Origin of the sequence: Gordonia sputi NBRC 100414 (genome assembly GCF_000248055.1) — a bacterium.
GTDB classification, from domain to species: Bacteria; Actinomycetota; Actinomycetes; order Mycobacteriales; family Mycobacteriaceae; genus Gordonia; species Gordonia sputi.
In genome coordinates, this window is the sequence record NZ_BAFC01000115.1 from 1 (window position 1) to 44,635 (window position 44,635).

The 44,635-nt window shown below is 65.0% G+C and carries 48 protein-coding genes; 35 read left to right on the forward strand and 13 right to left on the reverse strand.

Features of this window, described 5'->3' with window-relative positions; genetic code table 11:
* The first annotated feature begins 128 nt into the window (after positions 1–128).
* A complete protein-coding gene (locus tag GOSPT_RS18405) occupies positions 129–1,445 on the forward strand; it encodes an ABC transporter substrate-binding protein (protein WP_005207968.1) in 1,317 nt (438 codons plus the stop codon).
* Positions 1,446–1,529: 84 nt separating this feature from the next.
* Positions 1,530–2,597, forward strand: a complete 1,068-nt coding sequence (locus GOSPT_RS18410) for an ABC transporter ATP-binding protein (RefSeq protein WP_005207969.1) — start codon at positions 1,530–1,532, stop codon at positions 2,595–2,597.
* A 21-nt stretch (positions 2,598–2,618) separates the two neighbouring features.
* On the opposite strand, the gene GOSPT_RS18415 is transcribed toward GOSPT_RS18410, so the two are convergent.
* From GOSPT_RS18415 to dtd, 4 genes are all read right to left on the reverse strand, one after another.
* Positions 2,619–3,767: an EAL domain-containing protein gene (locus GOSPT_RS18415; RefSeq protein ID WP_005207970.1), complete on the reverse strand. Its 1,149-nt coding sequence runs from the start codon at positions 3,765–3,767 to the stop codon at positions 2,619–2,621.
* Entirely contained in the window at positions 3,764–3,937 is a 174-nt protein-coding gene (locus GOSPT_RS23305; RefSeq protein ID WP_005207971.1) for a DUF1059 domain-containing protein, read from the reverse strand. The genes GOSPT_RS18415 and GOSPT_RS23305 overlap by 4 nt, the downstream gene beginning before the upstream one ends.
* Positions 3,934–4,908, reverse strand: a complete 975-nt coding sequence (fdhD, locus tag GOSPT_RS18420) for a formate dehydrogenase accessory sulfurtransferase FdhD (RefSeq protein ID WP_039856653.1) — start codon at positions 4,906–4,908, stop codon at positions 3,934–3,936. The genes GOSPT_RS23305 and fdhD overlap by 4 nt, the downstream gene beginning before the upstream one ends.
* A gap of 62 nt (positions 4,909–4,970) precedes the next feature.
* Positions 4,971–5,420, reverse strand: coding sequence for a D-aminoacyl-tRNA deacylase (dtd, locus tag GOSPT_RS18425; protein ID WP_039856660.1), 450 nt, complete (start codon positions 5,418–5,420; stop codon positions 4,971–4,973).
* Positions 5,421–5,549: 129 nt separating this feature from the next.
* Between dtd and GOSPT_RS18430 the strand changes: the two genes are divergently transcribed.
* Positions 5,550–6,422, forward strand: coding sequence for an LLM class F420-dependent oxidoreductase (locus GOSPT_RS18430; RefSeq protein ID WP_051994042.1), 873 nt, complete (start codon positions 5,550–5,552; stop codon positions 6,420–6,422).
* Positions 6,423–6,495: 73 nt separating this feature from the next.
* On the opposite strand, the gene GOSPT_RS18435 is transcribed toward GOSPT_RS18430, so the two are convergent.
* The 3 genes from GOSPT_RS18435 to GOSPT_RS18445 form a co-directional block, all read right to left on the reverse strand.
* A complete protein-coding gene (locus GOSPT_RS18435) occupies positions 6,496–6,891 on the reverse strand; it encodes a phage holin family protein (RefSeq protein ID WP_005207975.1) in 396 nt (131 codons plus the stop codon).
* A gap of 87 nt (positions 6,892–6,978) precedes the next feature.
* Positions 6,979–7,323 carry an iron chaperone gene (locus GOSPT_RS18440; protein ID WP_005207976.1) on the reverse strand — a complete coding sequence of 115 codons (345 nt, stop codon included), beginning with the start codon at positions 7,321–7,323 and terminating at the stop codon, positions 6,979–6,981.
* A gap of 37 nt (positions 7,324–7,360) precedes the next feature.
* A complete protein-coding gene (locus GOSPT_RS18445; protein ID WP_005207977.1) occupies positions 7,361–8,698 on the reverse strand; it encodes an inorganic phosphate transporter in 1,338 nt (445 codons plus the stop codon).
* Between the two features lie 395 nt (positions 8,699–9,093).
* Here GOSPT_RS18445 and infA point away from each other — a divergent pair, with 395 nt between their 5' ends.
* The 9 genes from infA to GOSPT_RS18485 all read left to right on the forward strand — a co-directional run bounded on the left by infA (position 9,094) and on the right by GOSPT_RS18485 (position 14,458).
* Entirely contained in the window at positions 9,094–9,315 is a 222-nt protein-coding gene (gene infA / locus GOSPT_RS18450) for a translation initiation factor IF-1 (protein ID WP_005170487.1), read from the forward strand.
* A gap of 87 nt (positions 9,316–9,402) precedes the next feature.
* On the forward strand, positions 9,403–9,516 hold the full coding sequence (gene rpmJ / locus GOSPT_RS23310; RefSeq protein ID WP_005207978.1) for a 50S ribosomal protein L36: 114 nt from the start codon (positions 9,403–9,405) through the stop codon (positions 9,514–9,516).
* A 289-nt stretch (positions 9,517–9,805) separates the two neighbouring features.
* Positions 9,806–10,174 carry a 30S ribosomal protein S13 gene (gene rpsM / locus GOSPT_RS18455; protein WP_005207979.1) on the forward strand — a complete coding sequence of 123 codons (369 nt, stop codon included), beginning with the start codon at positions 9,806–9,808 and terminating at the stop codon, positions 10,172–10,174.
* Positions 10,174–10,581: a 30S ribosomal protein S11 gene (gene rpsK / locus GOSPT_RS18460; RefSeq protein WP_005207980.1), complete on the forward strand. Its 408-nt coding sequence runs from the start codon at positions 10,174–10,176 to the stop codon at positions 10,579–10,581. Before rpsM ends, rpsK begins: the two co-directional genes overlap by 1 nt.
* 23 nt (positions 10,582–10,604) lie before the next feature.
* A complete protein-coding gene (gene rpsD / locus GOSPT_RS18465) occupies positions 10,605–11,210 on the forward strand; it encodes a 30S ribosomal protein S4 (RefSeq protein ID WP_005207981.1) in 606 nt (201 codons plus the stop codon).
* Positions 11,211–11,285: 75 nt separating this feature from the next.
* Positions 11,286–12,338: a DNA-directed RNA polymerase subunit alpha gene (locus GOSPT_RS18470; RefSeq protein ID WP_005207982.1), complete on the forward strand. Its 1,053-nt coding sequence runs from the start codon at positions 11,286–11,288 to the stop codon at positions 12,336–12,338.
* A 60-nt stretch (positions 12,339–12,398) separates the two neighbouring features.
* A complete protein-coding gene (gene rplQ, locus GOSPT_RS18475; protein WP_005207983.1) occupies positions 12,399–13,007 on the forward strand; it encodes a 50S ribosomal protein L17 in 609 nt (202 codons plus the stop codon).
* 24 nt (positions 13,008–13,031) lie between these two features.
* On the forward strand, positions 13,032–13,919 hold the full coding sequence (truA, locus tag GOSPT_RS18480) for a tRNA pseudouridine(38-40) synthase TruA (protein WP_005207984.1): 888 nt from the start codon (positions 13,032–13,034) through the stop codon (positions 13,917–13,919).
* 107 nt (positions 13,920–14,026) lie between these two features.
* Positions 14,027–14,458, forward strand: a complete 432-nt coding sequence (locus GOSPT_RS18485; RefSeq protein ID WP_005207985.1) for a hypothetical protein — start codon at positions 14,027–14,029, stop codon at positions 14,456–14,458.
* A gap of 46 nt (positions 14,459–14,504) precedes the next feature.
* On the opposite strand, the gene GOSPT_RS18490 is transcribed toward GOSPT_RS18485, so the two are convergent.
* From GOSPT_RS18490 to GOSPT_RS18500, 3 genes are all read right to left on the reverse strand, one after another.
* On the reverse strand, positions 14,505–14,993 hold the full coding sequence (locus tag GOSPT_RS18490) for a hypothetical protein (RefSeq protein ID WP_005207986.1): 489 nt from the start codon (positions 14,991–14,993) through the stop codon (positions 14,505–14,507).
* A 91-nt stretch (positions 14,994–15,084) separates the two neighbouring features.
* Positions 15,085–15,660 carry a TM2 domain-containing protein gene (locus tag GOSPT_RS18495; protein WP_005207987.1) on the reverse strand — a complete coding sequence of 192 codons (576 nt, stop codon included), beginning with the start codon at positions 15,658–15,660 and terminating at the stop codon, positions 15,085–15,087.
* An 83-nt stretch (positions 15,661–15,743) separates the two neighbouring features.
* Positions 15,744–16,754 carry an alpha/beta fold hydrolase gene (locus GOSPT_RS18500; RefSeq protein WP_210734281.1) on the reverse strand — a complete coding sequence of 337 codons (1,011 nt, stop codon included), beginning with the start codon at positions 16,752–16,754 and terminating at the stop codon, positions 15,744–15,746.
* Between the two features lie 274 nt (positions 16,755–17,028).
* Here GOSPT_RS18500 and GOSPT_RS18505 point away from each other — a divergent pair, with 274 nt between their 5' ends.
* The 13 genes from GOSPT_RS18505 to ahcY all read left to right on the forward strand — a co-directional run bounded on the left by GOSPT_RS18505 (position 17,029) and on the right by ahcY (position 28,492).
* Positions 17,029–17,853 carry a DedA family protein gene (locus GOSPT_RS18505; RefSeq protein ID WP_005207989.1) on the forward strand — a complete coding sequence of 275 codons (825 nt, stop codon included), beginning with the start codon at positions 17,029–17,031 and terminating at the stop codon, positions 17,851–17,853.
* 333 nt (positions 17,854–18,186) lie between these two features.
* Complete coding sequence (locus tag GOSPT_RS18510; protein ID WP_051994049.1) at positions 18,187–18,498, forward strand: hypothetical protein; 312 nt, start codon at positions 18,187–18,189, stop codon at positions 18,496–18,498.
* Between the two features lie 10 nt (positions 18,499–18,508).
* Positions 18,509–18,823 (forward strand): YbaB/EbfC family nucleoid-associated protein, encoded by a 315-nt coding sequence (locus tag GOSPT_RS18515; protein ID WP_005207991.1) that lies wholly within the window; start codon positions 18,509–18,511, stop codon positions 18,821–18,823.
* Positions 18,824–18,974: 151 nt separating this feature from the next.
* Positions 18,975–19,283, forward strand: coding sequence for a type VII secretion target (locus GOSPT_RS18520; RefSeq protein WP_005207992.1), 309 nt, complete (start codon positions 18,975–18,977; stop codon positions 19,281–19,283).
* The gene (locus tag GOSPT_RS18525) at positions 19,280–20,698 is read left to right on the forward strand and encodes a hypothetical protein (protein ID WP_005207993.1); all 1,419 of its coding nucleotides are present in this window, start codon (positions 19,280–19,282) and stop codon (positions 20,696–20,698) included. The genes GOSPT_RS18520 and GOSPT_RS18525 overlap by 4 nt, the downstream gene beginning before the upstream one ends.
* A gap of 48 nt (positions 20,699–20,746) precedes the next feature.
* Positions 20,747–21,052, forward strand: coding sequence for a PE family protein (locus GOSPT_RS18530; protein ID WP_005207994.1), 306 nt, complete (start codon positions 20,747–20,749; stop codon positions 21,050–21,052).
* 115 nt (positions 21,053–21,167) lie between these two features.
* On the forward strand, positions 21,168–22,223 hold the full coding sequence (locus GOSPT_RS18535; RefSeq protein ID WP_005207995.1) for a PPE domain-containing protein: 1,056 nt from the start codon (positions 21,168–21,170) through the stop codon (positions 22,221–22,223).
* Positions 22,220–23,083, forward strand: a complete 864-nt coding sequence (locus GOSPT_RS18540) for an ESX secretion-associated protein EspG (RefSeq protein WP_005207996.1) — start codon at positions 22,220–22,222, stop codon at positions 23,081–23,083. Before GOSPT_RS18535 ends, GOSPT_RS18540 begins: the two co-directional genes overlap by 4 nt.
* Before the next feature lie 124 nt (positions 23,084–23,207).
* Complete coding sequence (locus GOSPT_RS18545; RefSeq protein WP_005207997.1) at positions 23,208–23,537, forward strand: WXG100 family type VII secretion target; 330 nt, start codon at positions 23,208–23,210, stop codon at positions 23,535–23,537.
* Between the two features lie 118 nt (positions 23,538–23,655).
* Positions 23,656–23,952, forward strand: coding sequence for a WXG100 family type VII secretion target (locus GOSPT_RS18550; RefSeq protein WP_005207998.1), 297 nt, complete (start codon positions 23,656–23,658; stop codon positions 23,950–23,952).
* A 185-nt stretch (positions 23,953–24,137) separates the two neighbouring features.
* Positions 24,138–25,094 carry a cation diffusion facilitator family transporter gene (locus GOSPT_RS18555; RefSeq protein ID WP_005207999.1) on the forward strand — a complete coding sequence of 319 codons (957 nt, stop codon included), beginning with the start codon at positions 24,138–24,140 and terminating at the stop codon, positions 25,092–25,094.
* A 186-nt stretch (positions 25,095–25,280) separates the two neighbouring features.
* Positions 25,281–26,786, forward strand: a complete 1,506-nt coding sequence (locus GOSPT_RS18560; protein WP_039856666.1) for an APC family permease — start codon at positions 25,281–25,283, stop codon at positions 26,784–26,786.
* 227 nt (positions 26,787–27,013) lie between these two features.
* Complete coding sequence (gene ahcY / locus GOSPT_RS18565) at positions 27,014–28,492, forward strand: adenosylhomocysteinase (protein ID WP_039856658.1); 1,479 nt, start codon at positions 27,014–27,016, stop codon at positions 28,490–28,492.
* Positions 28,493–28,619: 127 nt separating this feature from the next.
* On the opposite strand, the gene GOSPT_RS18570 is transcribed toward ahcY, so the two are convergent.
* On the reverse strand, positions 28,620–29,588 hold the full coding sequence (locus tag GOSPT_RS18570) for a chromosomal replication initiator protein DnaA (protein WP_005208002.1): 969 nt from the start codon (positions 29,586–29,588) through the stop codon (positions 28,620–28,622).
* A gap of 158 nt (positions 29,589–29,746) precedes the next feature.
* Entirely contained in the window at positions 29,747–30,397 is a 651-nt protein-coding gene (locus GOSPT_RS18575; RefSeq protein ID WP_051994047.1) for a dTMP kinase, read from the reverse strand.
* A gap of 96 nt (positions 30,398–30,493) precedes the next feature.
* Here GOSPT_RS18575 and mtrA point away from each other — a divergent pair, with 96 nt between their 5' ends.
* Genes mtrA through lpqB form a run of 3 tightly spaced genes read left to right on the forward strand, consistent with a single transcriptional unit; the run spans position 30,494 to position 34,724 of the window.
* On the forward strand, positions 30,494–31,171 hold the full coding sequence (gene mtrA / locus GOSPT_RS18580; protein ID WP_005170551.1) for an MtrAB system response regulator MtrA: 678 nt from the start codon (positions 30,494–30,496) through the stop codon (positions 31,169–31,171).
* Positions 31,168–32,964, forward strand: coding sequence for an MtrAB system histidine kinase MtrB (gene mtrB / locus GOSPT_RS18585; protein ID WP_005208004.1), 1,797 nt, complete (start codon positions 31,168–31,170; stop codon positions 32,962–32,964). The genes mtrA and mtrB overlap by 4 nt, the downstream gene beginning before the upstream one ends.
* On the forward strand, positions 32,961–34,724 hold the full coding sequence (gene lpqB, locus GOSPT_RS18590) for an MtrAB system accessory lipoprotein LpqB (protein WP_005208005.1): 1,764 nt from the start codon (positions 32,961–32,963) through the stop codon (positions 34,722–34,724). The genes mtrB and lpqB overlap by 4 nt, the downstream gene beginning before the upstream one ends.
* Positions 34,725–34,738: 14 nt before the next feature.
* Here lpqB and GOSPT_RS18595 read toward each other — a convergent pair whose 3' ends face one another.
* Entirely contained in the window at positions 34,739–35,434 is a 696-nt protein-coding gene (locus GOSPT_RS18595) for a ComF family protein (RefSeq protein ID WP_005208006.1), read from the reverse strand.
* A 437-nt stretch (positions 35,435–35,871) separates the two neighbouring features.
* Here GOSPT_RS18595 and hpf point away from each other — a divergent pair, with 437 nt between their 5' ends.
* The 7 genes from hpf to GOSPT_RS18630 all read left to right on the forward strand — a co-directional run.
* Positions 35,872–36,639 (forward strand): ribosome hibernation-promoting factor, HPF/YfiA family, encoded by a 768-nt coding sequence (gene hpf / locus GOSPT_RS18600; RefSeq protein WP_005208007.1) that lies wholly within the window; start codon positions 35,872–35,874, stop codon positions 36,637–36,639.
* Between the two features lie 134 nt (positions 36,640–36,773).
* A complete protein-coding gene (secA, locus tag GOSPT_RS18605; RefSeq protein ID WP_005208008.1) occupies positions 36,774–39,635 on the forward strand; it encodes a preprotein translocase subunit SecA in 2,862 nt (953 codons plus the stop codon).
* A gap of 53 nt (positions 39,636–39,688) precedes the next feature.
* Positions 39,689–40,297 carry an Rv3235 family protein gene (locus tag GOSPT_RS18610; protein ID WP_005208009.1) on the forward strand — a complete coding sequence of 203 codons (609 nt, stop codon included), beginning with the start codon at positions 39,689–39,691 and terminating at the stop codon, positions 40,295–40,297.
* Positions 40,298–40,383: 86 nt separating this feature from the next.
* Entirely contained in the window at positions 40,384–41,856 is a 1,473-nt protein-coding gene (locus tag GOSPT_RS18615; protein WP_005208010.1) for a wax ester/triacylglycerol synthase family O-acyltransferase, read from the forward strand.
* A 111-nt stretch (positions 41,857–41,967) separates the two neighbouring features.
* Positions 41,968–42,534 (forward strand): DUF6912 family protein, encoded by a 567-nt coding sequence (locus GOSPT_RS18620; RefSeq protein ID WP_005208011.1) that lies wholly within the window; start codon positions 41,968–41,970, stop codon positions 42,532–42,534.
* 201 nt (positions 42,535–42,735) lie between these two features.
* Positions 42,736–43,860 (forward strand): ferredoxin reductase, encoded by a 1,125-nt coding sequence (locus GOSPT_RS18625; RefSeq protein WP_005208012.1) that lies wholly within the window; start codon positions 42,736–42,738, stop codon positions 43,858–43,860.
* Positions 43,861–43,995: 135 nt separating this feature from the next.
* A partial coding sequence (locus GOSPT_RS18630) for a GNAT family N-acetyltransferase (RefSeq protein WP_005208013.1) occupies positions 43,996–44,635 on the forward strand: 640 nt, incomplete at its 3' end.

Genomic DNA, 44,635 nt, shown 5'->3' on the forward strand with positions numbered 1-44,635 from the left:
AGGTGAGCTCGATCAGCGCTCGGGTGGGCTCGATCGGCGGGTGAGTGGTTAGACCGGTGGTTGAGCTTGTCGAAACCACCTGCGCGACAGACAGAGAACGATAAACAGTGGGGAACAGGAGCACACGAATGCATGAGTTGTCTCGCCGCGGTTTTCTCGCGGCAGGTGTCACGTTGGCGGCGGGCCTGGCGGTATCGGCCTGCGCGGGATCGGGGAGTTCGGAGGGGTCCGACGGCGGGGGTGACGCCAACAACCTGACCTTCTGGTCGAACCACCCCGGCAAGTCGACGGCCGTCGAGAAGGAGTTGATCTCGCGCTTCGAGAAGGCCAATCCGGGCATCAAGGTCCAATTGGTCGACGCCGGAAAGAATTACGAAGAAGCCGCGCAGAAGTTCAATGCCGCACTCTCGGGCGGATCGCTACCGGACATCATCATCCTGTCTGACGTGTGGTGGTTCAACTTCGCGCTCATCGGTGCGATCGCTCCGCTCGACGACCTCTTCGGCAAGGCGGGTGTCAACACGTCCGACTACGTCGATTCGCTTGTGGGAGACTACAAGTGGAACAACAAGACGTGGGCGCTGCCGTACGCGAGGTCGACGCCGCTGTTCTACTACAACGCCGACGTCTGGAAGCAGGCGGGACTGCCGGCTCGCGGGCCGCAGAGTTGGCAGGAGTTCGGCGAGTGGGGTCCGCGTATCCAGGGTGTCGTCGGTGGCGGTAAGCAGGCGCACGGCTGGGGTAATGCTGTCGACTACCTCGGGTGGACGTTCCAAGGTCCCACCTGGACTTTCGGTGGTGCCTACTCCGACGAGTGGAACCTGAAGTTCACCGATCCCAAGACGATCGAAGCCGCCAACTACTTGAGCGAGTCGATCAACACCAAGCGATACGCGAAGATATCCAACGACATCGCAGGCGATTTCAGCGCCGGCATCATCGCGTCGACCGTGGCGTCGACCGGCGACCTGTCGGGAATCACCAAGAATGCCAAGTTCAACTTCGGCACAGCGTTCCTGCCTGCTCCCGACGGGACGATCGGTTGCCCGACCGGTGGTGCCGGCCTGGCGATCCCGGCACGGATCTCCGACGCGCGAAAGATCAACGCGCTGAAGTTCATCAACTTCATCACCGACACCGACAACACGGCGTACTTCTCGCAGAACGTCGGGTACATGCCGGTCCGGAAGTCGGCGCTGAGCGACCCGTCGATGGTGGCCTTCCTCGACAAGAACCCCAACTTCAAGACGGCGATCGATCAGTTGCCGAAGACCAAGCCGCAGAACTACGCTCGCGTCTTTGTGCCCGGCGGCGACAAGATCATCGGTACGGGGTACGAGAAGATCGGACTGCAGAACGCCGATGTGAACGACACCATGGCCGACGTGAACAAGCAGATCCAACAGATCTACGACACCCAGATCAAGCCGAAGCTGCCGAAATGATCAGCAGCACAGGCGATATGGACAAGGCCACCATCGACGCACCCACTGTCGACTCGCCCAATATCGACTCGGCGGGAGTGTGACGTGGCGGTAGTGACCTTCGACGGAGCGACGCGTCGGTTCAGTCCCGAGGCGTCGCCGGCCGTCGACCATCTCGACCTCGAGGTGGCAGACGGAGAGTTCATGGTGCTCGTCGGGCCGTCGGGGTGTGGCAAGTCGACGACGCTGCGCATGCTCGCAGGCCTCGAGTCGGTGGAGGCGGGGTCTATCAGCATCGATGGACATGACGTTGTCGGTCTCGAACCGAAATCCCGTGACGTGGCGATGGTGTTTCAGAACTACGCGCTGTACCCCAACATGACGGTCGCGCAGAACATGGGATTCGCGCTACGCAACGCGGGAATGTCCAAGGACGGCACGGCAACCCGCGTCAGCGAGGTCGCCGCGATGCTCGAACTCGAGGATCTCCTCGAACGCAAACCGTCTAAACTGTCCGGCGGTCAGCGTCAGCGAGTGGCAATGGGACGAGCGATCGTGCGGCGCCCCAAGGTGTTCTGCATGGACGAGCCGCTGTCGAATCTCGACGCCAAACTGCGTGTGAGTACTCGCGCGCAAATCGCTGCACTCCAGCGTGAATTGGGTACGACGACGCTCTACGTCACGCACGATCAGGTCGAGGCCATGACGATGGGCGATCGTGTTGCCGTGCTGCGCAAGGGGATTCTGCAACAGGTCGGTAGTCCGCGCGAAATCTACGCGCATCCGGCAAACACGTTCGTCGCCGGGTTCATGGGTTCGCCTCAGATGTGTCTGATCGACGTCGAGATCGACGCGGGCCGTGCGCATCTCGGCGACGCCGAGATCGCCGTTCCTCGTTCGGCGCCACAGCGACTCGTCGTCGGGCTGCGGGCCGAGTCGTGGCAGGTCACCGGTCCGGGGACGCTGGGTTCGTTGACGGCGCGGATCGAACTGGTCGAGGAACTCGGGTCAGAGCAATTCGTCTACTGCTCGGCCGACGTCGCCGTTCGAGACGGACGGATCGTCGTCCGTGTCGACCACAGGCGCGAGTTCACAGTCGGCGAGTCGCTCGGTCTGATCCCGGATGCAGGCGAATTGCACTGGTTCGACGCGGAGTCCGGTGTTCGTCTTTGACGCTTCGACGGTGCGCGTGCCTCAGCGGGCCGCAAGCGACGAGATCAGTGCGTCGATGGGCACCATGCCTGAGTAGTTGCCGTTCTCGTCGCAGCACACGAGTGGATCGAACCGGCTGGGCAGCGGTCGGGTCATGGCGCGTCGCAACACTTCTCGACGACCGGCAGCGCGATTCACGCGCATGGTGCTGTGCCGCACGATATCTCGCGGACCATGGCGGGCCGCGAGACTGATCGGACGCGTGCCGGGGTCGAGAAGTGCGATCGCCGCGACCTCCGGTTCGGCGTCGAACATTGTGCGCAGCACCGAATCGTCGGAGTCGGCGGGTGCGGTACGGCCGGCTTCGATGAAGGGCGCCACGGTCTCTCTCGATTCGCACAGATCGCGCGTGCGACTCTTGAGTAGCGGATCGATTCCATTCATCGCCTCATCGGGTCTTCCCAGCAGATACCCCTGTCCCAGTGGCACTCCGAGCTGGCGCAACCGATGGAGGTCTTCGGCGGTCTCGATACCCTCGGCGATCAACCAGGCGTCGATGCGGCTGGTGAACTCGCCGAACATCTCGACGAGCGCCGACTTTGCCGGGTCACGGTGCAGGTCCGCAACCAGCGAACCGTCGAGCTTCACGAAATCGGGGTGCAGCGTCAGGATGTGATGCATGCTGGCATATCCCGCGCCGGCGTCGTCCACAGCAACAAACCCGCCGAGTTCACGCACTCGCGCGATGGCTGCAGCGACCTGGTCGTAGTCGGTGACGATGGAGTGTTCGGTCAGCTCGAAGACCATGCGGTCAAGCGGCCGGTGCTCGAGCAATCTCTGTATGCGATCGGTAAGCAACACGTCGGGGGAGATGTTCACCGACAGGAACGCCCGACGTGGCAGCGTGGCTCTCGACGACAGTACCTTCTCGAGGACGAGTGCACTGAGTTCGGCCTCTTGCCCGATGCGCGCAGCCGCCGCGAACCACTGATCGGGGCCCACCGGGCGTTGCGCCGAGAACCTGCTCAGCGCCTCGTAGCCGACGACCCGCAACTGAGGTAGATGGGCGATGGGCTGAAATACCACCTTGGGAGCCTGCGCCGAATGAATCAGCGCATCCACCTCACGCTCGAGTTCCGACTCGATCCGCGCACTCATGCGCTCCGTGCGGACCCGATCAGAGGAACTCACTGATCGACGATCACTTCACGGACGCGAGCGACGGTGTCTGGGGGCACGTCGTCGATCCCGTGATCGTCGGCGGCATGCTCGACGACAAGCTCCACAATCTCGGCCTCGGTCGTGGCTTCGAAAGTCGCGTCGCAATCCGGGATGACCGCACCGCACCAGAAGCTCTTCATGACGTCTCTTTCCGTGTAGTCGCTATCGAAGTGGTCGCAATCGAGAATTCTTCATCGGGGTTCGCGTCGTTACACGAGACGCGATCGGCGCCGCTGTAGAGAACCATCGACTCCCCTCGAACGAACCCGGCGAGGGTCAGGCCGTGCTGCTCTGCAAGGTCGACGGCCAGCGACGACGGCGCCGAGACCGCCGACAACATCGGAACGCCCGCCATGATCGCCTTCTGCACCAACTCGAAGCTCGCGCGCCCGGACACCTGAAGGATCTGGCCACGCAGGGGCAGCAGATCGTGCGCCAGGGCCCACCCGATGACCTTGTCGACGGCATTGTGGCGCCCGACGTCCTCGCGGACCACCCGCAGTTCGCCAGTGCGACCGTCGAACAGTGCTGCCGCATGCAAGCCGCCGGTCTTCGCGAAGACCTTCTGGTGTTCGCGGAGCCGACCGGGCAGATCGAGTACGGCATCGGCGTCGACGATCAGCGGGTCGTCGGAGACGTCGAAATGCGAACGCGTGATGACGGATTCGATGCTGTCCTTACCGCACACCCCACACGCGCTCGAAATCGTGAAGTCGCGCGAGAGCGACGGATCGGGCGACGCGACACCCGGCGCGAGCGCGACGTCGAGCACGTTGTACGAATTCAACCCATCGCTCCCGGCGCCGGGCAGATTAGGCCCGCTCGCGGCGCTCCCGGCGCCGGGCTGACTCGGCCCGCTCGCTGCGCTCCCGGCGCCGGCACAGTAGCGGGCCGTGGCGAGGTCCTCCGCGCGGACCAGCACACCCTCGGAGACGAGGAATCCCGACGCGAGTTCGACATCGTGTCCCGGGGTCCGCATCGTGACCGCGAGCCGTTCGCCGTTGACGCGCATCTCCAACGGCTCTTCGACGGCCAACACGTCGACGCGCGTTGTCGGCTGCGCGCCGCGACGAACGCGGGTAACGCGACGTCGTGCTGTGATTCGGCCCATGTAAACCACGGTATCGGTTGCCGTACGACTCGCCCACCCGAGGAGAGGCCGCCGCCGGGCTCTCAGACGTCGACGATGAGGGTCACCGGACCGTCGTTGACCAGCGAGACCTCCATGTGCGCGCCGAAACGGCCCGTCGCGACGGTCGCTCCGGCGGTACGCAGTTCCGCGACCACGGCGTCGACGAGCGGTTCGGCGACCGCGCCGGGTGCGGCGGCATTCCAGGAGGGGCGTCGACCCTTGGCGGTGTTGGCGTACAGGGTGAACTGGCTGATCACCAGGATCGGAGCGTCGAGGTCTGCGGCAGAACTCTCACGCCCGTCCGGACCGTCGAGGATGCGTAGCCGCCAGATCTTGTCGGCGAGTTTCGTCGCGTGCGCCGGAGTGTCGTCGTGGGTGACCCCGACGAGCGCGACGAGACCGAAGCCGCCGGGAGCGATGTCGAGTTGACCGACCGTCTCGCCGTCGACGGTCACCTTCGCCTGGGTTGCTCGTTGGATCACTGCGCGCATGCCGACCAGCATCACAGATCGGGCGCACCCGCCCGCTGGTGGGCGAGTGCGTCGGACATCAGATGAAGATCTGGTGACGACTTCGACGCGTCGGAATACCGGCGAGCGAAGATGAGGTTCGCTGTGAACATGACCGCTTCATCCAGGGCAGAGCAATCGAAGGCCGCGCAGACCAAGGCAGAACACATCGCCAAGTTCGGCACCTACGGCGCGTGGGGTTGGTTCAAGCAGTTCTCGCCCGACGAGGCCCGCGAGATCGAGAAGCTCGGCTACGGGACCATCTGGCTCGGCGGGTCGCCCAAGAATCTGCACCCTGTTCGCACGATCCTCGAGGCGACCGAGCACATCACCGTCGCCACCGGCATCGTGAACATCTGGAACTCCGTCCCGTACGTCATCGCCGGTGAATTCCACGCACTCGAGCGCGATTTTCCCGGCCGCTTCTACCTCGGTGTCGGTGCCGGGCATCCGGAGGCGACGTCGGAGTACACGACGCCGTTCAAGGCTGTCGGACGCTACCTCGACGCTCTGGACGGCAAGCAGGTTCCCCCTGATCGTCGACTGCTCGCCGCACTCGGGCCGCGCATGCTGCGGATGTCGGCCGAGCGGTCACTGGGCGCCCACCCCTACCTGACGACTCCCGAGCACACCGCCGAGGCCAGGAAGATCCTCGGACCCGACGCCCTGCTCGCCCCGGAGCACAAGGTGGTGCTGACCGAGGACGCCGACGAGGCACGTGCCGTGGGTCGTCCACCCGTAGACCAGCCCTACCTGCATCTGAGCAACTACACCAGGAACCTCAAGCGCCTCGGATACACCGATGAGGACATCGCCGACGGAGGTAGCGACGCGTTGATCGACGCACTCGTCGCACATGGCACTCCCGCGCAGGTGAAAGCCCGACTCGACGAGCACCTTGCGGCCGGTGCCAATCACGTGACGATTCAGGTGCTCGGATCGGAAACGCCCGTCGAACAACTGGCTGCGATCATCTCGGCGTAGGGTTTCGCGCGACGATCGACTTCGCGGTGGCGGCGAGGCCCGACGACACCCTCAGCGCGCGCGGATAGCGGCGCTACTGCACCGGCTCCTTGAGCACCATCGAAATCAGCCAACTGACGATCGAGACGACCAGCGCGCCGAAAATCGCAGCCCAGAAGAAGCTGTCGACCTGCAGCCCCCAGTGCGTCGTGTTGTGCGTGATCCACGAGGTGATCTCGAGCATGAACGCATTGATCACGATGTGAATCAAACCGAGGGTGAGGATGTACAGCGGTATCGAAAAGAGCTGCACGATCGGCTTGATGAAGGCGTTCACCACACCGAAGATCAGGGCGACGAGCACCACGATTCCGAACTTTTCCAAGCCCGACGCGTCGTCGGGAAACTGAAAGCTCAGGCCGGGCACGATCAGAGTGGCCACCCAGAGAGCGACGCCCGAGAGCGCCGACTGGAGCAGAAATGCACGCATGTACAAGATCTTGCCAAATTCGGACAGGGCGGCGCGCGCTGTATGACGGATCGGCGACGCGCCCCTCGCGGCGGATGCCCTTTCAGCTCAGCCGATCTGATCGCGGCGCGCGGTGACGAGGGTGCGGATGGCGTCGTCGGATGGGGGATCAGACGGTTGGAACCGAATGGTGCCCTTGTCCATGTCGAGGCCCTCGAGTTCCGGGGCCGCTGTCGAGACCGCTTCCGGGCTGAACGGATAGATGCCGATGTGCTTTTCGGCTCGCATCACCGACAGCAGTGGCTTGCCGTGGTAGGTGAGGGCGGGCATGCCGTAGCCCTTGCCCTGCTCGGCGTCGGGGACGACCTCACGGGCGGTTGTGTAGATGTGATCGATCACTGCGCGGTCGGTGTCGTCATCGAGTTCGGCCAGATAGTCGTCGATGGTGCCCACGCCTCAGCGTGGCACGTCGCCATGCCCGACCGCCCGATTACCAGGACAATTCGGGGACCTGGTCGGCCGTGACCTTGTTCAGCTCGTCGAGTTGTTTGCGCTGCTCGGCTTCCTTCGCGGCCTTGGCGTCGTCCGTACCGGTTGCGGGGACCTCATGGTCACCATACGAATCCGCCTTGTGACCATGAGGGCGTCGTGGCTTGCCGCTCGGGATGATCGAACCCGCTCCCGCGAGCATCGGGAACTCCTCCTCGGCTTCTTTGTCGAGATCTGCTTCGACGTCGCTGGCCTTGGGTGCGGCGCGCAGCGATTTCCACAGCAGCACGAGTAGCCCCGCGATCAGCACGGCGAGCACGATGGTCGACGCCGCGAGACTCGGCAGTTGGGTGAGGCCGTAGACCGCGGCCGCGACGATCGCCGCGGCCGGCATGGTGACGACCCATGCCACCACCATCTTTCGGAACACCGCCCAGTCGACCGTGCTGTTGCGGTTGGTGGTGCCGACTCCTGCGACCGCGCCTGCGACCGTGTGGGTTGTCGACACCGGCGCGCCGAGGGCCGTCGAGCCGAAGAGTGCGATCGCGGCACCCGTCTCGGCGCAGAAACCGCTGACCGGGCGTAGTCGGGTGATGCCGGTGCCCATCGTCCGGACGATGCGCCATCCGCCTGACAGAGTTCCTAGCGCAATGAACAGATAGCAGCCGAGGGCCACCCAGTCGGGCACCGGCAGTGACGATCCGGTCTGGGTGAGGTGGCCGGTCGAGACGAGGAGGCCCGCGACGATGCCCATCGTCTTCTGTGCGTCGTTGCCGCCGTGGGCAAGCGAGATGGCTCCCGACGATGCGAGCTGGAACCACCGGAAGAGTTTCTCCGTGCGCAGGACGGGTGCGCGGAAGAGCGCTGCGCGCAGGATGAGCATGAGCGCACCGCCGAGCAAAAGACCCGCAAGTGGTGAGATCACAATGAATGCCGCGGTCTTCTCGACACTCGACGCCTTGATCGCGTCGATGCCACCCTTAATCAGCGCGGCGCCGACGAGGCCGCCGATGAGGGCGTGCGACGACGACGTCGGAATTCCGAAGTGCCACGAGAGGAAGTTCCAGATGACCGCGGCGAGCAGTGCGGCGAAGACGACGGCAACGCTGTAGTACTGCGCCTTCACCGTCTCTCCGACGGTGTCCGCGACCGCGGTCCCGATCAGGAAGAAGGCGAGGAAGTTCCAGCCGGCCGCCCACACAACCGCGACCTTGGGCTTGAGGACGTGCGTCGCGACCACGGTGGCGATGGAGTTCGCCGAATCGTGGAATCCGTTCGTGAAGTCGAACAGCGCCGCAAGCGCGATGATGCCGACCACTGCAAGTGTTGTGAGGTCCACTCAATCCAGAGTGATAGCCGGTGGATGCCGGATGGGCTCTCCAGACGACTCGTGCGCAACTCTTCGGAGTGTGTTCATCCCACGGTCACCCCGTCGGGCGAAATGTCGGAGTCGCGTCAGACCAGCTTCCCGGGTTCGGGTCAGACGGCACGGGTTTGGACTGTTAGGCCAGTTCGCGTAGGATTGAACGTCGGTGCGCTTGTCGTGCCGGTATGCGCATGCCATCTACCCGGTGAGCGCGGCCGGAGACATCGCCGCCAGGCCCTCGCTCTCGGAGCGGGTGCCAACACACTAACGGATAAACACAGATTCAACCGGGCAGTGGGGTGAATCGTTCGTCCGGGCACTTGTTGCCCTGCGAGCGGATCGCGACGCCGCCGAGGATCGCGGAGGACATGGCGAAGAAAGACGGGGCCATCGAGGTCGAGGGACGGGTTATCGAACCCCTGCCCAATGCGATGTTTCGCATTGAGCTGGAGAACGGTCACAAGGTTCTCGCCCACATCAGCGGCAAGATGCGGCAGCACTACATCCGCATCCTGCCCGAGGATCGGGTCGTCGTGGAACTCTCGCCGTACGACCTCGGTCGCGGGCGCATCGTTTACCGCTACAAGTAAGACTTCCCGGCCGAGACCGGTCCGGGACAACCCTCGTGTGGTGCGGCCATTCGGTCGTGCGCACGGGCGACAACAGGAGAGATTGACGTGAAGGTTCAGCCGAGCGTCAAGCCGATCTGTGAAAAGTGCAAAGTGATCCGCCGTAACGGCCGGGTCATGGTGATCTGCGAGAACCTGCGCCACAAGCAGCGTCAGGGCTGATCACTCCCACGGTCGTACGACCGTGGAGCACCCCACCAGATCGCTTGGTGAAACACACAACTGAATACACACACCAGAGCTGAGCAGAACTTGTGAAGCCCTCCCAGCACCAGCGGCGACAGACGCGTCACCGCCTACCTCCGGACTGTGTCACGCGGACCACCGCTCGACACCGCGCAGCGAGTACAACTCGCTTCGTGCAGAGGCCGGAGCCCCTCAGAGCAAGCAGTACAGACGAGTAGGGGACGGACCGGGAGAAGACCTCTGAAAAGTAAAGGAAATCCGCCACATGGCACGTGTTGCTGGTGTCGATCTTCCCCGCGAGAAGCGGCTCGAGATCGCACTGACCTACATCTACGGAGTTGGGCGTACCACCTCCAAGGAGATCCTTGCGGGCACCGGGCTGAGCCCCGACCTGCGCGCCAAGGACCTCACCGACGCAGACGTCACAAAGCTGCGTGAGTACATCGAAGGCTCGGTGAAGGTCGAGGGTGACCTGCGCCGCGAGGTGCAGGCCGATATCCGTCGCAAGATCGAGATCGGCTGCTACCAGGGTCTGCGCCACCGTCGTGGCCTGCCCGTCCGTGGACAGCGCACCAAGACCAATGCCCGTACTCGTAAGGGCCCGAAGAAGACCATCGCCGGGAAGAAGAAGTAATGCCTCCGAAGTCACGTAGCGCAGGCCCCAAGAAGGGCGCACGCCGTCGCGATAAAAAGAACGTCCCGCACGGCAACGCACACATCAAGTCGACGTTCAACAACACCATCGTGTCGATCACCGACCCCAACGGCAATGTCATCAGCTGGGCATCGTCGGGTCACGTCGGCTTCAAGGGCTCGCGCAAGAGCACCCCGTTCGCGGCTCAGCTCGCGGCCGAGAACGCTGCGCGCAAGGCCCAGGAGCACGGCGTCAAGAAGGTCGACGTGTTCGTCAAGGGACCGGGTTCGGGTCGCGAGACCGCCATCCGGTCGCTGCAGGCAGCCGGCCTCGAAGTCGGCACCATTTCCGATGTCACCCCGCAGCCGCACAACGGTTGCCGTCCGCCCAAGCGGCGTCGGGTCTAGCGGGAAAGGGAGGAAGAGAAAACATGGCTCGTTATACCGGCCCCGCAACAAAGAAGTCCCGTCGTCTGCGTGTCGACCTCATCGGAGGCGACCAGGCGTTCGAGCGTCGCCCCTACCCGCCCGGCCAGCACGGCCGCTCGCGGATCAAGGAGAGCGAATACCTGCAGCAGCTGCAGGAGAAGCAGAAGGCACGCTTCACCTACGGAGTGATGGAGAAGCAGTTCCGTCGCTACTACGAGGAGGCCAATCGTCGTAACGGCAAGACCGGCGACGAGCTGCTGCGCATCCTCGAGACCCGTCTCGACAACGTTGTCTACCGCGCAGGTTTGGCACGTACCCGTCGTCAGGCACGTCAGCTGGTCACCCACGGTCACTTCACCGTCAACGGTGTGCGCGTGGATGTCCCCAGCTACCGCGTCAGCCAGTACGACATCATCGACGTCCGCCCGAAGTCGCTGCAGACCACTCCGTTCCAGATCGCCAAGGAGCTCGTCGGCGATCGTCCGGTTCCGGGCTGGCTGCAGGTGGTTCCTTCGACGCTGCGCATCCTCGTGCACAACGTGCCCGAGCGCGCTCAGATCGAGGTTCCGCTCACCGAGCAGCTCATCGTCGAGTTCTACAGCAAGTAAAACCAAGCAGCACAAGCTGTTTCGGTCCACTTCTAGGCCGTCAAATAGCGGTCGGCCACAAGGAGAAATCAAGAAATGCTCATCTCACAGCGACCAACCCTCACCGAGGAGATCATCGCCGACGACCGGTCGAAGTTCGTCATCGAACCGCTCGAGCCGGGCTTTGGCTACACCCTCGGTAACTCGCTGCGTCGTACCCTGCTCAGCTCGATTCCGGGTGCTGCGATCACCAGCATCCGCATCGACGGAGTTCTGCACGAGTTCACCACCGTCCCCGGCGTGAAGGAAGATGTCACCGACATCATCCTGAACCTCAAGGGCCTCGTGGTGAGCTCCGAAGAGGACGAGCCGGTCACCATGTATGTGCGTAAGCAGGGTCCGGGCACCGTCACCGGTGCTGACATCGTGCCGCCCGCAGGCGTCACCGTGCACAACCCGGATCTGCACATCGCCACCCTGAACGACAAGGGCAAGCTCGAGATCGAGCTCGTCGTCGAGCGGGGCCGTGGATACGTGCCTGCCGTGCAGAACAAGGCGTCGGGAGCCGAGATCGGCCGTATTCCGGTCGACTCGATCTACTCGCCGGTGCTGAAGGTCACCTACAAGGTGGAGGCCACCCGCGTCGAGCAGCGCACCGACTTCGACCGTTTGGTGCTCGACGTCGAGACCAAGAACTCGATCAGCGCTCGTGACGCCCTGGCGTCCGCGGGTAAGACCCTGGTCGAGCTGTTTGGTCTGGCTCGGGAGCTCAACGTCGAGGCTGAGGGAATCGAGATCGGGCCGTCGCCTGCGGAGGCTGACCACATCGCGTCGTTCAGCCTGCCGATCGAGGATCTGGATCTGACCGTCCGTTCGTACAACTGCCTCAAGCGCGAAGGTGTTCACACCGTCGGCGAGCTGGTTGCACGTACCGAGTCGGATCTGCTCGACATCCGCAACTTCGGTCAGAAGTCGATCGACGAGGTGAAGGTCAAGCTGCACACCCTGGGTCTGTCGCTCAAGGACAGCCCGGCCAGCTTCGATCCGTCGCAGGTCGCCGGTTACGACCCGGCAACCGGAACGTGGTCGGACGACGCGTCTTTCGACGCTGACTCCGGTGAGGATTTCGCGGAGACCGAGCAGCTCTAGTCGCTGCGACTGCCAAACCTGACTCGTCGAGCGATCGTCGGGTCCTCCTAGGAGAAGACAATGCCCAAGCCCACCAAGGGTGCCCGCCTCGGCGGGTCGGCCAGCCACCAGAAGGCGATGTTGGCGAATCTCGCCACCTCGCTCTTCGAGCACGGCCGCATCACCACCACCGAAGCAAAGGCCAAGCGCCTGCGCCCGTACGCGGAAAAGATCATCACCCACGCCAAGGCCGGCAAGCTGGCCAACCGTCGTGAGGTCATGAAGGACATCCGCGACAAGGACGTCGTCCACACGCTGTTCGCCGAGATCGGCCCGTTCTTCGCGGACCGTCCGGGCGGCTACACACGCATCATCAAGACGATCAACCGCAAGGGCGACAACGCCCCCATGGCTGTGATCGAGCTGGTGCGTGAGAACACCGCGTCGACCGAGGCCACCCGCGCCACCCGTGTCGCTGCGTCGAAGAAGGCTGCTGACGAGAAGGCCGCTGCTCCGGCAGCCGAGGCCGACAACGTCGTCGAGGCCGTCGCCGACGAGGCAACCCCGGCACAGGTCGAGAACGCCGAGGCCGTGGCCGAGGCTGTCGACGATGAGTCGACGGCTGCCACCGCACCGGAGGCCGAAGCTGCTGACGCCGACGTCGACGGCGACAAGGCCGACGACAAGTAGGTCGGACGGCTGAACACGCCAGACATGAGCGGACCCGCCACCACACCAGGTGGCGGGTCCGTTCGTCTGCGTTTCGACATCGGCTACGACGGAACCGATTTCGCGGGCTGGGCGCGACAGATCAGTCAGCGCACGGTATGTGAGGTCGTCGAGACGGCGTTGTCGACGGTGCTGCGGGTACCGGTCCGGCTGACCGTCGCCGGACGGACGGACGCGGGCGTCCACGCCACCGGTCAGGTCGCGCACGCCGACATTCCCGTGTCGGCACTCGACACGCGCTCAATAGACGGCGACCCCGGGCGCCTCGTCGGACGACTCGCCAAGATGCTTCCCGACGATGTGCGCGTGAAGCAGGCCGCGTCGGTCAGTGACCACTTCGACGCACGGTTCTCGGCGCTGCGGCGTCACTACCGCTACCGACTCTCCGACGCGGTATTCGGCGCCGAACCGGTCCTCGCGCGCACCACCGCCGCATGGCGACGGCCGCTCGACGTGGAAGCGATGAACGCGGCGTCGTCGGCGTTGGTGGGCCTCAACGATTTTGCCGCCTTTTGTCGACGCCGCGAAGGCGCTACGACGATCCGCGATCTGCAACGGTTCTCGTGGTCACGTGACGCCGACGGCGTGCTGATCGGCGAGGTCAGCGCCGATGCGTTCTGCTGGTCGATGGTGCGTTCGCTTGTCGGTGCGGTGGCATCGGTGGGAGATGGTCGGCGCGATGTCGACTGGTGCCGAGCGCTTCTCGGCGAGCGCGAACGCAGCGCGAAGGTGCCCGTCGCCGAAGCGCGGGGCCTGTGTCTCGTCGGCGTCGATTATCCGGAGGCGCACGAGCTGGCCGCGCGCAATGCGATCACCCGCGACGTCCGGGTCGCGACAACCGAAGGCGCACAGGGATGTTGCGGCGACCAGTGATGAGAACGGCGGTATACGTCGATGGGTGAGCATCGTCCGGAGACGGTCGAGAAAGCAATCGCCGACTGCAGAGGGCTGCCGCCGCAGAGAAGATCGAGTGTGCCCGGTTGTCAGAGAACGAGGTGGCGTTGCGGGCAGACGGGGTGTCGAGCCTTGTGACGTTCGAGCCGGATGCCCACGCGTTTCGTCGCGAGGGACTCGGTGGACTGCGCCGCCGATCGACTGGTGCCGGCGATCGATTTCCGGGCGCCGACAGGTTCCCGTTGAGCGACAGCGATTCCGCGGTGGGCTTCGGAATGAAGAGGTCGACGATCCTTGTCGGACGTGGACTCGAATTGTCGACCGCGCTGGTGAGAGAACCCGCGACCGGAAAATGGGAGTCGCAGCCCACGAACCGTGTGGGCTTTCTTGTCTACGACGAGTTGGTGTTGCACGGCTGGCATCAGCGGTGCAGCAAGCAGACGCTGGCACTGATTGCGTGTGTGGCTCTCGTGCTCACCGTGGTAATCGCCGTGCTTGCCGTGGCGTTTCTCGCCTGAGTCCGACCTGCTTGCTGCTCGTCTGATCGTCTGGCTGTCTGGGCCGTTACGCCGAATATGCGAGTGTCTGCGCGTAGTTGACGCGCGCGCCGAGGTCGGCAACGGCTGCCCGTGACATCACCGGGATCGCGGTGGTGTGGGCGACTGGTCCAGCAGACACGGTGATCTGCACGAACCCGATGGTGCGCTCCTCCTTCACCAGAAGAAACAGCAGGCCGAGTCCGCAGAACAGTACGGCCGTCACGATTCCCACGATGAGGGCCCACTGCGGGATCTCGTTGGTGGTGCGTGACATATCGACGAAGCTCCACCGCGACCCGGCCAGTGGTGCGTTGCCCGCGGGTGTGATGACCTGGCTGCGCGTGCAGTGGATGTCACCGATCGAGACGAGGATCGGATCGCTCGGCGGCGGTGCCGCAGCGTAGCTTCCCGGGGCAGGCGTCGGCGGCAACTCGACGTCGCTCCACGCGGGACCGGTTGATTCGGGCCCGCGAGGTTTCGGCGGATCGGGGTTCGGCGCGTCCGGGTAGCTCACTGTGTCACCGTCCTCACGGGGGTCACCGTCGTCACTGGGTCGCGGTCCTCACTGGCTGCCATTGCACAGCAACGGCAGCCTCGTCAGGGCGTCAAGATCGGAGTTTGTAGCCGTTCGAGTCGCGGACGCTGCCGGTGAACATCATGATGGCGTCGACGAGGACCCAGATCCCGACCGCGGGCAGGATGAAGAAGCCGATGAAAAGGAACGTCGTGATCCACCCGACGATCGTCAGCACGAGCTGTGCGACGCCGATGCCGGTATATCCGAGGTAGAACCGTCCCGCGCCGAAACCGCCGAGGAACAGTTGGAGCAGGCCCGCCGTGACCTTGGACTTGCTCGAGAGGGGCTCACCGGTGAAGGGGTCGCGTCCGTACGGGGCCATCGGATCCGCGGCGCCGGGGTAACCGGCTTGCATCCCGTACCCGGGGACCGCATATCCCTGAGCCCCGTATCCCTGGGCTCCGTATCCCTGGGCTCCGTATCCCTGAGCGCCGTATCCCTGGGCTCCGTAGGTCGGCGAACCGGGGGTTCCGTTCTCGTACGGGAGCGGCATGAACTGGTCGCCGGCGGCGGGACCGAACGGTGATGGAGCGCCGTAGGGCGAAGAACCGTAGGGCTGCTCGTTGCCGCGGGCATCCTGGTTCGAATTGTCGGGATAGCTCATGGCGCCAATATTCGCATGGACCCCCGACAGGTGTCGCCCCCCGGGTCTCAACGAATGGGCGTATGTCGTTCGGTCGGCTGACCTCAGGTTGCGCTGCGCTCGTCGTCGATGGCGTCGAACACTGCCTCGACGGTCTGCTCGTCGCCAACGATGTCGGAACTCTTGCGGCCCTCGGTCATCAGCCTGCGCCAGACCTGGGAGTCGAACTCCATGGGTTCGTTGCGTTCGAGGAACTCCATGACGACCTGCACGAAGCGTTCCGGGTCGTCGTGGAAGGGGAAGTGGCCCGAGCCGTGGAACGTCGACATCTCGCTGTGGCCGATCGCCGAATTCGCGAGCAGGGCGTGTTCGTAGGGGATGACGGTGTCGTCGTCGCCCCAGACAATCAAAACGGGCAGGTACTCGGTCAAATAACATCGGTCGAGCATCGTGATCGATTGCCCTCGCCAGTCGACCACTGCCCGCAGGGTGCGGAGGAATGCCGCCGATGCGGTGGGTGCCGCGAGATCGCCGAGGACGCGAAGCAGATCCTCGTGGTCGTTGAGCATGCGTTTAGGTGACAGATCATGCGGGAGGTCGGGGATTCCCGGAGGCGTTGGCGTTGCGGCGATCACGCTGACGCCCAAACGGAGTGCAGGCAGCACTCCCGGAACCCGTAGTGCTGTGAGTGCGCTGTTGACCAGTGGCAACGTCACCAGCCTCAGGGCGGGGTTGACCTCCCGGCTGACGCCGCCCGCGGCGACCAGGACGAGCCGCTCGACGAACCTGGGGAACTGGTAGCAGAACTGCATTGCGACGCCGCCGCCGAGCGAGTGCCCGACGACGGTGACCTTGCTGATGCCGAGTACCACCAGCAGATCGCGCATGCCGTTTGCGAATGCTGGGACGGAGTAGTCGGCGCGCGGCTTGTCCGATCGTCCGTGCCCCAAGAGGTCGGGTGCGATGACGGTGTAGTGCTGGGCGAGCATGGGAATGACTTCGTTCCACGTCGACGAGTTGTCGCCGATGCCGTGGATGAGAAGCAGTGCCGGTCCGCTCCCCGCGATCCGATATGCCCGTCGGTAGCCGTGGATGACCTTGTATTCGATGCGCATTTCAGTGTCGGAGACCGGGCGTAGGTTGGCAGACGACGAGCCACCGGAACGTTTGATTCCGCCGACTCGGGTCGGGGCTTCTGACACGACTAACTCCTCGCGTGATCACAACGGCGTGATGTCTCGGCTGGCGGCATGTGACCACAACGCCTTACCTCCGAGTAAACACCTGATAGGCGTTGTCTGCCCACCATGTTGCAGCGAGTTAACGTGAGCGCAAACGAGTGGGTTCGACCACATCGCGGGCGCCCGGGTGTCGATAGGCTTGCGGGCAATGAATCCGTTCGACATCGACGCGTTTCTGACCACGGGCGGGCTCGTCGGACTGTGCCTGCTGATCTTCATCGAAACGGGCCTGCTCATCGGTTTCGTGTTCCCCGGCGACTCGATTCTGTTCACCGCGGGCGTCCTTGCGGCTCAGCCGGAACCTTTCGCCCCGCTCTGGCTGTTGTGTGTGCTGGTTCCGTTGGCCGCGATCCTCGGCGACCAGTGTGGATTCCTGATCGGTCGACGGCTCGGCCGCGAAGTGCTCGAGGGCCGTCTGATGCGCACAATCGGACCGACCTACATCGAGCGGACGCACCGCTTCTTCGACAGGTTCGGTCCGCTGACCGTGTTCTTCGGTCGGTTCATCGGGATCGTGCGCACATTGACGCCGCTTGTCGCGGGCTTCAGCGGGATGCGCCACTCGGTGTTCACGTTCTTCAGCGTTCTCGGCAGCATCGTCTGGGCGGCGGGCATCATCGTCCTCGGCTACTTCCTCGGCTCCGTGCCGATCATCCGCGATCACCTCGAACTGATCATCGTCGCGTCGGTGCTGACCGTGGTGGTGCCCACACTCATCGAAGGCGCCCGACGGTGGCGCGCAGTGCGTCGGCTGAAGGGGGCCGACGCAGTCGGGGCCGGTGGCGACGCGCGGGTCGGCGACGCTGAGGGTGGCGGTTCTGGGACCGGCAGTTGTGAGACCGGCAGTTCTGAGGGTGACGGTTCTGAGGGTGACGGTTCTGGGGGTGACACCCCAGCCGGCGACGGCCATGAGGGTGGCGACTCGGACGTCGATGGACTGGGCGCGGGCTGCTCGGGAGAGTCGCAGAACTAGCATCGCGGGATCGCACACTCGATGCCCTCGCAGATGTTTACGCGTTTGTTCGTCGCGAAACGTAAAAATCCGACAGAATGACTTATCCACAAGCAAGCGTCGGGGTATCGCCGGGAGGCCCACCGGGTGGCAATATCTCAACGCACAACGCGCTTGACGAGTGAGGTCAGCAGCGCGGCCGGTGGGGTCATATACGGAGGGGTCAGGGGGATGCGGGATCAGATGTCAGTCCAGCAGAACAATTTCGGGCAGCAGAACGATTTCGGGCAGCGCAACGACTTCGGGTCGACGAGCGACCACGAGTCGCAAGCGCAGGTTCCCGCAGCATTTCGAATGTCCTCTGCGCGATCACGATCCGGCGCGATCACGGTGGTGACCACACCGCAAGGTCTGCCGACGCGCGTCCGCATTGATCGATCGCAGCTCGAGAAGAGGCCTGACGTCCTCGCCGACGAGATCCTGCGGCTCTGCAGGCAATCGGCGATGGCCGCCGGTATCCGTTGGCGCGACGAGCTTCTCGAGGCCGGGGCGTCGCGCGACGTCGTCGATGCAATGGGCTTGCCGACCACCGACGACCTCTCCCGCGCCGAGCAACTCGACGACGAGCGCGACGACGTCCCGGCGTCGTGGCTGCGCCGGGTGTGAGGCGAAGACGATGACGGGTGCAATGGACGAACTCGAAGCGCGCGCACGGGCTCAACTGGGTCACCTTGCCGACTTCGGCGACCGGCTGGCCGCGTTGAGCGTGCGGGAGAGTTCGTCGGACGGACTGGTGACGGCGGAGGTAGACGGCAGTGGGGCGCTGACCGGTCTGTGGTTGGAAGAAGGCGCCAGCGATCTCGGCGAGGTGCGGCTGGGCGAACAGATCGTCGCGACAGCACTTCTCGGTGCCCAACGTGCGTTTGCCGCACGTGCGGCGCTCACCGAAGAGTTCACCGCGGTCTTCGCCGAGCAGCTCGAGAGCCGATGACCGACACCGACGCAACGTCGGGAAATTCGATGGAACCTTTCGGGCGCAGGGCGCGTCAGATCCCCAAAGCTCGAAGAACCGCTCAAGCACAGATAGCCGCTCAAGCACAGAGAACCGTAAACCTGCAATCGCTCATCAACGAGGGGACCACATGGACAACGTGACGGTGACACCTGAAGTGCTGGAAGGCTTTGCGGCAACCAACGTGGCGATCGGCACCGCGGTAGGCGCGGCGGGCACGATCGACGCAGCGGCGAACACCGCTGCGATGATCGGGGTGTTCGGGCTCATCGGTCAAGAGTTCTTGGCGGCTTTCATCACCGCTCAGGCCAACCACCTGGTCGGGGTCGGGAGCCTCGCGGCCGTCCACGCATCGACTGCCGCGAGCACGGTGGCCGCACTCGCTGAATTCGACGCCAACGACGCGGCCGGTGCGGCAGCAATTCGGTCAGTGCTGTGAGCTCGCCGCAACCCGCCACGGGTGGGCCACATCTGCCCGACGCGATCGACACGTCGATGCCCGATGTTCCCGCGGTCAACAACATGTCGATCCAGGACATGATCGACGCCACGCCTCTCGGGCCGATCCTCGATAGGCCCGTTGGTGAGGTACTCGCCGGACTCGGCCTGCCGCAGATTCCACAGTTCCCGGCGCTACCGCCCATGCCGGGACTTCCGCCGCTGCCGACGATAGACATCGGCATGCTGCTCAAGCCGATCACCGATCTCCTGGGCGGATTCGGAAGCGGCAACCTGGCCGGCGCACCGGTCGACCCGTCGATGCTCTTCGATAGCTTGTCGACGGTGCTCGACACCGCGATGTCCACCGCCACACAGGCTCTCGGTGTGCTCGATACCTTGTGGGCAGGCCAGGCGTCGCTGGGTGCGACGACAAAAACGGCGCAGGCGAGCGCCGACAGTGCCGCGCTGTCGACCCAGGGCGGGGTGATGTCGATCGACATCCAAGCCGCAGCGGGGATCGTGGCGGCTGGCCTCGCGACCGTGCAGGGGATCATCGCGGCGACGATCGGCAAGATCGCGGTGCTCGGGCCGGGCCTTGTGACGCCGGTCGGGCAGGGCGCCGCGGTCGCATTCGCTACCGAGGGTCTTGCCGAGGCGACTGCCGCGGTCGCGGTGACTCGGGCCCAATTGCTCGGCCCGACAACGCAAATGGTCGTCAACGGGGCCCCTGTCAACGTGACAGCCCCGCCGACGGCCGCAACATCGGCAGCGCAGTCACCGTTCGCGCTGGCCAGTTCGATCCTCGAGGCGGTCTCGCCCCTCGTCTCCACCGCGACACAACTGCCCTCTGCGTTGATGGCTCCTGTCAGCGAGATGCTCGGTATCGCCTCCGGCGACGGCGTCGACGCCGCACGTCTCGACCACCTCGTCGCCGGTGACGATCCCGATCTCGCAGGACCGCGCGGGGGATCGGGCGACGCCACTGTCGGCGCGGCTGGGATGGGTGCCGGCGCTCTGGGTATGGGGGTTGGTGGTCTGGGTGCGGCGTCGGCGCCTCTCGGGGCCGCACGGGCGGGCATGTCTGCCGGGATAGGGACCACCGAGCCTGCGTCGTTGACGCCGTCGCAGACAACTCGAACCGCCGGTACGACAACGACTCCCGTGCCGGCGTCAATGGCCCCGATGATGGCGGCGGGCGCGGCGCGCGGCGCAGCGGATGCCGCGGAGCACCACGAGATTCCTGACTACCTCGTCACCGAAGAACACGGTTTGGAGGTGGTTGGCGAGTCGCACGAGGTGGCTCCCTCCGTGATCGGTGATCAACCTGCGCAACCCGAGTCATCGCCGACACCGGATATCCAACTGCGCCTCTTGTGGCACGACTCCGAACTGGAGACCGAGCCGCAGAGTTGATCCGTCCTCTCGCCAACGACCACTGTCCGAGACACCTGGAGGTGTGCCATGCCGGATCCGAAACTCAGCGTCGACCCCGACGAACTGATTACTGCCGCAAGAGATCTCGACCGATTGGCCGATCGAATTGAGAAGTCGGTGATCAGTACCGCCGATCGGCGGACGGTTGCCACGGCTGGTCGCGACGAGGTGTCAGTCGCGGTCGCGGGTTCCTTCGATGCCGTCGCGCGCGGGTTCGACGCCGACGCCGCGTCGGGAGTCTTCGAACTACGCAAAATCGCTGCCACATTGCGCGCCCAGGCGACACGGGTCGTCGACGCCGACGACGCGGTCGCACGCGGACTGCGTATCTGAGTCGGGCTGCGAAGCCGCACGTCAAGACATCGAGTACGACAAGAGCTGCCGGCGAATACCGCTGTAGCTGAATACCGCTGTAGCAGTCAAGCTCTCGAAAGGAAGGAGTAGTGCAGTGACCGGTTTCACCGGCGTCATCTGGGACGCACGTACCACCGATCGGCTCGTGTCCGATCTCGCGTCCGGTGTCGGTCCTGCGTCCTTGATCGAGGCGGGGGGCGCGTGGGGTGCTGTCGCGAGCGAGATGGGCGACGCCGCAGTCGAATACGGCACCATCCTGGCGCGGATGGGGGGATCGTGGGCATCCACCCACGCAAGCGAGGCGCTCGATCGGCTGACCGCGTTGGGCGGCTGGTTTGCCGATGCCGCGGCGACCGCGGCGTCGAACGCTGTTCTCGCGCAGGAGCAGGGTGCGGCAGCAACAGTTGCGAGGCTGGCGATGCCCGCCGCCGGAGAGGTGGATCTGGTCGACGGACTGAGCGATCTCGCGAGGTCGGTGAGTGCGGTCGCGCCTGTCATCACGGGCGCTGCCGCCCACGCCGAGCGCGCCCGACACGACCAGCGCATGCGCGCGGCCCGCGTGATGGAGGCATACGAACAGGCTGCGACGCCCTCAGCGCAGCCGTGGCATGTCGAGGATCGCGCGCCGCTGCTGGTCTCCGACGCGGCACTGCTTGCCGAGCAGTCGGCGGCGAGCGCTGCTCGCAGCGCAGCGGACGCCGCGAACGTCGAGCCCCACACGGTGACAACAACAAACGCGACGACACGGCTGGCCGGGGGTGGATCGCCGTTCGGGCCAATGGTGCCGCCGCCGGTCACGGCCGGATACGCGGCGACGACCCTCGCGGCGGCCCCGCAGGCCACGGCGGCCGCTACGCCGACACCTACATCACGACCGATGCCATCGGAGTCGATGCCACCGCCCGTCGCCCCGTCGGTGGCTGCGACGACCGAGCAGCGTGTGACGCGAACAGTAGCGGTAGCCGCCGATCGCGGCGAACCGGTATGTGGCGCCGGGATCGCTCACGAGCCGCCTGCCACCTGGGCAGCCGCAGGCGTTGCGGTCACCTCGCAGGTGACGATCGACTCCGGCGTTGAATCGGGCTCGCCGACAATAGATCCCGCCTATCTCGAGCAGACCCTTCGGCTCGGGGAGGTGTCGACGCGATGATCTGGACAGCGACGCGAGGTGGACGAGTGGATGTCGCGACTCTACGCCGGGTCGGTGCGCGGTTCGGTGTGACCACCTGGCCGGTCGTGCTCGATCTCCTCGCCATCGACGACGATGCCGAGCGTGCGCGCGCCGCACACTCCGCGGCCGACGCCCGCATCGCCGAGCTTCGACTCGTCGATGACGTGGGCGATCCCGTGCCATGGCTTGCGACCGCACTGCGGGTACTCGCGCTGCCCGACCGAGAGTTGGAAATCCGCACATTCACCGAATCCGACACCGTCCGTGCGTGTCTCGCGCGTCGTGACGACCGCCACGTCTTCGCCGTGAGGAGCGGCGACACCATCGACATCACGGTCGTCGAGCTTCCTGACGTCGCCGCGGTCTCGGCGCTGGTACGTCGACACTGCACAGATCGCGGAGACGATGACAGGAGCGATCGGGGCATAGCGGACCAGAAACCCATAGCGCGCCCGGAACCCTTGGAGTTCGGTGCGCTCGCGTGTCCGTGCGACGAACTCGCAGATCGTCTCGGGCGCTGTCTGGCTACCGCTGAGGTCGCGCGAACACTGACGCGATTGGGTATGCCACCGGGCGATTCCGGCGCTGTGGCACGTGCTTTCGCGACGATTGAGCGTCGCATTGAAGTTGTCGCGGTCTCGCGCCGCGGCGGAATGCTCACGCAATCCCCGGGAGCGCTCGGCGTCATCGACACAGCGCGAGGTCGAATCGTTGCCGGTCCAAGTAGATCTCCCGACGGCAGGGTGTGGACCACGCTGTCGCCGGGTTCGGGTCATCGCATCGGTCAGGCCGTGGGTCTGCTGATCGAGACCCTTCCCGACGGCTGGTGGCCCCGGTGACGTCCGGGCCACTCGTTCGGGAAGCGACGTCGGAACCGATTCCGAACGTCGTGCACACCAACGGTATCTGAGTCGCGGATACCGCGAGGCACCGTGATCGGTGCTCAACCACAGGAGGATCAGGATGCTCAATCTCGGTGACAACGGCGGGGGAGCGGTCAAGGTCGACGTCGAATCGGCAATGGCCACAACGAAATCGGTTGCGGGGGTGGTCGCCGACATGCAGGAGACCATCGGTCGCATCGCACGGGCATCGTCGAACGGCGCCGCGTCGTGGCAGGGCAAGGCGTCGGCGGCCTTCACCGATACCCACGCCGACTGGAACTCGTCGGCGCTGGCGTTGCACAACGCGCTCGACGACATTCGGAACAAGCTCAGCAGCGGCTTCACCGGATACGAGGACAACGATGCTCAGGTCGCGGGTGGCTTCCAGCCCGGAGGAGTGCGGATCTGAAGCAGGTTCTCACGATCAATCATACTCGGGCACAACCACATTCACGCTCGACACATTCACGCTCGACACATTCACGCTCGGGAGCATTCGGTTCGAGCGATCAGAAGGGAATACAGACATGGGACAGATCGAATACAACTTTGCAGGTCTCGGCGATCTCAGCGGCAATCTCCAGTCGGAGTTCACGCGGCTGAGCGACCTCGCCGACGAACTCAAGCGGCAGGTCCACTCGCTCGACGCGATCTGGACGTCGGACATCGCCAAGGCGTCGTACGAGCAGGCGCAGGCGAATTGGGACCGCATCTTCCTTCAGTCGCGCGATCAACTGTTCGGCCTGCACCGCGGCGTGCAGAACGCGTCGAACACGATGTCGGAGCTCGACGGCGCGATCGGGCGCGGTTTCGGCTCCATCTGAATGTGACGTCCCGAATGGGGGCGGGGCGGGGTGGGGCCTGCGGTTGTGCCTGCGTGGTCCCATACCCGCCCGCGCGAAACGCCGGCATGTTCGTTCCGGGGTAGTCGGTTAGAGTCTCAGGCGACAAGAATGACCGGCGATGCCTGTGCGGCGGGCGGCAATGACGTCGATGGAAGGACAACACGGTGTCGGCAGAAGGTTCCAAGAAGGCAATTCTCGCGGCACTCGCGGCCAACGCCGGTATCGCCGTGGCCAAGTTCGTCGGATTCGCGATCACCGGGTCCTCGTCGATGCTCGCGGAGGGTGTGCACTCCGTCGCCGACACCAGCAATCAGGGGCTGTTGTTGCTCGGGCAGAAGCGCGCAAGCCAGGAGGCCGACCAGCTTCATCCGTTCGGTTATGGGCGCGCCCGGTACTTCTATTCGTTCGTTGTGGCGTTGGTGATCTTCACGCTCGGTTCTATGTTCGCGATCTATGAGGGCATCGAAAAGATCACCCACGCAAACGATCACGGACTCGAGTCGCCGATCGTCGCGATCGTGATCCTGCTTGTCGCCATCTGCCTCGAGGGCTACAGCTTCACGACGGCCATGCGTGAATCGCGCCCGCTCAAGGGCGGTGCGTCGTGGTGGCGATTCATCCGCAACTCGCGGAATCCGGAACTCCCGGTGGTTCTCCTCGAAGACACGGGCGCGTTGATCGGTCTTCTACTGGCGCTGCTCGGCGTCGGGTTGACCATGATCACCGGCAATGCGGTGTGGGACGGTATCGGAACGCTGGCGATCGGCGTTCTGCTCGGCGTGATCGCGATCGTGCTGATCGTCGAGATGAAGAGCCTTCTGATCGGAGAGGGTGCGACGGTGGAGGAAGAGGTCGCTCTCCGCGAAGCGCTCGAGTCCGATGGGGTCGATCGCGTCATTCACATGAAGACCCAGTACCTCGGGCCCGACGAGCTCCTCGTGGCCGCCAAGATCGCGATCCCGGCCGGGACAGATGTGGTGGCGGTCGCGCATATCATCGACGACGCCGAGGCGAGAATCCGTACGGCCGTGCCACAAGCGAGGATCATCTATCTCGAACCCGACATTGATCGGGGCTCGGCGCAGCCCGCCGCAGATCGGGCCGACATGTCTTCGCGTTAAAGCCCTCACACCACCCGCGCAGTCGGTAGCGTGTGAATCCGCGATAACCGGAACGCCGGTTGCGTGAGCACACTGTCGAGTCGGGGGATCACAAGTCACTCCGACCCTGCGTCGGTCGAGAAGACGGACGACGCGTCGACGATGCTGACCTGACACTGCTGACCAGAAATGCAGGGAGAAGCGCTGATGGCCAACGCGTTCACACGCACCAAGTCTGTCGAGCAGTCGATGGCCGACACCGACGAGCCCGATCACAGACTTCGCAAGGATCTGACGTGGCGGGACCTGATCGTCTTCGGCGTCTCGGTCGTGATCGGTGCAGGTATCTTCACGATCACCGTGTCGACTGCCGGCGACAAAGCGGGTCCCGCGATCTCCCTGTCGTTCATCATGGCCGCCATCACGTGCGCACTGGCGGCGCTCTGTTATGCCGAGTTCGCCTCGACAGTTCCCGTCGCGGGGTCCGCATACACCTTCGGCTATGCGACATTCGGTGAGTTCCTTGCCTGGATTCTCGGCTGGGATCTGATCCTCGAGTTCGCGGTCGGTGCGGCCGTGGTGTCGAAGGGGTGGTCGAGCTACCTCGGCAGCGTGTTCGGCTTCTCCGGCGGGACCGTCGACGTCGGCTCACACACCATCGACTGGGGCGCGATTCTCATCGTCGCGGTTGTGACAACACTGCTCGCTCTGGGCACCAAACTGTCGTCGCGTGTCAGCGCAGTGATCACCGCGATCAAAGTCGGCGTCGTGCTGCTCGTCATCATCGTCGGCTTCTTCTACATCAAGACGGCCAACTACCACCCCTTCGTGCCGCCTGCGGAACACGCAGCAGGTGAAAAGGCTTCTGTTGATTCGACGCTCTTCTCGCTGATCACCGGAGGAGGCGACTCGTCCTACGGGTGGTACGGCGTGCTCGCCGCGGCGTCGATCGTGTTCTTCGCGTTCATCGGATTCGACGTCGTCGCCACCACCGCGGAGGAGACCCGCAATCCGCGCAAGGACGTTCCGAGAGGCATCCTCGGGTCGCTGCTGATCGTCACAGTGCTCTACGTGCTGGTCACGATCGTCGTCACCGGCATGGCGAACTACAAACAGCTCGCGAGCAGCGGCGGTGACTCGAAGAACCTCGCCGACGTCTTCGCGTTGAACGGGGTCACCTGGGCGGAGAAGGTGATCGCCATCGGCGCGCTGGCAGGCTTGACGACGGTTGTCATGGTGCTGATGCTCGGCCAGTCACGCGTCGCCTTCGCGATGTGCCGCGACGGTCTGCTGCCGCGCGGGTTGGCCAAGACGAGTCCGCGGTTCGGAACGCCTGTGCGGTTGACCGTGCTGATCGGTGTTGTGGTCGCCGTGGTCGCGGGCTTCTTCCCGATCAACAAGCTCGAGGAGATGGTCAACGTCGGAACGCTCTTCGCGTTCATCGTCGTCGCCGCGGGTGTGCTGGTCCTGCGTCGGACAAGACCCGACCTCGAACGCGGGTTCACCGTGCCGGGAGGACCGATCATTCCGGTGCTCGCGATTCTGGCGTGCCTATGGCTGATGCTGAATCTGTCGGCGCTGACCTGGATCCGATTCGTGATCTGGATGGCCATCGGCGTGCTGATCTACGTGCTCTACGGAATGCGCCATTCGATGGTTGGCCGTCGCGAGCGCGGCGAGGTCGAGGGCGTCGCCTCAGACAAGCATCTGTGAGCGTCGCCTCGCCGGGGCTCGCGCGGCACCGTGTCGCCGCTCGACGTGTGGCCAGCCATGGCCTTGTCTGCGGTATTAGATAGCCTCGTAGTGGAGTGACTTTCGGGTGCGCGCTTCGCGTACCCGTTCAATCGGCCGTCGGCGAACAGTCGGCGCGACACCCTCACACAGGCGCGTGCCCGGCGGCACACATCGGTGACATGCGATTTCACGGACAAGGGGAAGACATGACCATGGTGCAGAACGAGGCACCTCAGGTGGACACCAAGAACGGCATCGACTACAAGGTCGCCGACCTGTCGCTTGCCGAGTTCGGCCGCAAGGAGATCGGGCTCGCCGAGCACGAGATGCCAGGCCTGATGTCGCTGCGTCGCGAATATGCCGACGTCGCGCCGCTGAAGGGTGCGCGTATCTCCGGTTCGCTGCACATGACTGTGCAGACCGCGGTACTGATCGAGACCCTCGTCGCACTCGGCGCGCAGGTGCGGTGGGCGTCGTGCAACATCTTCTCCACCCAGGACCATGCCGCGGCCGCGATCGTCGTCGGCCCGCACGGCACCGTCGACGAGCCGAAGGGTGTTCCGGTCTTCGCGTGGAAGGGCGAGACTCTCGAGGAGTACTGGTGGGCGGCCGAGCAGATGCTCACCTGGCCGAATCCCGACGAGCCCGCGAACATGATTCTCGACGACGGCGGCGACGCCACCATGCTGGTGCTGCGCGGTGCGCAGTTCGAGCAGGCGGGTGTCGTCCCTCCCGCGGACGACGACGATTCTGCCGAGTACAAGGTGTTCCTCGAGCTGCTGCGCACCACGTTCGCCGAGGACAAGACCAAGTGGACGAAGATTGCCGAGTCGGTCAAGGGCGTCACCGAGGAGACAACCACGGGCGTGCTGCGGCTCTACCAGTTCGCTGCTGCCGGTGAACTCTCGTTCCCCGCGATCAACGTCAACGACTCGGTCACCAAGAGCAAGTTCGACAACAAGTACGGCACGCGACACTCGCTGATCGACGGCATCAACCGCGGCACCGACGTGCTCATCGGCGGCAAGAAGGTGCTGATCTGCGGCTACGGAGACGTCGGCAAGGGTTGCGCAGAGTCGCTCGCAGGCCAGGGCGCTCGCGTGCAGGTCACCGAGATCGATCCGATCAACGCGCTGCAGGCGCTCATGGACGGATTCGACGTCGTCACCGTCGAGCAGGCGATCGGCGACGCCGACATCGTCGTCACCTCGACGGGCAACAAGGACATCATCCTGCTCGAGCACATGAAGCAGATGAAGAACCAGGCCATCCTCGGCAACATCGGCCACTTCGACAACGAGATCGACATGGCAGGCCTGGAGAACTCTGGCGCAACCCGCATCAACATCAAGCCGCAGGTCGACCAGTGGGTCTTCGGCGACGGCAAGTCCATCCTCGTCCTCAGCGAGGGGCGACTGCTCAACCTCGGCAACGCGACGGGTCACCCGTCGTTCGTCATGAGCAACAGCTTCTCCAACCAGGTCATCGCGCAGATCGAGCTGTGGACCAAGAACAACGAGTACGACAACGAGGTCTACCGGCTTCCCAAGCACCTTGACGAGAAGGTCGCGAAGATCCACGTCGAAGCGCTCGGTGGCACTCTGACCAAGCTCACCAAGGAGCAGGCGGAGTACATCAACGTCGACGTCGAGGGGCCGTACAAGCCCGAGCACTACCGCTACTGATCTACCCGCTGCTGATCCTCGCGCTGCCGATGGATCAGAGCGGAGGCAGACGATAACGAGCCGGGGGCGTCGACGACAACTGTCGTGGACGCCCCCGGCTCGTTCGGTCGGCGATCGCTCTCGCGCTCTACGTGCTGTAGGAGGGCTGAGCGTTGGGGCAGAAGTACCAGGTGCCCTGCTCGTTGCTGAAGGTCGCCTTGTCGGTCTTGGTCTGGGTGGCCCGACCTCCGTCGGTCACGTGGGTGTCGACGAGCGACTGCGCGACGTCGCCGGTGACCTGTACTTCAGACATGCCGTCGAGAATCACCATGCCCCGACCCTGCGGTGCTCGAATCCTGTCGCGTAGTCCGGTGCAGGTTGCGGACTTGATCTGATCGACGTTCCCGGTGTTGTATGCGTCGATGTAGCGCTGCATCGCCGCACGAACCTCTACGGCCTGGGTGCCATCTGCGGGGGCGTCGGCAGAGTCACCGTCCTGACTGCCCTGAGTACCCTCACCACCCTGATTGGAGTCAGCCTGGCTGGGCGACGCGGCCGCAACCGTCGGTGTCGAACTGTCGCCGCCCGAGGCGAGAGCCACAACGAGCACCACACCGAGTGCCAGGATCACGACGACGCCCGCTGCGATTCCTGCGATCAGGCCACGATGCGGCGTCGGCTTGGTGGTTTGCATATGCGCGAACGGTGAATCCCAGCCGGGCGGTGGAACGACCTGCTGCGGCAGCGGCCCCTGTGGTCCCCCCGGATGCGGCTGGGCTCCCGGATATTGCGGGGTTCCCGGGTACTGCGGGGTTCCCGGGTACTGCGGGACTCCTGCGGGCTGCGAAGATCCGGAGTACTGCGGGGCTCCCGGGTACTGGGGAGCCCCTGAGTAGGGCTGGACGCCCGGGTACGGTTGTAGGCCCGACGCCGGAGCGGCTCCCGGTGGCGTCGTCTGAGGGAACGGCGCAGGCGCAGAGGGCGGTGCAGCCCACGGATTGCCGTCGACGTAGCCGGGTGAAGGCTGATCCGGTGATTGCTGGCCCGATGAATGCTGCGTGGTCGGGTACTGCCCCTGCGGCGGTGTGCCGCGTCCCGGTGTGGGCGGGTAGGTCATGAAACTCCTTGGCAGATGGTGTCATCGTCGACGTTATCGAAGAGGCGAGCGGCTGCCCCAGTTCCGTCATTCACAGCGCCGTCGTTCATAGCGCCGGTCATTCATAGCGCCGTCGTTCACGCGCGCAGGAATTCGTGAGCGAGGAATCGCTGGTGCAGTCATTCGTGCATCAGACGCGCAACAAGGCCCGCGGGTTCCACCGATTCGGGAGAATCTGTGCCGACTTCGATCCACGGCGACGCCCAGCTCTCCGCGGCGAGTTGTCGGTAGACGGAGTCGACGCGCATCTGCAGGTCGTCGTCGCGTTCGTATGCGTCGCGTGGCCGTGACGGATCGGTGGCCGCGCGAGAGCGTGCGCGCTCCATCGCGACGGTTGCGGGCACTCCGAGCAGTAGGTGCTGGTCGGGGACGGGAACGTCAAATCTGCCGAACTCGAGGTCGGCGACCCAGCGCACGATGTCTCCGGATGCGTCCTGCCGTAGCCGTCCCGCGCTGTAGGCCGCGTTCGACGCGACGTATCTGTCGAGGATCACGACGTCGGACTCGGTGAGTGCCGCGCGGATCTGTGCTGCGGCGTCGGCGCGGTCGAGTGCGAAGAGCAGCGCCATCGCGTTGACGCTCTCGCGTAGATCGCCATGCTCGCCGTGCAATGCTTCCGACGCGACATCGGCGAAAACCGACGAGCCGTATCGCGGGAACGTGAAGGTCGACACTGCCGCGCCGCGTCGGGTCAACTCGTCAACCACGCCGGTGACCAGCGTGTTCTTTCCGGCGCCGTCCAACCCCTCCACTGCGATGAGCACTCCCACGATCGAATGGTAGGCGCCGAGGCGATGAGAAGGCGCCAGCCCGCCTCGGCGCGTCAATCACGACGGTTCGATCACGGAAGTGTCACCATTGGAGTCATGAAGCCTCGCATCCTCGTTGTGGACGACGACGCCGCGCTCGCCGAAATGCTGACGATTGTGTTGCGTGGTGAAGGTTTCGAACCCTTCGTCGTCTCCGACGGAACACAGGCGTTGACTGCGGTTCGAGAGGTTCGTCCTGACCTCGTCCTCCTCGACCTCATGCTCCCCGGGATGAACGGGATCGACGTGTGTCGGGTGTTGCGGGCCGATTCCGGTGTACCCATCGTGATGCTGACAGCGAAGTCCGACACCGTCGACGTCGTGCTCGGGCTCGAGTCGGGTGCCGACGATTACATGGTCAAGCCGTTCAAGCCGAAAGAACTCGTGGCGCGGGTGCGTGCGCGGCTGCGTCGCAATGACGAAGAGCCTGCCGAGTTGCTGTCGATCGGGCCGGTGGAGATCGATGTGCCCGCACACAAGGTCACCCGTGACGGCGTGCCCATCTCGCTGACACCGCTCGAGTTCGATCTCCTCGTTGCGCTCGCCCGCAAACCGCGGCAGGTCTTCACGCGCGACGTGCTTCTCGAGCAGGTGTGGGGATACCGGCATCCGGCGGACACTAGACTCGTCAACGTGCATGTCCAGCGTCTACGCGCCAAGGTCGAGACCGACCCGGAGAATCCCGAGGTCGTCCTGACGGTGAGGGGGGTCGGCTACAAGGCCGGCCCGCCGTGATCGGTCGTTCCCGACGTCGCGTCAACAGCACTCTCGGTCGGTTCACCCGCGCGGCAGGCGGCGTCGGCCGGGCATTCGGCCGCATGTGGCGGCGTTCGCTCCAGTTGCGTGTCGTCGTGTCGACGCTCGCGTTGTCGTTCGTCGTGCTCCTCATCCTCGGGTTCGTGCTGATGAGTCAGATCACCGATCGGCTTCTCGAGGTCAAGCTGGGTGCCGCGACCGAAGAGGTCGAGCGTGCGCGCGTCGCCGTCGAACGTGACCTTGCGAGCGGCGACGGCAACACGTCCGTGCAGAACCGGCTGCGGCAGACGAGGTCGTTGCTGACCGACCGCGACGTCGACACCAGCCAGACGTCAGGATCTGTCGGCACCTTCGACAGCGTGCTCATCGTGCCGCGATCAGGCAGTGATGGTTCACAGTTCGGCGTCGGCCCGATCTCGGAGATACCGCGCAACTTGCGTGACATGGTGCAGGGCGGACAGGTTGCCTACCAGTACACGCGCGTGGCCGATGGTTCAGGCGGATCGATTCCCGCGCTGGTCATCGGCACACCGACCAACTCGTCGGTTCCCGGACTCGAGCTCTATCTGGTGTTTCCGCTGACCACCGAACAGAACACGGTCGACCTCGTGCGTGGCACCCTGCTCGCCGGAGGCGTTGTGCTACTCGGCTTGCTCGCGGCCATCGCATGGTTGGTATCCCGGCAGGCCGTCATGCCTGTGCGGTCGGCGTCGAGAATTGCCGTGCGCTTCGCCGATGGGCGCCTCAAGGAACGAATGCCTGTGCGCGGCGAGGATGACATGGCCCGCTTGGCGATGTCGTTCAACGACATGGCCGAGAGCCTGTCCAAGCAGATCACCCACCTCGAGGAGTTCGGTGGTCTGCAGCGACAGTTCACCTCCGATGTCAGCCATGAACTCCGTACACCGCTCACGACGGTCCGCATGGCCAGCGATGTCCTCTACGAGGGCCGCGACGACCTCGACCCCGTGCGTAAACGATCCGTCGAGCTGCTCGACAAAGAACTCGATCGCTTCGAGACGTTGCTCAACGAGCTCCTCGAGATCTCCCGACACGACGCCGGAATGGCTGAACTCGCCGCCGAACGGATGGACATGGCCATACCGATCGACGGAGCGCTCGCGACGGTCTCGCACCTCGCCTCCGACACGGGAACCGAGATCATCCTCGATCTACCGGCCGAACCCGTCATCGCCGAGATCGACCCGCGTCGCGTCGAACGCATTCTGCGCAATCTGCTCGCGAACGCCATCGACCATGGCGAACGCAAACCCATCACGCTCACCATGCGCTCCGACGGCGACGCCGTTGCCATCACGGTGCGCGACCAGGGCATCGGGCTGCGCCCCGGTGAAGAAAAGCTGGTGTTCAACCGCTTCTGGCGGTCGGATCCGTCGAGGTTCCGTCGGTCGGGTGGCACCGGGCTCGGACTCGCGATCAGCATCGAGGATGCCCGGCTGCACCAGGGGCGTCTCGACGCATGGGGCGAGCCCGGCAAGGGAGCGTGCTTCCGACTGACCATTCCGCTGATTCGCGGTCACAAGGTTCTCGGCAGCCCGTTGCCACTCAAACCGGTTGGCCAGCCGGTCCGCAGTTTGCCCGCGAAGTCGTCGACGAAAACGGTTGTTACGCGACTCGACGACCCCGGCACGTCTGACGCCGTTGGCGAGGACGACACTGCCGACAAGACCGACACCGCTCAGAGGACAAGCTCCGCTGACAAGGCAGACCTCGCCGACAGGGCCGACGCGAGCGACGGGGAGCAACGGTGATCGCGCGCGTGGGCGGTCGGACGTCACGACGATTCGTCGCGCTGATCGGGCTGCTCGTGACGGCGATCGTGCTCGCCGCATGCGGCGGCGTACCCGAGAGTTCGTCGCCTCAGCCCATCGAATCCTTCAAGCGCGAGGGACCGACGAACGCGGTTCCGGTTCCGCAGTCCGACATGGACCCCGAAGCGCTGGTGCGTGCATTTCTTGAAGCCACGGCGTCGCCGACGGATGGGCATGCGGCCGCGCGGCGATTTCTGACGGCACCGTCGTCGCAGCAGTGGGACGAGCGTGGCGACGCCATCATCCTCGACGAGATCAACACGTTCGTCGATCAGCGCAGCCAGAACTCGGTGCGCATGCGTCTGGTCGGCGACAACGTCGGAGTACTCAAGTCCAACGGGCAACTGCTGCCCGCCAGCGGGCGGGTCGAGACCACGATCAGCCTTGTCCGCGTGGGGGAGCAGTGGCTGATCGACGGCCCGCTGCCCAACGGCGCGATGATCGACAGGAGTCGGTTCGTCGCGACATACCGTTCGGTGTCGCTGTACTTCACCGATCGCACCCATCAGCATCTGGTGTCGGATCCGCGGTGGCTGTACGGCAACCAGGACGCCGACCCGACGGTCCTGCTCACCAGGCTGATCGCGGGCCCGGCAGAAGATCTCGAAGCGGGCGTCGACAACGGCTTCCCGACCGGGTCGTCGCTGCGCGGACAGGCTGCGCAGATCTCCGGCGGCGGTGTCCGCATCGAACTGACCGGTCTCGGAACCCTCGGCGTGCGTGACCGGACATCGCTTGCCGCTCAGATCATCTGGACCCTCAACGCCGCGGACATCGGCGGACCGTATGTGATCAACGCAGACGGCGCGCCGCTGGTCCCCGAGCGCAGCGCCGGGTGGCAGCCCGCCGACGTCAAGGCGTTCGACCCGCTCGCAACGCCCACCACCGATGTCGGGCTCAACATCGTGCGCGACGGCGCTCTGCTCAAGGTCACCGACACCGGGACCACGCCGTCGGGTGGATCGCTGGGTACCAGCCGCGACGTTCGCTCCGCGTCGATTTCGGCGGACGGCGACGAGGTGACGGCGGTCGTCGCAGCCCGCGGCGGACCCGGACTGCAACTCGTGTCGGGCGCTTATGGCGGTGAGGTCTCGCCGCTCACCTCGGGGACCTCGATCACGCGACCGTCGTTTTCGGGGAGCTATGGGAACGACACCGTGTGGGCGGTCGTCGACGGCAAGCCCGTTCGCGTTGTGCGTGATTCCCAGAACTCCAGCCAGATCGTTTCGACGGTCGACGCGGCGTCGATCGCACCGATTGCCCGTGGCCCGATCACCGAATTGCAGGTGTCGCCCGACGGCGTCCGTGTCGCACTCATCGTCGGCGGACAGGTGCTGCTCGCCGTCATCGCGACCAACGAGGACGGCCAGGTGACCCTGTCCGACCCACGAATCGCCGCGTACAACGTCGGCAATCAAGCTGTGTCGCTGTCGTGGGCCACGTCGACGACTCTCATGGTCGCCCGGGACGCCTCCGATTCGCCGGTGGTCCAGTTGCCGATCAACGGTGCTCCTGCATCCGGTCTGATCAGCGGAAACGTGGCACCACCGGTCCGCGCGGTCACTGCGGATGCCAGCAACGTCTACATCGGCGACCAACGCGGGATACTCCGACTCGGCAGCACCAACGGGCAGCCCGACCAGTATTGGACTGAGGTTGAGCCCGCGATGTCGCCGACTGCGATCCCCGTGCTGCCCTGAGCCTCTGGCGTCTGTCATGCGCCGGCGATGACGGCGACGAGGTCGACGCGTACGCCGTGTTCAGCGAGCACGCGGACTGATTCTGCTGCTGTCGCGCCGGTGGTCATCACGTCGTCGACCAGCACCGTCGCCGTGCGAGGTGAACGGTCGGTCCGCGTCGGCGGTGACCGGACGCCGACGCGCTGCGCGAGGTTTCGACGCCGCGCCCTGGCGTCGAGTCCCGCGGAGTCGCGTCCTCCGGGGCGGATGGTCAACAACGGACGCACCGACGTGCGTTGCCCCAACTCACCGGCTGCGCAGGCGGCGATGGCCGTGACGGTGTCGCCGCCGCGTCGTCGTGCCGCGAGCGGCCGCGTCGGAGCGGGAACGAGAGACAGCCGCGACGCGGGTGGGATCTCGCCCCAGCGACTCAGCGTGCGCAGTGCGTCGCCCAAGGCGTGCCCCAGCGGGGCGGCGAGATCGCGTCGGCCGTGTTCCTTGAGCTCGATCACCGCCTTGCGATGTGGACCGCGATAGCGCCCGAGCGCCCACACCCCGACACCGACCGGGACCCTGGGGGAGAGCATCACGGGAGCGTCGGCGAGAAGCGCCGCGCAGCGTGCACACCAGCGCGGTCCCGGAGCATCGCAACCGCCACAGGTCACCGGGATCATGAGGTCGACGCCGGCGCGTGCGATCGCGCGGACGTGCCGTCGGGCGATTCCTGACATGGACCCGAGCCTGCACGCTCGACCGAAGGACACCCGTGGTGCGGCTGCGATCCGACGCACAACTGTGGATTCATATGAGCCTGTGGATATCTGCCGAGCGGGCACCCGCTGGGCCGTTGGTCCCGTACTCGAATCAACGTGGCGACGAGCCGTCATATCGATGGCTAACAGGCAAACTTCCGACTACGGTCGAGGTTGCAGAAGGTAGCCGAGTCCCGGTACGGGAGGTGAAGCCCCTGACACTGGTTGTCAACCGCCGGTTGGCATGAATGAGTCGCCATTTCCTGACCTCAGTTGCCGCGAATCGTCTGGTGCTTCACGTAAGTCACAGCGGGTTCTCCTTGCGCACAACGGCTTTCGGGCTCTACAGACCTCGATGGGTTCCGTAGATCTTTCGACGAGATCGGGTGGTGGTAGCACACCCAGGAGGTAGTCGAATGTCGCAAGTCGTCCATCGCAAGGGTCGGCGTGAATCAAAGGTCGGTGCCACCACCGACGAGTACGACGCAGAATTCGCTTTTGTGCGGCCCCCCGGAACAGTCGAGTCCGACGAGCCGGCCGAACCGAACGCCACGGTCGTCTTCGCCGGGCGCAATGTCGAGATACCCGAGCACTACCAGATCTACGTCCGCGACAAGCTCGCGCGACTCGAGAGGTTCGACCTCAACGTCTACCGATTCGACGTCGAACTCAATCACGAACGCAATCCGCGGCAGTCCAAGGCGTGCCAGCAGGTGGAGATCACGGCCACCGGCAAGGGGCCTGTCGTCCGTGCGCAGGCATGCGCGGAAAACTTCTACGCCGCGCTCGAGGCCACTCTCGACAAGGTCGAGTCCCGATTGCGTCGGGTGAAAGACCGCAAACGCGTGCACTACGGCAACCGTCGGCCGCTCTCGGTGGCCGAGGCGACCGAGGTGGGGGCACCGCCACTGCGAGTCGACCAACTAACCGTCGACGAACTCCCCGGTGACCCCGGCACCGTCGACGGTGCACAAACCTGGGACGACGGCGTCGATGACCACACACCAGGACAGATCGTCCGCGTGAAGGAACACCCAGCCGTCCCGATGACCGTCGACGACGCCCTCTACGAAATGGAACTGGTCGGACACGATTTCTTCCTGTTCCACGACAAGGAAACCGATCAGGCTTCGGTGGTCTACCGCCGCCACGCCTTCGACTACGGACTGATTCGGCTCGTCTGATCGGCAGCCACGGGGCACCGATCAGGCTCCCTTCAGGCGACGTCGGTACCATGGAATACGGCCTGCGTTCATGCACTCGCATGCACAGGCCGTATTTCGTGAGTAGTCGACATGAGTAAGGGACTCGATCCACGGTGCTGAACAAGCTACTGCGCGTCGGCGAAGGCCGCATGGTCAAGCGACTCGATGCGATCGCATCGCACGTCGAGGCGTTGGAAGACGAGATCGCGTCGCTGTCCGACGACGAACTGCAGGCCAAGACCGGCGAGTTCAAGGATCGGATCGCCAAGGGCGAGACGCTCGACGAAGTGCTGCCCGAGGCCTTCGCGGTCGCTCGCGAGGCCGCATGGCGTGTTCTCGACCAGAAGCACTTCCACGTGCAGATCATGGGTGGCGCAGCCCTGCACTACGGCAACATCGCCGAGATGAAGACCGGTGAGGGCAAGACCCTGACCTGTGTGTTGCCCGCTTACCTCAATGCGCTGTCCGGCGACGGCGTGCATGTCGTCACTGTCAACGACTACCTGGCAAAGCGCGACTCCGAGTGGATGGGACGCGTCCACCGCTTCCTCGGTCTCGAGACCGCGGTGATCCTGACCGGGATGACTCCCGAGCAGCGCAAGGTCGCCTACGCCGCCGACATCACCTACGGCACCAACAACGAGTTCGGCTTCGACTACCTGCGCGACAACATGGCGCACGCACTCGAGGATCTCGTGCAGCGTGGCCACAACTTCGCCGTCGTCGACGAGGTCGACTCGATCCTGGTCGACGAGGCCAGGACACCGCTGATCATCTCGGGTCCCGCCGAGGGATCGAGCAAGTGGTACACCGAGTTCGCACGCATCGCGCCGCTGCTCGAGCGTGACGTCCACTACGAGGTCGACATCAAGAAGAAGACGATCGGCGTGCACGAGGCGGGCGTCGAATTCGTCGAGGATCAGCTCGGCATCGACAACCTCTACGAGGCCGCCAACTCGCCGCTGGTCAGCTATCTGAACAACGCGATCAAGGTCAAAGAACTCTTCCACCGCGACAAGGACTACATCGTCCGCAACGGTGAGGTGCTGATCGTCGACGAGTTCACCGGTCGCGTGCTCGACGGCCGTCGCTTCAATGAGGGTCTGCACCAGGCCATCGAGGCCAAAGAGGGCGTTGAGATCAAGGCGGAGAACCAGACACTCGCCACGATCACGCTCCAGAACTACTTCCGCTTGTACGACAAGCTCTCCGGAATGACGGGTACCGCAGAGACCGAGGCCGCGGAGTTCGACCAGATCTACAAGCTCGGCGTACTGCCGATCCCGACCAACAAGCCGATGATCCGCAAGGATCAGGGCGATCTGATCTACAAGACCGAAGAGGCGAAGTTCGCCGCGGTCGTCGACGACATCACCGAACGTCACCAGGCCGGTCAGCCCGTCCTGATCGGTACGACCAGCGTCGAACGGTCGGAGTATCTGTCGCGTCAGCTCGCCAAGCGCGACATTCCGCACACCGTGCTCAACGCCAAGTTCCACGAACAGGAAGCGCAGATCGTCGCAGAGGCCGGCCGGCCCGGGGCGGTCACGGTCGCCACCAACATGGCCGGTCGTGGTACGGACGTCGTGCTCGGCGGCAACCCGGACATCATCGCCGACACCCGCCTTCGGAAAGCCGGACTCGATCCGGTCAACACCCCCGACGAGTACGAGGCTGCGTGGGAAGAAGCGATCACCCTCGCGCGTCGGGAAGCTGCGGAGGAAGCCGAAGCGGTTCGTGATGCGGGCGGTCTGTACGTACTCGGTACCGAGCGCCACGAATCCCGTCGCATCGACAACCAGCTGCGCGGACGTTCGGGGCGTCAGGGTGATCCGGGCGAGTCGCGGTTCTACCTCTCGCTCGGCGATGAGCTCATGCGACGCTTCAACGGCGCGGCGCTGGAGACCATCATGAACCGCGTCAACCTGCCAGACGACGTCCCGATCGAGGCGAAGATGGTCACCAAGGCCATCCGCAGCGCACAGACCCAGGTTGAGCAGCAGAACTTCGAGGTCCGCAAGAACGTCCTCAAGTACGACGAGGTGATGAACGAGCAGCGGAAGGTCATCTACGCCGAGCGTCGCACCATTCTCGAGGGAACCGAGCATCGCGAGCAGATCATGCAGATGATCGCCGAGGTCGTCGGAGCGTATGTCGACGGCGCAACCGCGGAGGGCTACGCCGAGGACTGGGACATCGACGAGCTGTGGACCGCCCTGCGCGCGCTCTATCCGATCGAGCTGGACCCACGAGAAGTGGTGGGCGAGAACGAGTTCGGTGAGCGTGACGACATTTCGGCCGACGAGCTGAAAGAGATCCTCGTCGACGACGCGCAGAAGGCGTACGAGAAGCGCGAGGATGAGATCACCGCGATCGGCGGCGAGGACGCCATGCGGCAGCTCGAACGCACGATCCTGCTCAGTGTTCTCGACCGCAAGTGGCGCGATCACCTCTACGAGATGGACTACCTCCGCGAGGGCATCCACCTGCGCTCCATGGCGCAGCGTGACCCGGTGGTCGAGTACCAGCGCGAGGGCTACGACATGTTCGTCGGGATGCTCGAAGGCCTCAAGGAGGAGACCCTCCAGTACCTGTACAACGTGCAGGTGCAGGCCGAGCCCGCTCCCACTGTCACACCGGCTTCCGCTGCGGCGACTGCCGCCGCGGCCGCCGCACGCCAGCCCGCGATGGCGGGTGCGGCGGCGTCGGGCAACGGGGCATCGCAGAATGGCGCGTCTGGCAACAGCGAGGCACCGGCCGCATTGCGTGCTGTCGGCGTCGACGCCGAGTCCGACGTCCCGATGACGTACTCCGGGCCCGACGAGGACGGTGGCACGTCCGTGCACTCGGAGGAAGAGGAACTCGACGATCCGGCACTCGTGGCCGCGTCGCGTCGGGAGCGTCGGGCCGCCGCGCGTGCCAGCGGAAAACGCGAGGGCGCGAAGCCGCCGAAGTCCAAGCGACGTCGACGCTGAAAATTCTCTGACGTTCATGGAACCGGACGTACCTCGCGTGCGTCCGAGTTTCCATGACCAACACCTACACTGATCAGCCGTCGCATATCGAAGCGAGTCCGGCGTCGAGTCGTATCCGGATAGTGCCCGCGCCCGACTACGAGACGCGCGGGTCCCTGACCGGCTCGACGCGTGACGAGAGGTCCGCTGCCGCCCCCGCTCGCCGCGCGCCGGAGATGCCGGGCGCCAGTACCCGCACCGCGGCTCGTGCGACTTCCCGCACTGGTTCCGGCGCAACCGCCATTGCGGCGCGGGACTTCTCGGTCGGCACGCTCACGATGATCTTCGAGGTCATCGCGCGCCGCAGGCCCGCATCGCATCTGCAGCATCGGGTCGGAATCCAGGTCGACGACCAGATCGACGCCCTCGCGCGGGCCGGGGCGGCGGGCCACGACATGTGCATCCCCACCGTTCGACGCGTCCACGTCCAGATGTGCGACGCGGGATCGGCAGAGATCTTCGGGACGTACTCGCGGCAGGGCAGGTCGCGGGCGTTCGCGGGGCGTATCGAACGCGTGCCGTGCCGGGTTCGCGTAGCTGGGCAGGCGGCTCGTGGTCGCTACAGTCCGGTGGCGACCCGCGTCGAGTATCGCTGGCAGCTGGTCGTCCTGACACTCGGATGACTACGTTCGCGGGGCGCGCCCATGCGATGCGGCGGGTATCGCCATCGCGATGTCGGCGACGGTGTCCGCGGCGCTAGGATCATCGCGTGGCGAACCGGCTGTCTCCGCGCGAGGCGATCTCCTACTTCCTCGACGGCGCAGGTGTCACCAATCACCTCGGTGCCGTCATCGTCTTTCCCGGAACCAACGGCAAGAAGCGTTCCGCGGCAAAGGATCTCGCGACCAGTCGGACACGCGGAAAGAAGTCGGAACCACCCGTCCTCGACTATCCGGCGCTGGTGCGGCTCGTCGAGAACCGACTGCAACTCGTGCCGCGGTATCGGAAGGTGGTCCTGGAGGTCACCCTCGGGCTGGCCCGTCCGGTCTGGGCCGACGACCCCGACTTCGACATCAATTTCCACATCCGCCGATCGGGCCTGCCGTCGCCGGGAACGATGGCCGATCTCGAAGATCTCGTCTCCCGCGTGATGTCGCGGCCCCTCGACCGCAGCCGACCGCTGTGGGAGATGTATCTGATCGAGGGACTCGAGGACGGCGGGTTCGCGATCCTGACGAAGTCGCATCGCTGTCTGATCGACGGCGGTGGCGCCGAGATGAGCGAGCTGATCTGCGACGACGAACCCGACGTCGCCGCACTGCCCGTGGATGTCTGGATGCCCGGGCCCCCACCCGGTTCGGCGTCGTTGGCGGTCAGTGCGCTGGCCGAGGCGTTGGCGCGCCCGGGAGAGCTGATTGATTCGGTCATCGGTGGCAACGGATTGCTCGGTGAGGCGAAGTCCGTGGTGGTGGGTACGGTCCGCCGCGCAGGACGCCTGGTGCAGCAGCTCACGGATTCGGCACCGTCTAGCCTGTTGAACGCGCCCGGGTCGTCGACCCGCACGTTTGTCTCGGCGTCGGTGCCACGGCGCGATGTCGCGAAGATCGCCGAACGCAACGAATGCACCGTCAACGACGTCGAGCTCGCGATCATCACGGGTGCGATGCGCCATTGGCTGCTGTCCATCGACGCGGAGGGTCGGTTCGGCGACACCGTGCGGGCGGTGCTTCCGCTCGGCGCGCGACAGTCCGGGGTACTTGCGCACGAGGAGTCACCCGAGACGTGGATCGTCACCGACGAGCCGCGGTTTGTCACCGACCTCCCGGTTGGGGAGTCCAATCCGCTGGTCCGACTCGCTCAGGTCGCGGGGCTGGCCAATCGCTATGCGCAGTCGTCACGACGCGTCTCACCGTCGACGCAGCCGTTGCTGAGCGAGCTGGGTGTCATACCGTTCGCGGAACTCAGTTCGCGCGCGTTCCGGTCACTCGACCGCCGCGGGTACAACGTGCCGGTCGCGATGAACACCGTGCCGATTCCGCCCCAGTACGTCTCGGGCCACAAGGTGTCCAACCTGTTCGTCGTACCCGGCCTGGTCGCCGGACGCGCGTTGTCTGTCGGCGTGTGCGAGTATGCGGGGTCGATCGAGTTCGGGTTCACCGCCGATCGTGGTGTGATCGACGACCCTTCGCTCATCGGCGACTACGTCCGCGAGTCGTACGAGGAACTCGCCGACGCCCACTAGTGTTGGCAGCGGAATCCAGGTAAATGGGTGGAATCCAGGTAAAGCACGGATTCCATTAAAAGCGCGTGAATCCAGGTAACACGCTGAGGATGTCGTAGGAGGAAACACGCGGTGAGGGTCTACTTTCCGGCGACGCTGACCATGCTGCTCGAACTCGACGAGACCGGGGAGTTCCGCCCGGTCGGCGGGACGGGTTTCGCACTCACTCCGGCGTTGCGCGAGTCGTACTTCTCCGGTGACGACGAGGAGTTGGCGGAGGCGGCGATCCGCGAGGCCGCGCGTGCGTCGCTGCGTCTGCTGGCCGGTGAAGCCCCCGAGCCGGGCGACCCCGACGCGGAGGCCGACCTCGAAGCCGACGAGGCGACTGCCAAGCCCGGCGACACACCCCGCCTACCGCCTCGTCGTGCCGTGGTTGCCGCCGACGTCGACGGAGCCACACTGCGTCCCGACCTCGACGACGCCGTCGTGAAGGTCTCCGGTCCGATCGCGAAGTCGGCGATCGCGTCTGTGCTGGTCGACGGCGCCGATGCCGAAAGTGCTGTCCGTAACGCCGTCGTGGTCATCGACGCCGCGGACATGGGCGACCTGGACGCCGAACTCGCCGTCGGCGACGTCGAAGACCACGACCTGGGGTGGTACGCGACCCAGGAGCTACCGTTCCTCCTCGAACTGCTCTGAGGCTTTTGGACTGCTCTGAGGCTTTTGAACTGCTCTGGGGCTTTTGAACTGCTCTGGGGCTCTGAACTGCTCTGGGGCTGTCCCGGAGTCCACTCATTCCCTAACCTACGGTTCCGTAGGTTAAAGTTGTCGCGTGAGGTCTTCGGGGCCCCGATTGCGGGCTCCGTCCAACATGCGGTCGCACGACGAGGAGTGGGAACGGTGAACCTGCGGGAGCTGCGGGAACGGTTTGAAGAGCCGGTGTCGGGGGTGGCAGCGCGTAGTCGTGGGGCTCGGTGGGCACGCGCTGCGGTCGCGCGGATCACCACGCCGCTGTTGCCCGACGACTATCTCCACCTGGCCAATCCGCTCTGGTCGGCGCGTGAACTGCGCGGCCAGGTGGTGTCGGTGACTCCGGAAACCGACGACTCCGCCACCATCCGTATCAAGCCGGGGTGGGGATTCACGCTCGACTACGCGCCCGGGCAGTACATCGGAATCGGAGTGCTCGTCGAGGGGCGTTGGACGTGGCGGTCGTACTCGTTGACCTCGGTGCCGGATCTGACGCGCACCGAGGGCACCATCGCGATCACGGTCAAGGCCATGCCCGAGGGTTTCCTGTCGACGCACCTGGTCAAGGGACTTGAGCCGGGTACAGTCGTGCGATTGGCCGCGCCCAAGGGTGAGTTCGTTCTGCCCGAGCCACTGCCGGGCAAAGTGCTTTTCCTGACCGCTGGCAGCGGACTGACCCCGATCATCTCGATGCTGCGCATGATGCGCCATCGCGGACAGTCGACAGACGTGCGCGTGGTGCACTCGGTGCCGACGCCCGACGATCTGCTGTTTGCCGACGAACTCGTCGAGATGGAGAAGAGCGGACTCATCGACCTGCACGTGCAGTACACGAGGGCCGACGGCAAGGTCACCGCACATTCGCTCGACGAGCTCAGCCCCGACTGGCGGACACGCGAAACGTGGGCGTGTGGGCCGGGCGGTTTCTTGGAAATGGTCGAAGCGGCGTTCATCGATGCAGATGCCTCCGATCGCCTGCACATCGAGCGATTCGCTCTCGAGCGTGGCGCGGTCGGCGCGCAGGGCGGGACCGTCACCTTCGGACGCACGGGGCAGACCGCGGAGGTGGACGGCGCGACAACCCTGCTCGAAGCGGGGGAGCAGGCCGGTGTGTTGATGCCGTTCGGATGCCGCATGGGCATCTGTCAGAGCTGCGTGGTCATGCTCGACAAGGGGTGCGTGCGCGATCTTCGATCCGGCGACGAGCATGTCGCGGGCGAACGAATACAGACCTGCGTGAGCGCTGCCGCGGGTGACTGCACACTCGATGTATGACGAATCGCCGAAATCCTCGGCGAATGCGCAGCTCACGAGCGTTTCGGGCGCCTCGGCGCCTGTGTTCCCCGTCGCCGGGTTGGTCGACGCGTTAGGCTCTGTGGGCGAGGCTGTCGACCACGGAGGTGGATCCGCGTGCGAGCTGAACTGATTGAACTGACCGCGACGAGTGATGTCCCGATGCTGACCGATGGCACCATCACTCTGCGGGCACATCAGACCGACGACGTCGATCGCATCGTCGGATATGCCACCGATCCCCTGACGATGCGATGGGCCAAGATGCCATCGCCGTACGGTCGATCCGACGCCGAGCGGTTCATCATCAATGCACTGCAGGGATGGCGTAACGGGACGTCGATGATCTGGGCCATCGAGCACGACGGCCGGTTCGCCGGAAGTATCGATCTCCGTGGGCCCGGCCGGATCGTCGACATCGGTTTCGGGTTGCATCCCGATGCTCGCGGTGAAGGCCTCGTGCGGCGCGCGATGGTGTTGGCGATGCAGTACGCCGTCGACAACCGCGACGTCGAGGTCGTGCGCTGGGAGGCCGCCGAGGGCAACCTCACCAGTCTGCGCGCTGCGCACGCCGCGGGATTCACTCTGGTCGGTCGGCTTCCCGACTGGCTCGAGATGAACAGCGGCGTCGTCGACGCCTGGTGCGGCAAGTGGCACGCCGGCGAGAGTTTCGAACCCAAGACCGTCTGGCACGCAACGACTTTCGAAACCGAGCGGTTCCGCCTGCGGCCCCTGGAGGCCAAGGACGACGAGCGCA

Excerpts from the sequence above, each read along its gene's own strand:
- GOSPT_RS18405 (WP_005207968.1), top strand. The coding sequence starts at position 129 with ATGCATGAGTTGTCTCGCCGCGGTTTTCTCGCGGCAGGTGTCACGTTG.
- GOSPT_RS23305 (WP_005207971.1), bottom strand. The coding sequence starts at position 3,937 with ATGAAGAGCTTCTGGTGCGGTGCGGTCATCCCGGATTGCGACGCGACT.
- fdhD (WP_039856653.1), bottom strand. The coding sequence starts at position 4,908 with ATGGGCCGAATCACAGCACGACGTCGCGTTACCCGCGTTCGTCGCGGC.
- dtd (WP_039856660.1), bottom strand. The coding sequence starts at position 5,420 with ATGCGCGCAGTGATCCAACGAGCAACCCAGGCGAAGGTGACCGTCGAC.
- GOSPT_RS18430 (WP_051994042.1), top strand. The coding sequence starts at position 5,550 with ATGACCGCTTCATCCAGGGCAGAGCAATCGAAGGCCGCGCAGACCAAG.
- GOSPT_RS18435 (WP_005207975.1), bottom strand. The coding sequence starts at position 6,891 with ATGCGTGCATTTCTGCTCCAGTCGGCGCTCTCGGGCGTCGCTCTCTGG.
- infA (WP_005170487.1), top strand. The coding sequence starts at position 9,094 with ATGGCGAAGAAAGACGGGGCCATCGAGGTCGAGGGACGGGTTATCGAA.
- rpsM (WP_005207979.1), top strand. The coding sequence starts at position 9,806 with ATGGCACGTGTTGCTGGTGTCGATCTTCCCCGCGAGAAGCGGCTCGAG.
- rpsK (WP_005207980.1), top strand. The coding sequence starts at position 10,174 with ATGCCTCCGAAGTCACGTAGCGCAGGCCCCAAGAAGGGCGCACGCCGT.
- rpsD (WP_005207981.1), top strand. The coding sequence starts at position 10,605 with ATGGCTCGTTATACCGGCCCCGCAACAAAGAAGTCCCGTCGTCTGCGT.
- GOSPT_RS18470 (WP_005207982.1), top strand. The coding sequence starts at position 11,286 with ATGCTCATCTCACAGCGACCAACCCTCACCGAGGAGATCATCGCCGAC.
- rplQ (WP_005207983.1), top strand. The coding sequence starts at position 12,399 with ATGCCCAAGCCCACCAAGGGTGCCCGCCTCGGCGGGTCGGCCAGCCAC.
- truA (WP_005207984.1), top strand. The coding sequence starts at position 13,032 with ATGAGCGGACCCGCCACCACACCAGGTGGCGGGTCCGTTCGTCTGCGT.
- GOSPT_RS18495 (WP_005207987.1), bottom strand. The coding sequence starts at position 15,660 with ATGAGCTATCCCGACAATTCGAACCAGGATGCCCGCGGCAACGAGCAG.
- GOSPT_RS18500 (WP_210734281.1), bottom strand. The coding sequence starts at position 16,754 with ATGCGCATCGAATACAAGGTCATCCACGGCTACCGACGGGCATATCGG.
- GOSPT_RS18505 (WP_005207989.1), top strand. The coding sequence starts at position 17,029 with ATGAATCCGTTCGACATCGACGCGTTTCTGACCACGGGCGGGCTCGTC.
- GOSPT_RS18510 (WP_051994049.1), top strand. The coding sequence starts at position 18,187 with ATGTCCTCTGCGCGATCACGATCCGGCGCGATCACGGTGGTGACCACA.
- GOSPT_RS18515 (WP_005207991.1), top strand. The coding sequence starts at position 18,509 with ATGACGGGTGCAATGGACGAACTCGAAGCGCGCGCACGGGCTCAACTG.
- GOSPT_RS18520 (WP_005207992.1), top strand. The coding sequence starts at position 18,975 with ATGGACAACGTGACGGTGACACCTGAAGTGCTGGAAGGCTTTGCGGCA.
- GOSPT_RS18530 (WP_005207994.1), top strand. The coding sequence starts at position 20,747 with ATGCCGGATCCGAAACTCAGCGTCGACCCCGACGAACTGATTACTGCC.
- GOSPT_RS18540 (WP_005207996.1), top strand. The coding sequence starts at position 22,220 with ATGATCTGGACAGCGACGCGAGGTGGACGAGTGGATGTCGCGACTCTA.
- GOSPT_RS18545 (WP_005207997.1), top strand. The coding sequence starts at position 23,208 with ATGCTCAATCTCGGTGACAACGGCGGGGGAGCGGTCAAGGTCGACGTC.
- GOSPT_RS18550 (WP_005207998.1), top strand. The coding sequence starts at position 23,656 with ATGGGACAGATCGAATACAACTTTGCAGGTCTCGGCGATCTCAGCGGC.
- GOSPT_RS18560 (WP_039856666.1), top strand. The coding sequence starts at position 25,281 with ATGGCCAACGCGTTCACACGCACCAAGTCTGTCGAGCAGTCGATGGCC.
- ahcY (WP_039856658.1), top strand. The coding sequence starts at position 27,014 with ATGACCATGGTGCAGAACGAGGCACCTCAGGTGGACACCAAGAACGGC.
- GOSPT_RS18570 (WP_005208002.1), bottom strand. The coding sequence starts at position 29,588 with ATGACCTACCCGCCCACACCGGGACGCGGCACACCGCCGCAGGGGCAG.
- mtrA (WP_005170551.1), top strand. The coding sequence starts at position 30,494 with ATGAAGCCTCGCATCCTCGTTGTGGACGACGACGCCGCGCTCGCCGAA.
- GOSPT_RS18595 (WP_005208006.1), bottom strand. The coding sequence starts at position 35,434 with ATGTCAGGAATCGCCCGACGGCACGTCCGCGCGATCGCACGCGCCGGC.
- hpf (WP_005208007.1), top strand. The coding sequence starts at position 35,872 with ATGTCGCAAGTCGTCCATCGCAAGGGTCGGCGTGAATCAAAGGTCGGT.
- GOSPT_RS18610 (WP_005208009.1), top strand. The coding sequence starts at position 39,689 with ATGACCAACACCTACACTGATCAGCCGTCGCATATCGAAGCGAGTCCG.